The organism is Xanthomonas hortorum (assembly GCF_040279205.1).
In the GTDB taxonomy this organism is placed as follows: domain Bacteria; phylum Pseudomonadota; class Gammaproteobacteria; order Xanthomonadales; family Xanthomonadaceae; genus Xanthomonas; species Xanthomonas hortorum_F.
Map to the genome: position 1 here is coordinate 1 of NZ_JBEOLS010000046.1, position 42,481 is coordinate 42,481.

Below are 42,481 nucleotides of genomic sequence, written 5' to 3' on the forward strand. Positions count from 1 at the left end.
CAGTGGAGCGGCCGATTCATTTGTTGATGGACCGTGCTTACGAAGGCAACGAAACCCGCCAGTTAGCGCTCGATCTTGGCTTCGTGCCGGTGGTCCCGCCGAAATCCAATCGGGTCGAGCCTTGGGAGTACAACCGGGAGATGTACAAGCGGCGCAACGAAGTGGAGAGACTGTTCCGTCGCTTGAAAGGCTACCGCCGGATTTTCTCGCGCTTCGAGAAGCTGGATGTCATGTTCCTTGGATTCCTCAGCTTCGTCCTAGTCGTTGATGGGCTTCGGATGTGTTAACAGGCCCTAGGCACTGCGGAGAATGCCGTGTGTGGTATGCGGCATGCCGCTGCGCAACGCACCCGATGTCACGCCAGACCATGGACTCCGCAAACTGCCTTTGCCACCATAGGCCGACCAAGGAAGAAGCGGAGTGCAGCAATGCGTTATTGGACGATGGTGGCGACTGCCGCGCTGGCAGGCTTGATGGCGGTGCCGGTGCATGCGCAAACCCCGCAGGAACCGATGGATCTGACGCCGTATCTCAGGAACGACCAGTTCGAGCGCATCAAGATTTCGCCCTCTGGTGCGTATTACGCTATCACGATGCCGTTGGAAGATCGCACCGTGTTGGGTGTGGTGCGGCGCGAAGACAAAGTGGCCACGGCCAAGGTGACCGGCGGCGCCAATAGCGTGGTGGACGATTTCTGGTGGGCCAACGACGACCGCATTGTGGTGTCGATGGCGCAGCGGCTGGGCTCGCGCGATGAGCCGATGGCCATCGGCCAATTGCATGCGATCGATGCCGATGGCAAGAACGGGCGGCTCTTGGCCAGCCCCTACGGCACCAACGATGAGATCAACGGTGCGCAGTTGAAGATGGAGTTGGATCCAGGCACCTTCATGCTGGACACCTTGCCGGGCGATCCACGCAACATCCTGGTGTCGTCGATTCCGTTCGTCGGCGACCCGAACATCCGCATCGACAAGCTGGACATCTACACGCGCCGGCGCAGCACGGTGGCCACCTCGCCAGTGCGCCGCGCCAGTTTTGTCACCGATCGGCAGGGGCGTATCCGGTTTGCGCACGGGGCGGATGTGGAAAACGCCAGCAAGCTGTATTACCGCGACAACGACCAAGCGCCGTGGAAGTTGATCAACGACTCGGCCACCAGCCAGCATCGCGAATTTCCGCTTGGCTTTTCTGCCGATGGCACGCAGGCCTATCTGGAAGTGGAGCAGGCCACCGGCACCGACGTGGTGGTGGCGTGGGACCCGGCTACCGGCAAGTCGACGCCGCTGTTGCACGACGACACCGTCGACCCCTACCGGATCCTGCAGGATCTGGACGGCACCACGCCGATCGGTGTGAGCTACATGAGCGATCGGGTACGCAACCGCTTTTTCGATGAGAAAGCGCCGACTGCGCGGTTGTATCGCAGTCTGGAAAAAGCCTTCGGCGACAATGCGGTCTACATCACCTCGGCCACCAGTGATGGCCGCTTCGTGCTTGCCTATGTGTGGAGCGATCGCAACAACGGCGACTACTATCTGTTCGATACGGTGAGCAAGCGTGCGGACCGTGTGTTCAGCCGCCGCGAATGGTTTCCGCCCGATGGTGTTCCGGCCAGCAAACAGGTGAGTTTCAAGGCGCGCGATGGTCTGCAGCTGCATGGCTATCTGACCCAGCCATTGGATGCCGAGCCCGGCAAGCCGTTGCCGCTGATCGTGATGCCGCATGGTGGGCCGTTCGGTATCTTCGACAAATGGGCGTTCGATGACGACACCCAGCTGCTGGCTGCGGCTGGCTATGCGGTGCTGCGCGTCAACTATCGCGGTTCGGCCAACTATGGGCGGGCGTTTACGCAGGCCGGCGCCAAGGAATGGGGCGGACGCATGCAGGACGACCTCACCGATGCCACGCATTGGGCGATCACGCAGGGCGTGGCCGATGCATCGCGCATCTGCATGTACGGCGCCAGCTATGGCGGCTATGCGGCGTTGATGGGCGTGGCCAGGGAGCCAGGCTTGTACCGCTGTGCTGCCGGCTATGTCGGCGTGTACGACCTGGACATCCTGGCGCGCGACAACGCCAGTCGCGCGCGCTGGGCCAAGAACTGGACCGGCGATTGGCTGGGCGCACGCGAGACCTTGGCGGCACGCTCGCCGGTGACCTTGGCGCGCCAGATCAAGGTGCCGGTGTTTCTGGCTGCAGGCGGCAAGGACGAGCGCGCGCCGGTGGCGCATACCGAACGCATGGAGCGCGCATTGAAAGTGGCCGGTGTGCCGGTGGAGTCCTTGTATTTTCCCAACGAAGGCCATGGCTTCTATACCGAAGCGCATCGGCGTGAGTACTACACGCGCTTGCTGGCGTTCTTGAACAAGCAATTGGGCGGCCGCACGGCGAAGTAAGGGCTTGGTGGTTGCATCCGGTTTTGTCCGGATGCAACGTGTGGCCGAGCAGCGTAGTGGTGGTGTGGTGGTGCGGGATGTTCAGGCGCCGCACAACGCTGTGCCTGGTTGGCAATGTCGCGTGATATGCCTTGCGTATTTATCGGTAAGGCATCGCGGCCAGGGGCGCTCCTACGCGACAGGGTGCCTGCGTCAGCGTGCGCAGGTCGCCGGCGCCTGGTGCGGCGCCGGCGACCGTGCTGCCTGTGCGCCGCTCAGTTCTTCGGCATCGGCTTCATCTGATACTGCGCCGGCGGCGTGGCGCCGAGCAGGTACTGCACGAAATAATCCCAGCGGCGGCGTGCGACATACGGTGTGAGATCGCCGTAGCCATGTTTGGCGTTGGGCAGCATCAGCATGTCGAAGTTCTTGTTGGCCTTGATCAGCGCATCGGCCACCAGCAAGGTGAGATACGGCGGCACGTTGTCGTCCAGGGTGCCGTGCACCAGCATCAGCCGGCCCTTGAGGTTGCTGGCGCGGCCGGCGTTGGCCTGGTCGTCGTAGTTGGACGTGCCATCCTTGTTGACGATGTGTTCGCCGTGATACTTCTCGGCCCAGTCGTCCTCATACCCGCGGTTATCGTGGTTGCCGCTTTCCGACCAGGCCACCTTGAACAAGTCCGGGTAGCGCAGCATCGCGGCGGTGGAGGCATTGCCGCCGCCGGAGTGGCCCCAGATGCCGATGCGGCTCAGGTCGATCCACGGATAACGCTGACCCAGTTCCTTCAAGCCGGCCACCTGGTCGGGCAAGGTGTTGTCGCCCATGTTGGCGTACCAGGTGTCGTGGAAGGTCTTGCTACGCCACGGCGTGCCCATGCCGTCGATGGCGATCACGATGAAGCCCAGCTCGGCCAACGATTGATTGTCGCCGTGGCCGGCAAGGAAACTGCGGCCACGTACCGATCCGGTCTGCGGGCCGGGATAGATGTAATCGATCACCGGGTATTTGCGCGCCGGGTCGAAGTTGCTGGGCTTGAACATCAGCCCGTACAACGTGGTCTTGCCGTCGCGCGCCTTGACCGTGATGGGCTCCGGCGGCACCCAGCCGGCAGCCTTGAGGCGGCTGATGTCGGCAGTGGCGATCGTGCTGACGCTGCGTCCGTCGCCGGCATCGCGCAACAGCGTGACCGGCGGGGTGACTGAGGTGGAATAGGTATCCACAAAGCGCGCGCCATCAGGCGACAACGCAATGCTGTGATCGGCCACTTCGGGTGTGAGCAGCACCGGCTCACCACCGTCCAGGCTCACCTTCCACAGCTGCTGGTAGTACGGGTCCACGCCGGGCGTGCGGCCCACACCGACGAACCACGCGGTGCGTGTCACCGGGTCCACGCGCAACAACTCGGTGACGTTGCCCTCACCGGTGGTGATTGCGCGCTTGGGTTTACCGGTGCCCAGATCGTAGAGATACAGCTGGCCCCAATCGCTGCGTTCGGAGAACCACACCACCTCGTTGCTGCCGGGCAGGTACGCCCAGTTGGCAGCGACCTGGCCGCTTTCGTAGTAGGTCTTGGCGGTTTCGTCGAAGGCGGTGCGTACCTCGCCAGTGGCGACATCGGCGATGCGCAACCAGGTCTGCTTGTGGAAGCGCGAGGTGGAGGCGAAGGCCAGCGTCTTGCCGTCCGGCGCCCACTTCACATCGTCCCACAGGCCCGGCGAGCAGCTCACGTCGTCGCACAGGGTGGAGCGGTGCTGATCCGGCGGCAGTTTCAGCCGCAGCACGCTGCGCGTAGGCACGTCGATGACCACGCGCTCGATCATGGTCACGTCCTTGTCGCCGGCCAGCGGGTATTTCCACGACTGCAATTCTGGATGCCCGAGCTTGGTGCTGACCAGATACATGTTGCCGGTCTTGCGCTGGTCCTGCTGGAAGGTGGCGATCTTGCGCGAGTCCGGCGACCAGGCAACGATGGCGTTGTCGCTGTGCTGCCAGCCGGCGTTGTCGGTGGCGTAGCCGAAGTTTTCCACGCCGTCGCGGGTGAGCTGGGTTTCCTGGCCGCTGGCCAGATCGCGTACCCACAGGTTCCAGTTGCGGATGAAGGCTTCGCTGCGCTTGTCCGGCGACGGCACACCCGGCTCTGCCTTGTCCTTCGCATAGAGCTTGCTGCAGCGCGCACGCGTGTCGCAGACCACAGCGGTATCGCGGACGTTGAGGCGGTAGCGGCCATCGGCGGTGCGCTTGACCACCGGTGCGAACGTGTCGGCCTTGAGCGGTTTGTCGCCGGTCTTCAGCAGCGTATTGAGCGAGCCGACCAGCGCGGACTGCTTGAACAGCGGCGCGGTCTTGCCGGTGGCGGTATCCAGCTGCAGCAGCCGGTTGCCGCTGGCATCGTGATCGACATAGACCACATGGGTGGCGTCCAGCCAGTCGATGCGCGTGGCTTGGTGATCGACCAGCGGTTGCGCCAGATAGCTGGTGAGGCGCTCGGCGCGGGCGTAGTCGGCCTCGGTCACGCTGGGGACCTGTGCGCTGGCCAGCGCGGGCAGCGCGGCGATCGCCAGGGCGGTGAGCAGGTGGCGCATCGGCAACGGTGTGAGCATGTGGACCTCGTCGGAAGGGGCGCGCGTCGATGCGGTCGACGCAGCCCGCTGATGCTACCTGGGCCGGCGGTGCGTGTGCCTCTGCCATAGGTCGTGCCATGGCCGTAGACGAAGCCGTTGCGAAGGGCGCAACGCGCGCCGACATGCAGGGTGTGCCGCACGCGAGGGCGTGTGGCTACTTGCCCATGCAGCGTTTCCAACGCTCGTTCACCCGCTGCGCGAACCAGGCGGTGGTGAGCGTGCGGGTGATCTTCGGGCTTTCCAGGGTGATACCCGGCAATACGGCGCGCGGCAACGGTTTGCCGGCGCTGCGCTCGGCCAGCGCGAACACCTGGCGATACAGATCGGTGTCCTCGAAGTCAGCCGTATCGCCGGCTTCCAGTGCTCGGCGGAGTTGCCGGTCGCTCATCGCCAGCTGGCTGCCCAGGGCGCGCGCGGCACGTTCGGTGCCGCCCGGTGCCTCCAGGCTGGCGCCGGGTGTGAGCAGGTCGCCGTCCAGCGCGAGCGCGATGCCGCTGGCCTTGCTCAGCGCGGCCTGGAAGGCGGCATTGCGGCTGGCGTACCAACCGGCGTTGAAGTCGGCGAAGCGATACAGCAGTGCGTCGTAATTGGCCGGATACCCGAGCAGATGTCTGGTGCCGAACCACAGCCCGCCGCGACGGCTGAAGACTTCATGGCGCATCGAGTCGCCCGGTGGATACGGGTAGCGCTCGGCATGCTGCTCGGCAAACGCGATGCTCACCTGCATCGGCCCGGCGGTGTGCACCGGATTGAGCCCGTCGAACAGGCGCGCGCCCAACGGCACGCTGCCGGTGAAATCCTCGAAGATCTTGCTCAACTCCTGCTCGGTGCGCGCGCTCGCAATGCGCGTGGCATAGCTGCGGCCATCGGGGGAGTCGATGCGCAGGGCGGCGTCGACCATGAAGCCGGGAATGTGGTGCGCACTGGCGCGGCGGTCGATCTCCGCGCGTGAAATCTTGCCCAGGTTGGGAACGACAGGGTTGGCCTGATAGGTCGACTCCTGCTCGGTCACCGCCAGCACCGCGCAGATGTGCTCGGGGCTGGTGTCCAGCGCCTGCGAGGACAGCGCCACGTACACATCGTTGGCCCAGCCGGCGCGATCGGTGAGGGTGGCCGGCAGGCGCCGGGCGATGTCGGCCTTGACCGCATCCGGAGAGCGCTGCGGCGCACGCGGGGCCTGGGTGGCGCAGGCCGACAGCAAGGCGACGGCAAGCAACGTGAGCAGGCGGGGCAAGCAGGATGTCACGGCGTCTCCAGATCTCGGGCGGTGGCTGCCGTGCGGCAGTTTACGTCGCTGCCGGACAGGCGCTAGTAAACACCGGCACACACCGCCACACACGGGATGCCGGCAGCTCGCTGCGTCGGTCGCTCCGATTCAAGCCAGGTGCGATCAGGCCGATAACGAGCTCGATCAGGAACGTCGCGATCACGGTGCCTGGCCTGCCTGCCGGTCATCATTGCAGAGGTTGCTGCATCGATGTCGCGTTCAAGCAGACGCCGACCTCGCCCAATTCCACCGCTGTCCACCCATGGGAGTGCCTGAAATGCCGCAGCAACCAGCAAGCCCGGTTCGGGTCGGAGGTGTCGCCGTGGTCACGGTCCCGGCGCGTTGTGCCTTGTCGCCGTCATGAGTCGCCGATGAGCCGTCTTGCGGCACGCTGGCAACGGGTCTTCACGGGGATCGCATTACTGCTGAGCAGCGCGGTGGTGTGGGCGCAGCCGCAGCCGTGGAAGGCGATCGAATCGGCCGCGATCGACGACCCCAAGGCCGCGTTGCAGACCGCGCAGACCTTTTTGCAGCAGGCGCGCAGCAATGGCGACGCCGACGCGCAATTCTGGGCCTTGCTGGCCCAGGCGCGCATCCTGATCTCGCTGGAAGACAACGATCATCGCCAACTGGTGCTCAGCCAGGCACGCACCGTGTTGGAGCAATTGCATGGCAACGCCGCGCAGGCGCAGCTGTGGCTGGATACCGTGCAGGCACTCAGCGATGTACGCGAAAATCCCAACCGCGGCATGGTGACGCGGCTGGAAGACCTGCGTCAGCGGGCGCGGGCACTGGGTCGCAACGATCTGCTGTGCGAAGTGGAAGCGGTCGACATGTGGAGCATGCTGGCCTCCAGCAGCAGCGATGAGGCATGGAAGGCGGCGCAGGCCAGCTACCAGTGTGCGGTGCGCGAGCACACCTTGAGCCTGGAACTGGACGCGTTGACCCAGCTGGGGTCGCTGGCCAGCCGTGTCGGCGGGCGCATGGCAGAAGACAGCGAAGCCGAAGATTATCTGCAGCATGCCTTGACGCGCCTGCACGGCCAGCCGGCACGCTTCCAGCGCAGCCTGATCGAATACGAGTACGGCACTTCGCTGGCCGCGCAGCAACCCGAGGCCGCCTTGCTGCATTTCAAGCGCGCGCTGGCGCTCAGCCGCGAGCTCGGCGATCAGGCCGGTGTGGCCGCAGCACTGACCAGCGCCAGCGAAGCGCTGAGCGAAACCGGCGATGCGAATGCGGCATTGGCAATGGCGCGCGAGGCGCTGCCGCTGATGCAGAAACAGGGCAACGTTGGCCGTATCGCCGCGTGTCACGCGGTGTTGCTGCAGGCATTGACGGTGTTGAAGGCAGACAGCCTGGGGGCTGAGATCGTCGCGGCCAGGGCGGCGGACGACCCGAACCTGACCTTGAGCCGGCGTGCGCAACTGCTCGATGCCATTGCCCAGGCGCTGGCAGCGGAAGGCCGCCATGCCGAGGCATATCAGGAATTGCAACGCGCCAATACGCTGCGCGCACAAAGCCTGGACCGCCAACGCGACACCGTGATGCTGCGCTTGCAGGCGCGCTACGAAGATGCCCGCCGTGGCGCCGAAACCGCCGAGCTGCGCCGCCGCAGCGAGACTGCGCAACTGGCCTTGCAGGCGCGCGAAGCCGGCCAACGCACGCTATGGATCGCGCTATGTGCGGCCTGCCTGCTGTTGCTGGGCGCCTTGGTGGTGCTGGCCTTTGGTGCGCGCCATCGCCGTCAGCTGTCGCGGCTGGCGATGCGCGACGAACTCACCGGCCTGCCCAATCGCCGCGCCATTCGTTCCGAGGCGCAACAGCAGATCGAGCAATCGTTGCGCTCGCAGATCCCATGCATGCTGGCGTTGATCGATCTGGATCACTTCAAGTTGATCAACGATGTACACGGCCACGCCACCGGCGATGCGGTGCTCAAGGCGCTCGCCAGCGCCTCGAAGCTGGCCTTGCGCACGCAGGATCGCCTGGGCCGCCTGGGCGGCGAAGAATTCCTGCTGGTATTGCCGGGCTGCAACGCGGAAGAAATTCCTGCGGTGTTTGCGCGCCTGCGCAGCGCCGTGGCCGCCATCCAGATTCCCGGCCTGCCGGCAGACCAGCCGGTGCGGTTCTGCATGGGCGCGGTGAGCGTTACCGCCGCCACCGGCCTGGACGTGCTGCTGAGCCAGGCCGATCTTGCGTTGTATGCAGCCAAGACTGCAGGGCGCGATCAATGGGCGGTGTGTTGATCGCGTAGGCCGCGATGCGGGGCGATTGCCACAACCGTCGCGTGCTGCGGCACAATCGCCGCAGAGCGACGCCACGCCATCTTCCTGACCTGATCGAGCGAACCGACACCGCGTGCGAACCGATAGCCGCCTTTCCCGCATGTTGCATGTGCTGTTGCACATGGCCAGAAGCGAGCAGCCGATGACCTCCGAGCAGATCGCCAGCATGTTGTCGACCAATGCGGTGGTGGTGCGGCGGACCATGGCCGGGCTGCGCGAGGCGGGCTATGTGCAATCGACCAAAGGCCACAACGGTGGCTGGCACATCGCATGCGATCTGGCTCAAGTGACGTTGCTGGATATCCACCGCGCTGTGGGCGGCCCGCATCTGTTTGCGATCGGCGCCGATCACGACAACCCGCAGTGCGGCGTGGAGCGGGTCGTCAACGCCGCCATCGCCGATGCACTGGCCGATGCCGAAGCGCTGTTGCTGCAGCGCCTGGGCACGGTGACGCTGGCCACGCTGGCGGGCGAGTTCGATTCGCTGTGCAAGGCGCGCACGCAGCCGGCCGCCCAGCCCAGAGCAAAGCGCGCACATCGGCACTGAGCGGGTGCTGTCACGCTGCTTGCAGTGCCAGCAGATGACCACGTGTTGCAACGCGCCCACAGCCGGCCTCGGTTGATACGCCGCCCGTTCTGACTTCCTGCTGTCACTGCATCGACGCCCACTGCTGATATCGCGGTTCCTCCGGCGGTCGAAACTCGGTCCTTTTCATGTAACATCGAAAAGTACATAAAAAACTAAAGCAGCCTGGAGCGGACATGCATTACGACGTAATCATCATTGGTGGCAGCTATGCGGGGCTATCGGCAGGTTTGCCGCTGGCGCGGGCGCGCTGTTCGGTACTAGTCATCGACAGTGGCAAGCGGCGCAATCGTGCCGCTGCAACTTCGCACGGTTTTCTCGGTCGCGATGGCGCATCGCCTGCGCAGATTGCCACCGAAGGCCGCACGCAATTGCGCGCCTATCCCAGCGTGCACTGGGCCGAGGGAGAGGTGACGCACCTGCAAGGCAGCGCGGACGCATTTGAGGTGACGCTGGCCGACGGTGGCACCCACACCGCACGCCGCTTGATTGTGGCGAGCGGCGTGGTCGACCGATTGCCGGAGCTTCCGGGCCTGGCCGAGCGCTGGGGCAAGCAGGTCTTCGTCTGTCCTTACTGCCACGGCTATGAGCTGGATCGAGGGCGCATCGGCGTGTTGGCGAGCTCTGCATTTGCGCTGCATCAGGCGACGATGCTGCCGGAATGGGGCGCCACGCAGCTGTTCTTGAACGATGCGTTGGTGCTCGACGAGACGCAGCACGCGCACCTAAAAGCACGTGGTGTGGAACTGGTGGCCGGTGCGGTGGCGCGCGTGCAAGGCGAAGACGGCGCACTGGAGGTGGTGTTGGCCGACGGCCAGACCTTCGCGCTGGACGGGCTGTTTACGACCACGCAGGCCGAGCTCCATCCACTGGTGCAACACCTCGGATGCACTACCAACGATGGGCCGCTGGGCAGTTACATCCTCGTGGACGCGATGCAGGCCACGTCGATTCCTGGTGTATTTGCCTGCGGCGATGTCGCCAGTCCGGCAGCCTTTGTCGCCTTTGCGGCGGCAAGTGGTGCGATGGCCGGTGTGGCGACGCATCGCTCGTTGATCTCCGGTCTGGCGACCGTCTGAGCTGTGCTGACGGAGCTGATGCATCGCTCACTTGCTACAGGCGATGGAGCCTGCAGCAGGTGAGCGATACCGTGGTGCTTACTGGCTGACTTCCTGCATCGGCACCTTGTACTCCTTGGAATATGCGCGCTGCGCGGTATTCAGCGCTTCCATGTCCGCATTGAGCTGGGCCGACACGGTTTCCAGGTCCTTGGCCAACGGTGCCAGCTCGGTGTTGGTGTAGCCGTTGGGCAGTGCGGCAAAGCGCTCCAGTGCGGCCATCATTGCGTCGGCGCTCTTGAGGTAGGCCGACAACTTGCCGTCCAGGTCCTTGGCATTGTCCGGCACGCCCGAGGCAACGGCGGCATTGGCCTGCGCATTGGCGGCAAGCGCCTTGCGTTGGCTGCCCAGCGCGGTCTTGTAACTGTCCAGCGGCTTGTGCGCGATGGCATCGTTCACCAGGCTCTGCCCGCGATCGCCGGACACCCACGGGTCGATGATGGTTACCGCGCCATTCCAGACCGAGATGTTGTGCAACAGGTACTCGCTGGAGGAGAGCTTGGAAGCGCCGGTAGTGGTGCCGCCGCCGCAGGCAGCAAGCAGCAGACTGAGGGAGACAAGCAGGAGTGTGGTGAACGTCTTCAAAGCGAAAGATCCTTGAGGGAAGACTGTTGCCGCCGTTGCATGGCGTCACAGCAAAAATCCAAGGAAGCGTCCAGACAATCCGCGTGGCAGTGCTGCCGGCCATCTTCCTTGAGACGAATGCAGCGTGGAGCGTTCCATGTCACTCGATCGAGTGCGCTGCGCGGCGATTATAGCGGCTGCGACCAGGCTGCATGTGCATAGCGCGGCGTTGCAGTACAAGAACGCCTTTTGTCTGCGCGCGATCACGCCGACAGGCGCCGATGCAAAGCGCCAGCGGTAAACTGCGTCGCTCGATTGCAGAGAGGCTTGCTTGAAAAAACGTCCCAAATCACCGCCACCACCGACGCCGGTACCTGCCAATTCCCGCATCGTCGACTGGCTTGTCCGCGGGGTGGTCCTCGTGATCGCGGTGGCCTGTTGCGGGCGGCTATGGTTGTTGCTGCAGGCGGTGATCAGCGGACGCTATGTCAGCGTCGTTCGTGGTAGGCCGGCCAGGACGTTTTATGCCGACACCGACCCGCAGCGCTACTGGATCTCGATCGGCTGGGACGGCCTGTTGACCACTGCCCTGTTGGCGATGGTGGGCGTGTTTGCGTATCTCGCATGGAAGGATTACCGGCGCGATCGTGCCGAGGCCATGCGGCGTGGCAGACGCTGATGGCAGGCCACGCAACCAGCCCGCAGATCCTCGGCTCCACACCGACCATCCACACCGTTCAAACACCTCTAAAGGCGACGGAGAGCTTGAGGTTCAGTGCAGTTTGGAGGTTTCCAAGCCGAAGCCGAGCTAGTCGAGGGCGCGATGCCCTCACCGATTGCGGGACACGCCGTAAACCCGTCCTTGGGGGCTCGGTGGCGGCATCCATGCCGCCACACGGTCCCGCAAGCGGCGAGGACATCGCACCTGCCAATGTGGTCGTGTGCTGATGGTAACCACAGCGCCGGCCGCGCCCACCTGACGGTGAGCTTCAGCGATTTTTAGGCAGACCTTACGGCGTCCCACGCGTGCGCGAAGGCCTTGCTGCGTCGCGCTTCGGCCAGGTGTCGTAGCTGTAGACGAACTCTTTCTGGTCGGCACCGCGTGTCGGGTCGCAATGCCAGGAGCTGGCGACGATGCCGGCTTCCAGCACATCGTCGACCTCGCGTACGGACTGCGATTCGAAGGCGCAGATCGCCCCGTAGAGTTTGATGTCCCAGTCCGGGCTTGCCGTTTGATGGGCATGCTGCACCAGCACAATGTCGCTGCCTTGGAAGTGGTGCACCTGTGCGCTGCGGTCGCGCGCGATGCTGAAATAGCACGGCGCACCGATGCCCAGGGGAAACACTTCATCGTCGCGCAGCACGGCGCATTTTCCAGCGTGCTCGCCCAAGCGAATCGTGCGCCCGGCCAGTGTGGCGGTGGTGACAGGGTTGGAGAGCGTGACTTCAGACATGGGCTGCGCGGGCGGTATCTGTGCCTGCGACTGCGTCTGTGCGCCTGCTGGCGTGCACAGCATCAGCACGAGTGAGGCCAACCATAAAGCAGTGAGATGGAGGCGCATGCAACATCCTTGTCGAGGGCGGTGCAGTATCGCAGATTCACCCGCTATCGCTGTCTGCATGGCCCACGCGCTGAGGCTTCTCAATGATGGCGGGGGCGGTTGTACCTGATCGCGCAGACGACACTCAGCGCCGCGCAGGCAACGTCGCCAATACGCCATCCAACGCAAGTTGCGTGCTGAAACCAGCCTTGCTCAGACGCTTGCTCACTTCGTTGGGTACATCGCGCCCGCTGGTGAATTTGTTGGGCGCGCCGGTGTAATGGAACATGCGCCCGCCGCGGCGCAGCACGCGTGCCAGCTGGTCGTAGAAGACTTGCGAATACAGCTCGCCGGCGATGCCGAAGCGCGGCGGGTCGTGCAGGATGGCGTCGACCGAACCGTCTGCGAGCGTGGTGACGTGCTGCGAGATATCGGCGTGTGTCAGCTGCAGACGCCCACCGCTGGCGTCGTCGTCCGGATCCGGCGACCACGGATTGAGGGTGCGCAGCCACAGCACGTCGGCGTTCTTTTCGAACGAGTGCAGTTGCGCCACGTTGGCCTCCAGGCAGCAGGCGGCGAAATAGCCCAGGCCACCACAGGTATCCAGCACGACCTTGCCGCGCGGATCCACCAGTGCCACCTTGCGGCGCGCATCGTCGAACGGCGACAACTGCGCCGACGGCAACATCTTGATGCCGTCGATCTCGAAGGTGGGCGCGCCCCATTCGGTCGGCACCAGCTTGATCAACGCACCGTTGAAACGCGAGATCGGCGCAAAGTCGTCGCCGTCCCAGAAATACAGCGTGCGCTCCTTGAGCTTGCCCGGATACGGGTAGCCTCTGCCGCGCCACTGCCAGGTCTGCGCATCCAGCTGCGCAGTGCCGGTACTGCGGCCCAGGTCCAGCGACCCGGTCCATTGAGTCAGACCATTTCCGCGCGCGGCAAGCAGGGCTTGGGCGTCAGAGAGAATGAGTAGTGGGCCGGAGTAGTGAGGCACGGGTGACAGGTCTGGATTCGGACGCGTAGCGCGCGCGCCGGTGTCAAGGAAGGAATCGGCATCGTAACCGACCCATAGCGTGCCGGCATCCTGTTGCCTGCAAGTAACCCAGGAGTGCGCACACAGCGGCTGCGCGCAACGATTCCTCCAACGCATGGCGCACCGCATACTGTGTACTGCCCGCACCGACATCGCGTCGGATCGGCGCCAACCGTGGAGTGTCGGCAATGCTGAAGGGTGTGTTGTTGGGGTTCGCCTGTTACGCGGCCTATTCGATCAGCGATGCGTTCGTGAAGCTGCTCGAAGGCACGTTGCCGGTCTACGAAGTGCTGTTTCTCGGCGCGTTGCTGATGCTGGTGGCGGTGCCCTTCTTGAAGAAGCCCGACGACCGCCTGCGCGAGCTGGTGATGGCCAAGCAGCCCAGTCTTTGGCTGCTGCGTGCGCTTACCGGTGCGATCGGCAATCTGACCTCGGTGATTGCCTTTACCACCTTGCCGATGGCCGAGGCCTTCGCGCTGATCTTCTTGATGCCGATTTTCGTGACCGTGCTGTCGGTGGTGTTCCTCAAGGAAGAAGTGCATTGGCGGCGTTGGTCGGCGGTGATCGTGGGCTTCATCGGCGTGTTGATCGTGTTGCGCCCCGGCTTTCGCCATCTCACCCACGGGCATGTGGCGGCGATCGTCTGTGGCCTGGTGGGTGCGATCTCGGTGATCACCTTGCGCATGGCCGGCCATAGCGAGAAGCGTCTGACGCTCTATGGCGCCGGCGTGATCGGCCCGTTGGTGATGGGCGGGATCATGATGTTGCCGACCTTCGTCTGGCCCACGTTGTACCAGTGGTACTTGTTGGCAGGCTATGGCTTGCTTGCGGGTCTGGCGGCAATCTGCCTGATGTACGCCACGCGCATGGCGCCGGTGAGCGTGGTGGCGCCCACGCAATACAGCCAGATGTTGTGGGCGATCGCGTTCGGCTATCTGCTGTTTCACGACCATCTGGATTGGCCGATGGCGGTGGGCATCGCGTTGATTCTGGGCGCTGGTTTGTTCACGCTGGTACGCGAAGAACAGGTGTCGCGTTGGTGGCGACGGACCAAGATTGTTTGAAGGCGGTGGAGTCGGGATTGGGGATTGGGGATTAGCCGCAGCGAGTGATACTGATGGCGCCGCGCTTTGTCGCTATTACGAATCCCCAATCCCCAATCCCCAATCCCGGCTTTTATCACCGAGACGTAGTGGATTCCGGGCGCGGTGCGCGCCAGGCTTCGACGATGCGCGCGTACTCGCCGCTGGCCTTGCTCAGGTGCAGCCATTGGTCGACATAGGCCTTCCATGCGGGGTCGTCGCGCGGCAGCAGAAAGGCTTTTTCGCCGTATTGCAGCGGTTGCTCTGGCGCGATGGCGCATAGCGCGGGCAGGCGTGCCTGCTGGTACAGCGCCTCGGAGGCATCGGTGATCATTACGTCGGCACGCTGGTCCACCAGCTCCTGAAAGATGGTGGTGTTGTCGGCGAACAGTCGCAGGGTCGCATGTGGCAATTCGCGCCGCGCGAAGGCTTCGTTGGTGCCGCCGGGCGGTTCGATCACGCGCACATCAGGTTGGTTGAGTTGCGCGATGCTGCGGTAGCGCGCCTGGTCGGCGCAGCGCACCAGCGGGATCTTGCCGTCCACGTCCAGTACCGTGCTGAAGCTGGCCTGGCGTTGCCGCTGCAAGGTCACCGAGATACCGCCTACTGCAATATCGCAACGATCGGCGAGTAGATCGGGCATCAGGTGCGGCCAGCTGGTGCGTACGAATTGCACGCGTGCACCCAGGCTGGCGCCAAGCGACTGTGCCAGCGCGATGTCGCTGCCTTCGAATTGCCCGTCTGTGCGCAGCAACGAATAAGGACGATAGTCGCCAGTGGTGCACACGCGCAGCACACCGGACCGCAGCACTGCATCCAGGCGTGAGGCAGGCTCGGCAGCATGCGCGCTGCCGCAGGTCAGCAGGAATGCGAGCAGAGTGCGATAACGCATGGCATGGCCTCGGGAATGATTGGCCATGATAACCATGGGTTACACCGCTGGTTGCGATGTGTTTCGATGAGCGCACGTCAACGGCGTGTCAGCGCGGTGATGCTCAGGCTCACGGTGCAGTAGCGTTGCGCAGCCTAGCGTTGGCGTACCACTTGAACGCAACGGAGTCGTCCATGCATCTGAATCCACGTACTGCTCGCCCGATGACCACCCTCACAACGGGTGTGTCGGCACACGGCACGCCTGATCCGGATACCAACGAGGAACAGAATCCGTTGGAAGAGCAGGCGCCGCAGCAAGGCGGTTTGCGTAATGAGGTTGGCGATCTGGAAGAAGACGAGGATCAGGCACTGCCGGGGCGTGTCGGTGGTGGGCTTGCTGGGGGTTAGAGGGTGTTGGTTGTTGTCTGTTGTGGCGCGTTTTGCGAATGGATTAGCAACTGGATTTCGGTTTTTTTCTTCGTGCGGGATTTTGGTCTTTGTCGGTAAGAGATGTTTGTAGCGGCGGATAAAGACCAAGCGCAGAGCTTGGGCGGTTTGAGCATCATTTGAGCTTCGCGTCGTACCCTCACCCCAACCCCTCTCCCGACGGGAGAGGGGCTTTAGTCATGCTTTTCAAAGGTTGTATCAACACCTCCGGACGAATCACGTCAGGGAAACTGCACGTTTCCCGGTTCGAAATACACCGGCTTGCTGCCGTCTTCGGGTAGCGCGGGAATGGTATCGAGGATGGCCTTGCCGCGGATGTCGGTGATGCGGATGGACAGCGGTTGGTTGCCCAGTTGCTCACCGAGGAAGTGGTTGTAGTCCATCTTCTGCAAGCTCTTCCAGGTGCTGCCTTGCTTCACTTCGAACTTGACCACCGGATAGGCGTGGTTACGCACCTGGATCGCCGCCCACCAACGTGAGCTGCCTTCCTTGATGCGGTATTGCACGTTGCCGGTGATGGGTGCGCGCACGATCTTCCAGCTGATCGGGATGCGCCCTTGCACCATGTCGCCGATTGCAGCAAAGGCATTCGGTGATAAGTCCAGGCCGCCGGATGCGCCGTCCGGATAGAGATCGGTGACATAGACAACGGTCTTGCCCTTGGGGCCGGTCACTTCCAGGTACGCGCCGGCAAGTGCGGCTTTGACCCCGCCGAAGTTCATCTGGGTCGTGTTGAGTGCGGTGATGAACGCGTTGCTGGGAATCGGATCCAGCAGGACTGCACCGCCGGAATAGCCGGAGCCGGTGTAGGTCGCTGTGCCGCTGAAGGTGCTGTTCCAGGTGGTCGCTTTGCTCGCGTCGGCTTTACTCGCGCTTTTTGCGGATGCGCTGGCAGATGTAGCTGTTGCCAATCCCCACGCTTGATGCAGGATCTGCAGCTTGTCGCTGCGCGGGCTGGCATCGCTGGCGAGCAGGCCGCCATTGTTGGCATTGCCTACTTCCCAGCTGCCCAGAAAGGCACTGCGCATGCCGGTGTTTGCCAGATAGCCGCTCAATGCCTGTTGCCATGCGGGATCGCGCGGGTCGCCATCGCCCAGGCCGCCGCCAATGCTGACCGGCAGCACCGCATGGTCGGCGGCAAACGTGCCGAAGTCGCGTTGCCAGCTCGCCGGCAGACCGCGTGGAAAGTCGGTAGCTGCGAAGGCATCTGCCGCATCGCGATCCGGCCCCGCCAGTTTGGGCATCAACACCAGTTGCTTGGCCGGGATGCGCAATGGCACGCAGGCAAGCGGCTGCAGATTGCTGCCGGGCGCCTTGCGCGCGGAGTCGCTGCAGAGCGCGTTGTTGCCCACGCCTTCCACGCCCACCACCCAGCGTGGTGCCTGTTTGAGGACGGTGGCCGCCGCGCGTGAGGCAATGCGATTCCAGTCTGCGTCTACGCTGTTTCCGGCCCAGGTGGCATTGCGGTAACCGCTGCTGCCCAGATCAATGCCCATCACACCGGTGGTGGTGCCGTAGCGGGCGGCGAGCGTGGTCAAGCCGTTCGTCCAGGCTTGCTGCTGCGCGCCCAGCTGCGGTGCGGAGTCATCGCACCCGCCATCGGCAAATGCGAGGAGGACCTGCATGCCGCGTTGGGTGCTGGCGCGCACGACCGCATCGAGCAGCTGCAACGAAGTCAGGCCGCGCAGTGCGGGGTCGCCTGCGACATCGGCCGCAGCGACGGGCTTGGCTTGCAGCGTCGCCGTGCAGATCGGCACACGCAGCGCATTGATATCGGCTGCCTGCATCTGATCCAGCGTCTGTTGCAGCGTGCTGTTGCGCAGACCCGCCGCAACCAGCGCAGCGCGGTCGAAGCCCGGCCAGGTCACGCCGCGCAGTTGCAGCGCCTGACCGCGCGCGTCGATCAGTTGCCCGTGCGCATCGACCTGCACGGCCAATGCAGAGACCGGGGCCAGCAACGTCATGGCCAGCAATAGATGGGAGCGTGAGTACATGGGAGTGTCCTGAGGGTTGGGCCCGCGCAGGAGACCAGCAATCGCCACGTGCGGTCCGTGCGCGCAGTCAAGGAAGCGGGCAGGAGCGCGTGCTGCAGGCAGCGCAACGAGCGCGCTGGGACGCGGATCGCTGTTTGTACGAGATGCCGCACGGTTGCCATCTTGGTCGCGACAGTGCACGCCGCTGCCAACGCGTAGCCCTAGCTGCATGGCGCAACACGCGGCGCGCAACCCGTACTGTGCGCACCGCAGCATGGCGCTGTCCGCTTGGCATGCGCCGGCGTATTTGCCGGCCTACCCGGCGTTGCTGTTCAAACCGCTGGTGCGCGCTGCCGCGATCTCGTATTTTTGACGGCTTGTTCACTTGCCGGTGCCGTGCCCATGTCTGACCCGTCCGCGCCCGATCATCTGCAACGCAGTCTCTCCAATCGTCACCTGCAGCTGATCGCCATCGGTGGCGCGATCGGCACCGGGCTGTTCATGGGCTCGGGCAAGACCATCAGTCTGGCCGGGCCGTCGATCCTGTTTGTCTATCTGATCATCGGCGCGATGCTGTTCTTCGTGATGCGCGCGATGGGCGAGCTGCTGCTGTCCAACCTGGAGTACAAGTCGTTCATCGACTTTTCCACCGATCTGCTCGGGCCCTGGGCCGGGTTCTTCTGCGGCTGGACGTACTGGTTCTGCTGGATCATCACCGCCATTGCCGATGTCATCGCGATTGCGGCGTATGCGCAGTTCTGGTTTCCGGGATTGGCGCCGTGGATTCCGGCCATCGCGTGCGTGTTGTTGTTGCTGAGCTTGAACCTGGTGACGGTCAAACTATTCGGTGAGATGGAATTCTGGTTCGCGTTGATCAAGATCATCGCCATCGCTGCGTTGATCATCACCGGCGCCGGGCTGGTGGCGTGGGGCTTCCGCTCGCCGTCGGGCAATGTGGCCTCGCTGTCGAACTTGTGGAACGACGGCGGCATGTTCCCGATGGGCATTGGCGGGTTCTTCGCCGGTTTTCAGATCGCGGTGTTCGCCTTCGTCGGCATCGAGCTGGTCGGTACCACTGCGGCGGAAACCGCAGATCCGCGCCGCAATCTGCCCAAGGCGATCAATTCGATCCCGGTACGTATCCTGATTTTCTACGTGCTGGCGCTGATCGCGATCATGGCGGTGACGCCGTGGCGGCAGGTGGTGGCCGACAAGAGCCCGTTCGTGGAGTTGTTCGTGCTGGCCGGCGTGCCGGCGGCGGCGAGTTTGATCAACTTCGTGGTGCTGACCTCGGCCACCTCCTCGGCCAATAGCGGCATCTTCTCCACCAGCCGCATGCTCTACGGCCTGGCCGAGGAGCAGCATGCGCCGAAGGGCTTCGCCAAGCTCTCGCGTGCGGCGGTGCCGGCGCGCGGGTTGCTGTTCTCCTGCGTGTGTCTGTTGCTGGGCGCGATGCTGGTGTATCTGATTCCCAACCTGGTTACTGCGTTCACGCTGGTCACCACCTTGTCGGCGGTGCTCTTCATGTTCGTGTGGTCGCTGATCCTGTGTGCCTATATCGCCTATCGGCGCAAGCGCCCGGAGCAGCACGCGGCCTCGGCGTTCAAGATGCCCGGTGGCGTGTTGATGTGCTACGTGTGCCTGGCGTTTTTCGCCTTCGTCATCGTGCTGCTGACCTTGCAGGCCGACACGCGCCAGGCTTTGCTGGCCAGCCCGGTGTGGTTCCTGCTGCTGGCGATCGGCTATGCGGTGAAGCGGAAGCAGACGCGCACAGGCTGATCGCACGCAAGACCGACCGAAGACATCACCAAGGCCCCGCACTGCGGGGCCTTGGCGTCTGTGGCTGCACGGCGCCGCGATAAAGGCCACTGGCAGCTAAGCGCGTTTTGCGCGCGACGTTGACGCCGATCGGATGGAACGGGATGCTCGCCGCCATCCATCGCCACGGCCTGCCGCATGATCACGACACACCCGATTGCCGGAACGCAGCACACGCAAGGTTCCTGGGTCGACCTGTGCCAACCCACTGCACAGGAACTGGCGCAGGCTGCAGAAAAGGTGGGGTTCGCGCTGCCGGATCGCGCGGCGATCGGCGAGATCGAATTCAGCAGCCGGGTGCGGCGCCAGGGCGAGGTGCTGTTTCTCAATGTGCCGCGCTTTCAGGACGACGATGGCCCGACCGCGCCGCTGGGCTTTGCGGTGTCGCCGACCATGTTGGTCACCTTGCGCGAGCAGCGCTTGGGCTCGCTGGAGGCGGTGGCTGCGCGGCTTGAACACGAGCCCTGCCACAGCGCCGACGATTTGTTGCTGCGCATGTTCGACCAGTTGGTGGGTCGCCTGGCAGACCGGCTGGAATCGCTGGAAGCCGAGGTCACCGACACCACCCGGCAAGTCTTCGACGAGCCGCACAAGACCAAGGATCTGGAGCGCATGCTGCATCAGGTGGGCGGCATGGGCCGGCGCCTGGGCGGGCTGCACAATGCCGGGCAGGGACTGCTGCGCCTGGTCACCTATCTGGACGGCACCGCGCCGGACTGGTTTGGCGAGGATGCGGCCAAACGCATCGGATTGCTGCACAAGGACCTGACCACCTTGAGCGAATTTCAGCAGCACATGGACGACCGCATCGAGTTCCTGCTCGACAGCGTGCTGGGCATGATCAACATGGACCAGAACAACGTGATGAAGGTGATGGCAGTGGCGTCGGTGGTCGGCATCCCGCCCACAGTGCTGGTCGGCATCTGGGGCATGAATTTCGCCTACATGCCCGAGCTCAAATGGCATGACGCGTATTACTGGGCGCTGGGCGTGATCGTGCTGAGCATGGTGGTGCCGTTGGTGTGGTTTCGTCGGCGCGGTTGGGTGTAAAGCAATTTTCGTGCGACCGAAGTTATGAACAAATATAGACTTCAGTAGCAGTCGCGCCTTTTACGGCTTGCTTGCAGTTGTGTTGCGACTCAGAGTTGACTTTGCCGCAGAAAGAAACCGTGCGCATTGGAGCACTATTTTGACAGAGCAAGCCAGGGATGTACTTCGCTTTTGGCGAGACGTAGAGATCTTCAACATTCCCACCGTACCCAAGAGAGAAAGCACTCCGACGCGGAAGGTGGCGAGATATTGGAAAGACGATGCGCTACCTTGGGAACGAGGGCATAGAGCCTCGTTGATCCCGACCGATAAAGAAGACTGGGTACATGCCATCTTTCTCGGCGTGGCCTCGTGCCGGGACTGGGCCCAAGTCGTTCTACAGGCCACTTGCCCATCTCAACTGCTGAGTGAGAGCGACCTGCAGCAACTAGTCGGCGAAGGATGGTTAGTTGCTTTTCTTGTCAATGGAGAGGGGGTCGTCGCGAGCGACTCTTATGTTCCCGCCAGTTTTGCCCTGGGTGTCCAGCGCTTGCTCGATGGGAAGACCCTTGATGGTCTTAACAACGACATCAAAGAACAGGCGGAAGCATTCAAGGAGCGGCGCGCGCCTACGACCATCTCCGCCAACAGTACGGATGCGAAGACGGAAGAAGCCGACGAGAACCCGCCCCAACAATCAAACCAGGGTAAAGCACCTCCACCGTTTCCGGTTGAATGGAGGGAACTTGAGGCCGAGCTGCATCATGCGCTTGCTCGCTTTGGTAAAGGAATACCCCAGTTATCCTTTTCAGCCGTCATCAAATCGACATTGCGAAAGCGACGTAAAGACGACGAAGCCGAAAAGGGCGATAGCATCGACTTCCTGAACTCGTTCTACCTCAACGATTTGGATCAGCTGATAGCGGAAGCGGATGGCGGTCGTGCATTGGGAAGAACATTGGAGCGCTATCTCGGGCTGGCATCTGTGGACCAGTCTCGGCAGGATATTCTGCGGCGGCCCGATGCGATGGCTGCATGCTTGTCACCAACCAAACTCCCTCTTGGCCGCTGGCCCGCGAAGAAAAAGCATCATCTGATGCTTGCCCAGCAGGCCGCCGTCAACGAAATCACCTCTCAGCTTTGCGATGGCGCCGGCCTGGTGGCCGTCAACGGACCGCCTGGCACCGGTAAGACCACCCTGCTATGTGATGTGATTGCTGATGTAGTCGTGCGCCGCGCCCAGGGATTGGCCAAACTGCGATCTCCGTGGGAGGCTTATGGCGACAAGACAACCATCGGCGGCTTGAACGTCTTTCCGTTCAAGCCAGAGATCGTAGCTGGCACCGGGATCGTGGTTGCGAGTAACAACAACGCAGCTGTCGAGAACATCACACGTGAGCTGCCTGCGCTCAGCAAGATCGCAACAGAAGAACACGCAAGCGCCACCTATTTTCAGGAAGTGGCTGCCCAGGTATTTACTGCATCGCAGATCAAGGTTCCTGCGTGGGGCTTGGTTGCTGCGGCCTTGGGCAACAGCGACAACCGCCGGAAATTTGCGAACGCTTTCTTTCGCGACGGCACTTCAAAAGCATACGTGCCGGGTAATCCCTGCGACATCAAAACCCTTCTTGAGGCGCAAGGGGATGATGCCCTAGAGCGCTGGCGGCTCGCAAAGCAGGAGTTCCTCGAGTTGTCCGAAAGGGTCGAAACCAAGCGCAGCTCATTCGAGAAAGCTTGGGAGGCAATGAAAGAGCTTGCACGTCTGTATCAATCCATAGCACAGGCCCGAGTGCGGGTCGATGCGCTTCAATCCGAGTTGAATGCTCTTCCCGAGCAGTGGTCGCATCGTCTGAAGGATGCCGAGAAGCAGTTAGCGAGCAGTGAGAACGATCTGGCGATGGGCGAACTTGCCGAGCAACAGGCGAAATTAGTTGTACAGATTGTGTCAGACCGCTTGCACGCAGCCGAAGCGACTGAGGTCCCGCGCATCTGGGACCGTTGGCTCAAAGCGGTTGGCCTCGTTACCGAGCGCATGCGTGTTTGGGATGAAGAGACGCTTAAACTGCGAAAAGATCGCGCTGACGCGAGCGAGGCTTGGCGCAAGGCACTTGAATGTCTGGGCCCACGCAGACAATCCGTGCAAGCCCAGAAGACAACTCTCGCCGACATCGCTTTGCTCCGCGAGATGGAAAGTTCCAAGCTGGTCGAGAAGATTGAATCTCTCCAAAAGGAGATCAAGCGAGCCCATCTTCGCTGCCAAAAGCTCGAACAGTGCGTAGTGGACCTAAAACAGACCGGAGCAACGCTACCTGATGCCGATTTCTTTAACTTGCCAACGGTGGACCGTCATTTGGCTAGCGTGTGGGTGACGCCAGAGTTCGATCTATTGCGTGCCCAGTTATTCCTTGCGGCCCTTCATCTGCACGAGAGCACCTTGCTCGCATGTAAAGGCAAGGCAATCGCCAATCTGCGCGCCGTCAAAGGGATGCTGACAAGGGATACACCTGAACCTATTGCCGAATCGCAACGCCACATGCTGTGGGATATGCTGTTTTTCGTCGTACCGGTAGTGTCCAGCGCGCTGGCCTCTTTCGACCGGCTATTCATAGGGCTGGGGCGCGAAGCATTGGGCTGGCTACTGATCGATGAAGCTGGTCAAGCCACGCCCCAGTCCGTGGCCGGCGCGCTGTGGCGTAGCCGCCGCGCTGTAGTGATTGGTGATCCAAAGCAGGTCCAGCCGGTGATGACGGTTCCTGCCGCTGTCGTCGCGGAGTTGAGAAACAAGCACGGAGTCGACATCTGCTGGTCACCGGCTCAGGAGTCTGCGCAAACCATTGCGGATCGTGGCATGACGCTTGGTGCCTGGATCGGTGATCCCAGTACACCAGAAACAGCGATCTGGACGGGCTTACCCCTTCGCGCCCATCGCCGGTGTATCGACCCGATGTTCAGCATAGCCAACGCAATCGCCTATGACTGCCAAATGGTGCAGGCCAATACTGATCCAGAACCCATCCGATGTTCGCTTGGGGAAAGTACTTGGTTCGATGTGCAGGGGCACTCGAATGACGGGCAAATCGTCCATGATGAATTGATCTGTCTGACCCAGCTTCTACAACGACTGAAATCCAACTGGCCTGTCGTTGGCGCTGATGAGAAGCCGGCGGGACTATTTGTCATCTCGCCTTTTCGTAAGGTGGCAGAAGCCGGATGGGAAACCTTTCGCAAGGTGGGCATCAACAAAAAAGAGTGGCCGGTTGACTGCGGTACAGTCCATCGGTTTCAAGGCAAGGAGGCGGAGATTGTGGTGATCCTGCTAGGCTCTGCCCCGGGGAAATCGGGTAGCGGTAGCCGCAATTGGGCGTCTGCGAAACCCAATCTTCTAAATGTGGCGCTTACTCGTGCCAAGCAACGGGTTTACATCATCGGTAACTCGACAGATTGGTCCTGCCTTCCTGGCTTCGATAGCCTGCATGCTGAGATGAAGAGCCGCAATCGCGTACTCGATGGATCTTTCTTGTAGCTGTCAGCGCGTCGCAGAAACACGTTTGACGCCTTACTGATGGCGCCACAGCGGCATAGCGGTATTGACATAAGCAAATACTCTAAGCAGGTTCGAGCTAAATGAGTTGCTAGAATTTCTGGCCAGGAAAGATTACATCGAACAAGCGATCCATGATCCTCGCTGCACGATCTGTTCGCGTGCAAAATGTGGCGTGTCCAGTGGCCTGCAGATGCGACTCGCTCTCTTTCGCTCCATTTGAACCCACGTAATGCCAGTGCTCCGACTCTTCGCAGCTGCACGTCCACTCCCGATCTTGCGACGCCATGAGCACGGCAAGAGCGATGGCCATACAAGCCAGAATCAGGCTTGGGATCAGGATCAGCCACGCATTTTTTTCATCTGATCTGACAGGTTATGGATACTGACGTGTGCCCAGCCACGCAACGCGTAGCTGGGCACACGTGCATCAGCCCTTGGCCTGAAAGCTGGCTTCTTCATACGGCTGCACCACCACCCAGCCTTCGCCGGCGAAGCGCATTTGCAGGCTTTCGCCCGAGCCGCGGCCGAACAGGGTGCCGATCGACACGTCGGCCACCAGCTCCGGGGTCAGCGTGCCCGACCAGGCCACGGTGGCGTTGGGGTCGGTGAACACCGGGCCGCTGGCAGCGGTGACCGGCAGGGTCAGCGGCTCGTAGTGCGAGGTGATTGCCACGATGCCGTGGCCGCTCAGGCGCACGTTGAACAGGCCGCCGGACAGCATGCCGGCCACTTTGCGCATCATGGTGATCTTGTGCTCGACACCGGATTCGAAGGCCAGCACGTCGTTGCCGTTGACGAAGATCGCCTCGCCATTCAAACGCAACAGCGTCACCAGCTTGCCGAGGTCGGCCAGATACACCCGGCCCTGGCCTTCGGCCTTCATCAGCTGCATGCCTTCGCCGCTGACGGCCTTTTTCAGCAGGTTGCCCAGACCCTGTTCCAGCAGTCCTTCACGGGTGAACTTGACGTTGCCGGTGCGCGCAACCATGGCGCCGGCCTTGGACCACACCATGCCGTTGAGGCGCACTTCCAGCAGGTGCGGGTTTTCCAGTTCGAACGGATCGGGGCTGACGTCCTTTTCCTTGGAATGGGCGAGAAATTCGTTGAGCGTGCGTACGGCCATGGGTCCATCCCGGAGCGTGAAAGAGTGCGCATGATACGCGGCAGGCCGGTGTCTTCGAAGCGTGCTGATGTGCGAGCCGCCTTTCGTCTGCGGACATGGCGCGCCGATCGGCACGAAGGCGCGTCGCAAATAAAACAACCGCTCGGCCTGCGTAATGCTTCTGAGATCAGCGTCGGATTCACGACACTGCTGCCGGGCTAGATTGCTCCTACAGATAACGTCTTTACGTTATTCAAGGAGTTGGCCGATGCGCGTTGTTCGTGGCAATCGAGTGGAAGGGTGCTGGTCTGGAATGTCGCTGCGCGGTGGCGCGATTGCATCGCTGCTTGCCATCGTCGCCGGTGTGATTGGCGCACCCGCGCAAGCGGCAGTGGGGCCGGGCGTGGTGAGCGGCGACACCATCGTGCACGATCCTTCGATGCTCAAGCTCGGCGATGGGCGTTACTACATCTATGCCACCACCGGCGTGGTCACCAGTACCGACCGGACGAAATTCAGCAATGCGGGCGCGATCTTCAGCACCACACCGAGTTGGGTGCGCAACTACAACGCAGACAATCAGGTCTGGGCGCCGGATGTGTCCTTCCACGGCGGCAAATACTTGATGTATTACACCGCGTCCAAATTCGCCACGAACAATTCGGCGATCGGGTTTGCCAGCAGCAGCACCGGCAAGCCTGGCTCGTGGAAGGATCAAGGCATCGTCTACACGTCCAAAAGCAGCGACGACTACAACGCCATCGACGGCAATCTGGTGGTGGATGGCGGCGGCAAATGGTGGTTGGCGTTCGGTTCGTTCTGGTCGGGGATCAAGCTGATCCAGCTCGATCCCGGCACCGGCAAGCAGCTATCCAGCAATACGGCGCGTTACAGCCTGGCGAGCCGGCCGTATCCGGGTGCGGTGGAGGCGCCTTTCATCCAGCAGGCCAATGGCTGGTACTACCTGTTCGTGTCGTTCGATGCCTGCTGCAAGGGCGCCAGCAGCACCTACAAGATCGCGGTGGGGCGTGCGCGCTCGGTGACCGGGCCGTATCTGGATCGCGCCGGTGTGGACATGCGCAACGGTGGCGGCACGGTGATCCAGTCCGGGTTGGGCAGCATGCATGGGCCGGGCGGGCAATCGGTGTTTCGCGATGGCGATGGCGACATTCTGGTCTACCACTACTACGACGATCGCGGCGATGCGCGCCTGGGTATCAATCGGCTGAGTTACGACGGTAGTGCGTGGCCGGTGGTGCAGTAGCAGCGATCACTGCAGCGCGCGGGTGCACTCTGCAATGACGCAACGATCAGGCGATGCCTGTTGCAGTGATCTGCCAGCGCTGCCGACTGCCGGAAATGCGATGCCGCCAGCGACGCCGAGCAATGCCCGGCATCAACGATTGCACCCTCAGCGCGTCGCCGCTTCGGGCTTGCGCGCGCGTTTGGCTGGCGCCGCCTTGGTCGCTGTGTCCGGGTATAGATTCAACAGCATCAAGGTGACGCCGTTGGTCCAGCCGAAGCCGTCCTGCAGCGCGTATTCGCCACCGCCGCCGCCGGCTGCATCGGCTTCCAGACCGTATTTTTCGACCAGCTTGTGCTCGCGCGCGAACAGCGCCTGGACCTGGGTGAGAAAGCGCTCGCCGATGGTACGTGCCAGCGCGTCTTCGCCGTAACGGCGCAGGCCGTCCACCGCCACCCATTGCAGCGGCGCCCAGCCATTGGGCTCGTCCCATTGCTGGCCGGTCTTCACTGCGGTGGTGGCCAAGCCGCCGGGACGCAGCAGACGCGCACGCACGCTGCTGGCGGTGCGCTTGGCGTGGTCGTCCGACGACAGACCGGCAAACAGCGGATACAGCGCCGCCGCAGTGACCTGGTCGCTCAGCTTGCGTGTCTGCCAATCGTAGTCGGCGTAATAGCCGGCCTTGTTCCACAGATGCGCATCGATGGCCTGCTTGCGCTGCAGTGCCAGCGCGGCGTAGTCCTGTGTGCACTCGGCACCCGGCTGCGCGCAGGCCTGGGCCAGCGTGCGCTCCAGGTGATAGAGCAGGCTGTTCAGATCGATCGGGATGATGGCGGTGGTGCGGATGGTGCGCAGGTTCTGCCCATCGGCCAGCCAGCGGCTGGTGTAGTCCCAGCCGCTTTCGGCACCGGCGCGCAGGTCGCGGTAGACCTCGGCGGCGGGGCGGTCGCTCGCTTCGGCGGCAGTGCGGGTGTCGTGCAGCCAGGCTTCCGGGCGCGGGGTGTCGCGCTCGTCCCAGTAGCGGTTGAGCAGGCTGCCGTCGGCCAGGCGCACCACGTGGCGGGCGGCCTGGCCGGGCTGCAGATCCTCGCTGCCCTGCATCCAGTAGGCGTATTCCTTCTGCAGCTGCGGCAGGTAGCGCTGATACACCGCTTCGCCTTCCACGCCGGCCTGCAGTTCCACCATGTAGGAGAAGAACGGCGGCTGCGAGCGGCTCAGGTAGTAGCTACGGTTGCCGTTGGGGATGTGCCCGTAGGTGTCGATCAGGTAGGCGAAGTTGTCCAGCATCTGGCGGCTGAGCGTGGTCTCGCCGCTCTTCACCAGGCCGAGCATGGTGAAGTAGGAATCCCAGTAATACACCTCGCGGAAGCGCCCGCCCGGCACCACGTACGGATGCGGCAGCGCCAGCAGGCTGCTGTACGGCGGCACGTGGGTCTGGCTGCGCACCAGCTTGGGCCACAGGTCGTCGATATGTTCGCGCAGCGCGGTGTCCTGGCGGATCGCATCGGTCTGCACCGGCGGCGATTCTTCGAAATTGGCGTCCACGAACTTGCGCAGGTCGAAACCGGGGTGATCGTGCTGCGCCAGATAGTCGGCGTTGATCAGTGCCGGATCGCGCAGCGGCAGAAAGTCGACGAAATGCTTCTGGTCGTCGAACAGCTCGCCGCGCTGCACCGCCTGGAATAGTTCCGGGTAGGCCAGGTCGGGCGTGGGCGGTGTGGCCGCCGGGGCGTTGACGACCGGAGTGTCCATCGGCGCGGCGGTCAGTGTGCACGGCGCAACGAACATGCTCAGCGACAGGCCAAGCAGCGACGTGCAGCACGGGGGCGCGGCAGAACTCATGGCATCTCCAGAACGGGCAGTGGCGTAAGGCATGGTAAACGACCGAAGTGGCGGGCGGGACCGGACGATGGTGTCGGCAGGCCGACAGGCTTCGCACGGAGACGACAAGATTCAGCAAGATGATCCGGCGCGGTGTCGCAGGTTGTCGCGCCAATTCAGGCCTATCGGCGCGGATTGAGGCAGCTTGAGCAGGTGCGGTTCGGCGTAGTCGGCCTGTTCACTGCAAGATGCGCACCAGCCGTCGCGGGCTGAGCTGCGATTGCGAGCGGTGGCCGCACCCGTCTGGCGGCTGCGTAGTACTTTTGATAGCCGCTCCAAACCGCTGCATGCGCGGGTGGATGGCAATCCGGACCACCGCTTGCGTTGATTCGGTTGACCGGGCGTGTTGTTGGACGCGCCGCCGCCCGTAGATGGGACGTGGTCTCACATGCTCCATCAACGCTGGCTAGCGCTTGCGGTCGGTTCCCAGCAAACGCTGCAGCTGCAGCGCGTTGGGCACCGCCAGCCCGGCGGCGGTGTTGTCGAAGATTACCCAGCGTTCGGCTTGCGGATGCATAGCGTTGCGCGGGGCCTGACGCACCGCGTCGGCCAATGCCTGCAACGCGCTGTCGTCGTAACTGCTGTAGTAGATGCGCGGCGCGCCATGCCAGCGCCAGTAGTACGGCCCGGCGGTAGGGCTTGGTGTGGCGGCTTCGGGAACCGGCGCCGGGTCGGCGGCGCAGCGTGCGATGCGGTGGCGCGTCAGCAGCGCCTGTGCCTGCGGCAAAAACCAGCTGGCGTGGCGCGGCTCGCACACCACGCCGCCGCCCCAGCGCCGCCGCAGCATCGCGAAAAAGCTGGCTGCTACGCGCGCATCGAAGGCGGCGCTGGGCGGCAACTGCAGCAGCAGGCAGCCCAGTCGCGTGCCCAGCGCGCCGGCCTGGGCCAGAAACGCATCCAGCAACGGATCGGCCGCATGCAGGCGCGCGTCGTGGCTGATGCTGCGCGGCAGCTTGACCGAAAAACGGAAATCCTCCGGCACGCTGTCGGCCCAACGCGCATAAGTGCCGGCACGGTGCGGGCGATGGAACGAGGAGTTGATTTCCACCGCATCAAAACGCGTGGCATAGCGCTGCAACACGCTGGCGCCGTCAGCAAACGCCGCGCGGTCGGCGGCCGGAATCGACCAGCCTGCACAGCCACAGCGCACACGCGGCACGGCGATGGACGAACGAGACGACATGACGGGGGAGCGATGCGATCGGGCAGCACTCTATGCATGCGCGCGCGTCAGCATTGCGTGTGCAGTGCGATCACGGCCGACTCACCCGCGACTTCGATACTGGGCGCATGCCAGAAGGCCCGTCCCTTGTCATCCTGCGTGAACAAACCGAGGCCTTTGTCGGTCGCAAGATCCTGCGTGTCTCCGGCAACAGCAAGCAGGACATCGCGCGCCTGGATCAACAGAAAGTGCTGGCACTACGCAGCTGGGGCAAGCACTTTTTGATCGAGTGCGCGCAGTTCAGCGTGCGCATCCATTTTCTGTTGTTCGGCAGTTATCGCATCGACGAAGACAAGCCCAATGCGGTGCCGCGTTTGCGTCTGGAATTTTCCAAGGGCCAGCGGCTGAACTTCTATGCCTGCTCGGTGCAGTTTATCGAGCGCCCCTTGGACGAGGTCTATGACTGGACGGCGGATGTGATGCATCCACGTTGGGATGGCGCACAGGCACGGCGCAAGTTGCGTGCCGCGCCATCCATGCTTGCCGCCGATGCATTGCTGGATCAAAGCATCTTTGCCGGCGTCGGCAACATCATCAAGAACGAGGTGCTGCACCGCATCCGGGTGCATCCGGAGAGCGCGGTGGGCGCGTTGCCAGCGCGCAAACTTGGCGAGCTGGTTACCCAGGCGCGCGACTACAGTTTCGATTTCTACACCTGGAAAAAGGCGTTCGTGCTGAAAAAGAATTACCAGGTGCATACCAAAACCAGCTGCCCGCGCGATGGCGCGCCGCTGCAGTATCGCAAGCACCTGGGCAAGGCCGGGCGGCGTGCCTTTTTCTGCGAAATCTGCCAACGGCTTTACCCGGGCGAGGATGTGTGACGATGCGCTCAACGTGAATGGCGGCTGGCTCTTTCTGGCCAGACAACGAATTTCAAACGCGCGCAGGCGCAGCGCCCGCTAGATTTGCGCGTCCTGCACCGGGTTCACGGTGTGGCGTGCGCATCTCTCATCTCACCGGTCTCCCGCATTGTGACTACCCGCAGGAAGGAAACGCTTGTCCCGCATGTCGCCGCTGTCGCATGCACGGGCGCCATGCTGTTCTTTCTTGCCTGTCTGTTGCTGTATATGCCGCCGCCGCGCGAAACCCTGCGACACGACGACAGTTTGCAGGTGTATTTCGTGCCGCGCCCGCAATTGACGCTGCCGGCACCGATGGAGCCGCCGCAACCACGCGAGCGCACACCGCGCGCTGCGCCTGCCGCCGCATCGACATCGGCCGCCCGCAGTGCGCCGCCGCCCACACGGACCCCACCGCCGCAGCGCCAGGTGGCCGCCGCCAATGCGCCGGCCAACGAATCGATGGCAGCCCAGCTCTATACCCGCGAAGGCCGTTTGCGCATGCCGCAAACGGCGCAAATAGATCCGATGGCGCAAAACGGTGCCGCCGTGCCGCCGGGCATGAGCGATGAGCGCGCGCAGGCCAAGGCGCGCAATGTGATGGAACGGGTCAACCCGGTGCAATACCAGGACACGCGCTTTGCCAAGGACTGGAAAAGCGACGGCACGCTGGGCGATGTGGCGATGCAGGAAATGAATCGCGGCATGAAGAAGTTCAACGACATGATCAACGGGCCGCAGACGCAGGTGGCCAAGGCGCGACCGCCGCCGGATGTGCGCTTCAACCCCGCGTTGGCCGGCAATCAGGCAGAGATGGGCAGCGAAGCGACCGGCGATGCCTACAAGGCCGCGCCGATCGCGCACGAGACACCGCCCGATCTCAAGGGCGAAGCCAGCCGCCGCATCCGTGAGGCGCTGGCGGCGCTGGAGCAACGCAGTGCGCGTTGCGACGCGTCAAAACGCAAAACCCTGTTGTCGCCGGTGCGCACGCATCTGGGCGATCTTGAGCGCGCCGAGCACGCCTTGAACAACGGCGCCGACCCGGTGATGGCTGCGCAAATGCTGCCGCGCCAGGCCGACAGCGCCTACGATCTGGCCCGCCGCGCGCTGTGGTATGCCGATCGCCAGTTGAAGCAGTGTGCGACTGGGTGAGCGGGTTGGTTAGTGTCCAGCTGATCAAGAGCGGCTAACAGAACCTCTCTGACGTTGTATCAATAGCGGCAGCGTGTCGGCCACACGCACACCGTTGATGCGTGAGGATGAGTAGGTTTGAGTGCGCGGCGCCCGCACCGCTTGCGGGACACGCCGTGAATCCGTTCGTGGAGGCTCGGTGGCGGCATTCATGCCGCCACACGGTCCCGCAATCGGTGAGGACACCGCACCAGGAAGTTGGTCGGTTGCCGGATATAAACCTGCCTGTTGCTCGGCTTGCGATGAGAAGATTTTCGGACGCAACGTTATCCGACTAACGCACATCATGCATTGCTTGCACCAGGCACACCGACACTCTCGACTGGTCCTTGCCCGCCCGCCGTCGCGGGACCTTACGCGGCATGGATGCCGCGTAAGAGCCTACACGGACGTACTTGCGGCGTGTCCCGCGATGGTGGGCGGGCAAGGGCCCTGCAGCAAACCCACAGATCAGCCGCTCTAGAAACCGACGCATCCACACCGTTCAATCACCTTCCAGCCGCTCTAAATCGACGAGTGAGGGATGTGTTTTGGTTGGAGGCAGCCAGGGTTTTGTAGGAGCTTGTACACCAGGCGCCGCATGATCGCTTGGCAACCGCACCCTCATCCGGCGCTGCGCGCCACCTTCTCCCGGTGGGAGAAGGGGACCAGCCGCTCTTGCCCTTATGCCTGCATGCGTCCAACTGCCCAGCCCAGCCCAGCCCAGCCGCCCAGCCGCGTATGGCCGTCAAGAGTCGAATCACGGCGATGCCCGCCTCACAACAGCCCAATCCGAGCTCTACATAGCTCCAATCCCAGCGCTACATGAGGCCGATCCGAGCGCTACCTCTACACATGACCAACCCGAGCGCTACAGCAGGCTATGAGTCTGTCCACGCCATACTCTTACTGAGCCATACTCTTACTGAGTCCGCCCTACGCCAGACTCTGCCGATAGCGGTCTTTTTCGATACTCAGCGCCACTTCCGCACGCAGGAATACCTGGCCGATCGGTTCATCGCCACGGGTTGCCTGCGCTTCGCCGATCAGCACGGTGAGCCCGAGCGCATGTTGTTGCTGGGCGATGTCACGCAGGCCTTGCAGCTTCTGTTCGGCATCGGGGCCGCGCAGCACGGCGATGAACTCCGCGCTTTCGGTGACCCGGTCTACGCTGTCCCCGCTGGCTTGTACATGTGCAGCCAGGGCCTGATCGAGTTGTTGCAAGGCGCGGCCCAGCAGCCGCTCGCTTTGTTTTTCGGCCAGCGCGGCCAGTTCCTGCACTTCCAGGATGACCAGGTAATAACCAGTGTCGGCGCCGGTCTTGGTGGCAACCGGCGCCACCGGCTGCAAAATCGCCTCGCGCTCGAGCTGCAATTCGCGCTTGCGCTCGTCCAGCAGGCGCATGGTGACGCGCGCCAAGGCCTGCAGGCCGGTGCGTTGAATCTCGGTGAGCGTGCGCGGCTCGGTGTCGAGTACGCAGACCGTGCCCAATGCCACGCCGTCGGAGGTCACCAGCGGCATGCCGGCGTAGAACCGCGCACCGGTTTCGCCGGTGACCACCGACACATCGGCAAAGCGCGTGTCCTTGGTCAGGTCGTGCACTTCCATCAGGTGCTCGGGGCTACGGATGGCGTGATCGCACACTGCCTGGCTGCGATCGGTCTGCTGCATGCCCAGACCCAGTTGGGCCTTGAACCACTGGCGGTCGCGGTCGACCAGCGACATCAGTGCGATCGGCGTGCCGCACAACGAAGCCGCTACCTGCACGACGTCTTGATAGGTGTCCTCGGGCAGGCTGTCGACGATGCGGTAGCCATCCAGAACCTGTTGGCGAGAGGCTTCGTCAGCCATGGGCATTTCTTTCATTGAATAAGCCAGACAAGCGCGAGCGAGAAGGTGCCACGATACCGGCGTTGCCGATAACGCGGCGTGGATATTGGCCAGGTGCGTTGGCGTGACCTTGCAACGCGCATGGGAAGACGCAGCAACGCGGTTGCGCGATGGGCAGGTGCATCTGTTCAACAATCTGCACCTGGGCAACAGCTCCGATGTGGATGATCCGCGCAACCACTACGCGCACGACGAGCCACCAGCGGGCATGGATGCGGCAAGTTTGCCTGCCGCCGCCGAACGCCAACGCTTGCCTGGCGGCGCGGATGTCACCTGAAGCGGCGGGCTGCGTCCTTGCAGTTCCTGATCGGCCTGCACGCAGTCACGTGCAGGCGTCCTGTCCGTGCGTCTGGAGACATCCCACCGCCATACAACCCGCCACCGCCGCACAACCCGACCGCGCCGCTTGGCAGCAACGCAGCCGGTGGGTCAATCGCCCTCAGCGCTTGACCGGCTTGCCGTCCACGTCGAGCACCTGCACCTCGCCCAGCTTGAGCGCACGCACCGGAGCTTCGATCTTCTTCAGATCGCCCACGATCACCCAGGTCATCGCCTTGGGCGCGATGATTTCCTTGATGGCTTTCTGCGCGGCCGGCTTGTCGATCGCTTCCAGGCGCGGCTTGAGCGTCTGCACGTAATCGTCCGGGCGGTCGAACTGCACGATGCCTTCGATCGCACCCAGCACCGCGCCGGTGGTTTCGAAGCTGCCGGGCAGGGCGCGGATGCGCTGGTTCTTGATCTTCTCGATCTCCTCGTTGGTCAGCGGCTTGTCGCCGATGATCGCGGTGGCTTCCTTGAGAATCTCGTTGGCCGATTCGGCGGTCTTGTCGGTCTGCACCGGCGCGGAGAACAGATACGGCCGCTGGCCCTGCGCATCCAGCATGCGGGTGCCGGCACCATAGGCCCAACGCTTGTTCTCGCGCAGGTTCATGTTCAGGCGCGAGGTGAAGGTGCCGCCGAAGGCGCCATTGGCCACGCCGATGGCCAGGTTGTCCGGCGCCTTGGTGGACGGTGCGAGCAGGCCGGCCAGGATCACCGACTGCGGCGCATCCGGGCGATTGATCAGATACACGCGCGGCTTGGGCTGCGCAGCGACGTTGGCCAGGTTCTTCTTCGGCAACGGCGTGGCAGGGGCCTTCCAGTCGCCGAAGGCGGCATCGAGCTGCGGAATGATCTGCGCCAGCGTGGTATCGCCGGCCACCAGGATGCGCAGGTTGTCCGGACGCAGCCACTGGCTGTGGAAGGCCTGCAGGTCCTGGGCGTTGAGGCTCTTGATCGCCGCCTCGGTGCCGCTGCCGGTGAGCGGGATGCCGTAGGGGTGGTTCTGGCCGAACAACAACGGCGGCAGTGCCCGCAGCGCCAGGCTGTTGGGCTGGGTCTTTTCCTGTGCGATGCCGGCCAGCCACTGGCTGCGGATGCGCTCGATGTCGGCGGGCTTGAAGGCCGGGTTGCGCACGATGTCGGAGAACAATTGCAGCGAGGGCTGCAGCTGGTCGTTGAGCGCGTCCAGCGAGGCGCTGCAGCTGTCCAGATCGCAGCCGACTGCGGTGATCGCGCCCAGGCGCTGGCGGCGTTGGGCCACTTCCACCGAATCCAGCGCGGCGGTGCTCTCGTTCATCAGCGCGGCGCTGAAGCTGGCGGTGCCCAGCTTCTTGCCCTGGTCGGCCGCATAGCCGGCATCGAACAGCAGTTCCACCTGGGTCACCGGGATGGTGTGGCGCTCGGCCAGGATCACCTCGATGCCATTCTTCAACTTGCCGCGCTGCAGCTGCGGGAAGCTCAGATCGGGGAACTGGCTGGTCTGCGGCACGCCCTTGCTGCGGTCCAGCGTGGAGGCGGTGATCTTGTACTTGCCGGCGGCCGGCAGCTTGGGCGCCGGCTTGCCGGGTTCGTCGCCACGTGCGACCACCGCCTTGTCTTCGGCGGCGGGGTCGAAGTCCTTGCCGGCCGGCAACACGGTGAGCAGATAGTCGCCCTTGCCGAACCAGCTGGCAGCGGCCTGCTTGACGCTGTCCACGCTGGCGGCCTGGCCGCGCTGCAGATCCTGCTTGTAGGCGCCCGGGTCGCCGCGATAGACCTGGCCCTCGGCCAGGATCACCGCCTTGCCGCCGAAGCCGCCGACCTTTTCCAGCCCGCGCACGAAGCCGGCGCGGTAGGCCACCTGCGCGCGCTGCAGTTCGTCGGCGGTGGGGCCCTGGGCGATGAATTTCTTGAGTTCCTCGTCGATGATCGCCTCGACCTTGGCCGGATCCACACCGTCCTTCACATCGGCCTGGATCTGTACCTGGCTGGACAAGGCGAAGGCCTGGATCGACGCCGACACGTCGTCGACCAGATTGTCCTGATAGACCAGACGCTGATACAGCCGCGAGGTCTTGCCACCGCCGAGCACGGTGGTGGCCAGGTCCAGCTGGATCGCCGCATCGCTGCCCAGTTGCGGCGCGACCCAGGTGCGGTAGATGCGCGGTTGCGAGACATGGTCGTGCTGCACGCCACGCTTCTGCGCGGCCAGCGGGGTCACCCACGGCTGTTGGCGCGCCACCGGCTTGCCGGACGGGATGTCGCCGAAATACTGCAGCGCCTTGGCGCGCGCCTGCGCCACGGTGATGTCGCCGGCCAGCACCAGGGTGGTGTTGGCGGCGCCGTAGTTGTCGTTGAACCACTGTTTGACGTCGGCCAGCGAGGCCGCGTCCAGGTCTTCCATCGAGCCGATGGCGTCGTGCTGATACGGATGATTGGCCGGGAACAGGTTGGACAGGATGTTCTGGTCCACACGGCCGTATGGGCGGTTCTCGCCCTGGCGTTTTTCGTTCTGCACCACGCCGCGCTGGGTATCGAGTTCTTCCTGGCCAATCGCCCCGAGCAGGTGGCCCATGCGGTCCGATTCCATCCACAGCGCGGTATCCAGCGCGGTGGTCGGCACGGTTTCGAAATAGTTGGTGCGGTCGAACCAGGTGGTGCCGTTCATGTCGGTGGCGCCGACCTTCTCGAACGGGGCGAAATAGCTGCCCTTGTTGTTCTCCGAGCCGGAGAACATCAGATGCTCGAACAAGTGCGCAAAGCCGGTCTTGCCGGCCGGCTCGTCGCCCGAACCGATGTGGTACCAGATACTCACCGCCACCACCGGTGCCTTGTGGTCTTCGTGCACCACCACGGTCAGGCCGTTGGGCAGGGTGAAGCGGGTGTAGCCGATCTCGGGAATGGCGCTGCTGGCCGCGGGCTTGGACAGGCTGGCCGGGGCAGCTTCGACGACGGGAGCAATGGTGCCGGCGGCGGCGCCGAGCACACCGGCGATCAACAGGGACAGCGGACGCAGCATGTGACACTCCAGAAAAGGACAATCGGCCGAGGGTAGTGGCTGGTTGGCGGCGCCGCAAATGCTGTTTGGCAGTGTCGCTGCGGCTGCCGTGCCCCAAGACAGGCCGCAGATCTGAAATGCGGTGTAAGCGGACCCGGCCGCGCTTGACTCAAGTTGATCCTCGCCTCGCCGTTACTTGGGGCGACCTACCTTGACCAGACGCTACCCGCCGATCACGCCATGACCGTCCTGTTGCCGCCCGTGCCGATGCCCGCTAACGACGCCTTGCGCGTGGAGGCCGTGCGTCGGTTGGGGGTGCTGGACACCGAGCCCGAGGCCGAATTCGACGACATCGCCTGGTTGGCCGCGCATGTCAGCGGTGCGCCGATGGCGCTGGTGTCGTTGCTGGATGCCGACCGTCAGTGGTTCAAGGCACGCTGCGGCACCGATCTGGAAGGCACCCCGCGCAGTGTGTCGTTCTGTTCTTACGCGGTGATGGGTACCGAGCTGCTGGAGGTGCCCGATGCCGAGGCCGATCCACGCTTCGCACTGAATCCGCTGGTCACCGCCGCGCCGGGCATTCGCTCCTATGTGGGCGTGCCGCTGATCGGCCGCGAGGGCTATGCGTACGGCACCTTGTGCACGCTCAGCACCAAATCGCGGGTCCTCGACGAAAGCCAGAAACAGGCGCTGATCCGGCTGGCACGCCAGGCCGCCAATCAACTCGAGGCGCGCCGCGACCGTCTGGCCGCGCAGGCGCAGCGGCAGACCCTGAGCCGTTTGCTGGAAGCCATGCCCGACGGCGTGGTTTCCTGCGATAGCGAGGGGTTGTTGCATGAATTCAACCACGCCGCGCGGCAATGGCACGGTACCGATCCGCGCCTGTTGCCGCCGGCGCAATGGGCGCAGCATTTCGATCTTTACGCTGCCGACGGCAGTACCTTGCTGCCTACCGAAGCCATCCCCCTGGTGCGTGCCTGGCGCGGCGAGCACGTGCGCAATGCCGAGATGGTGATCCGTGCCACCGGCCAGAGCGCGCGCAGCGTGCTGTGCAATGCCGACCCGGTGGTCAGCGATCAGGGCGCCGCATTGGGTGCGGTGTGCGTGATGCACGACATCACCCAGCTGCGCGATGCCTCAGCTGCGCTGGCGGGCGAGCGTGCGCGCTTGCAGTCGCTGGTGGACGCCTCGCAGGACGTGGCGATCATCGCCTTCGACCCGAACGGGCGCATCGAATTGTTCAATCCCGGCGCCGAGCGCCTGCTGGGCTACGCAGCGGACGAAGTGCTGGGCCGCTGCCCTGCGCAGTTCCATCTGCCGGCCGAGCTCGAACGGCACATGGCCACGCTTGCGTTGTCGCCGCCGTCGTATCTCAAGCTGGCCGCCGCTGCGGCAGGCGATGTGCTCGAAGAAGAAATCTGGACCCTGGTGCGCAAGGACGGCGGGCTGCGGCGGGTACGGCTGTGCTTCAACGTCATCCACGACGCCCAGCAAGGACTGGCCGGCTACCTGGCGATGGCCATCGACGTCACCGCCGAGCTGCAGGCGCAGGCGGCCGCGCAGCTGGCGGCCGAGCACTTCAGGGGTGCGTTCGAAACCGCCCCGCAGGGCATGGCGATCGTCTCGCTGGACGGCGCCTGGCGCGACGTCAATCCATCGCTGTGCAGCATCCTGGGCTATCCGCGCGAGCAGTTGCTGCGCACCACCTTCCAGACCATCACCCATCCCGACGACCTGGAGATGGATCTGTGCTTTGTGCAGGAATTGATCGACGGCAAACGCGACAGTTACAGCATGGCCAAGCGCTACATCAGCCAGCAGGGCGCGGTGATCTGGGCGCAGTTGTCGGTGTCGCTGGTGCGTGACAGCAGCGGTGCACCGGTGCATTTCGTCTCGCAGATCCAGGACGTCACCGAACGCCATGTCGCCGCTGAACGCCTGGCCGAAAGCGAGGCGCGCCTGCGCGCGATCAGCGATGCCACTCCGACGCTGGTCAGCCAGTTCGATGCCGAGCAGCGTTGCCTGTTCGCCAATGAAGCGCATCGCCACTGGCTCGGCGTGGAGCCGTCCAGCCTGGTCGGCCGCCATCTCACCCAGGTGCTGGGCGATGACCTCAGTACCCCGGCGCGCGCTGCGCTGGCGCAGGTAATCGGCGGGCAACGCGCCAGCTTCGAACACGTGTTACGTGGCGGCGCGACACCGCGCGATGTGGAAATCACCTTGGTGCCCGCGACGCAGAGCGCATCGACGCAGGCGCAAGGGTTCTTCCTGATGGCGCACGACGTCACCGCGCACAAGTCACTGCATCGGCTGATGCACGAACGCGCCACCCGCGATGCCTTGACCGGCCTGCCGAATCGCCATGCCTGGTCCGAAGCGCTGCAGATCGCGGTGACCCAGGCGCAGCAACAACAGCGTGCGGTCGCCGTGATGTTTTTGGACCTGGACGGCTTCAAACGCATCAACGACGTGCACGGTCACCGCGCCGGCGACGCGGTACTGGTGGCCTTCGGCCGCTGCCTGCAGCAAGCGGCCGGCAACCGTTATCTGGTGGCGCGCCTGGCCGGCGACGAATTCGTGGTGTTGCTGGACGACCTGCAAGACCCGCAGACCGAATGCGCGGCAGTGGCAGAACGGATTCGCACCGCTGCCGCAGCGGGCGCCGTGTTCGGTGAGCAACACCTGCCGATCCACTCCAGCATCGGCGTCGCCTGGCAACACGGCCAAAACGCCGACGCGGCCAGCCTGATGCACGCGGCTGACGAAGCGATGTACGCCGCAAAACGTGCCCGCTGCGGCAACGACACACCTACTGCCGGGCGCGATGCCGCGCGCTAGTTAATCGCGCGCCGCTCCCTTCTCCCACCGGGAGAAGGTGCCCGCAGGGCGGATGAGGGTACGGCTTACCCATAAAATTGGATCAATCAGAAGTGCGCATTGCACTTCTGGATTTTGTGAGTAGCGATGCAATCGCATCCATCAATCTTCACTCCCTTCGATGAAGCTCACCATCTCGGTCGTCTTGAGAGGTGATAAAGGGTGTGGATGCGTCGATTGCAGAGCGGACGATCTGTCGCCTGGCTGCAGGGCCCTTGCCCGCCCACCATCGCGGGACACGCCGCAAGTACGTCCGTGTAGGCTCTTACGCGGCATCCATGCCGCGTAAGGTCCCGCGATGGTGGGCGGGCAAGGACCAATCAAGATGGTCGGTGTGCGTAGCTCTTCTCAAAGCAACCCGCAACCTGTCTGGTGCGGTGTCCTCGCCGACCCAGGCATGCGCATTAGTGGCGCGCATGCCGTGTCTTCTCGCCCCGCAGGGCGAGGGGCTATGCATCCATCCATCAAGCCGCCTGCACGACCGAACGCCGTTGCATTGCAGCTTGCTCCGGCACCAACCGGAACACCGCCACTGCGCGCGTCAGATCCGCTGCCTGATCTTCCATGCTGCGTGCGGCCGCCGTGGCTTCTTCCACCAGCGCGGCGTTCTGCTGGGTCATTTCATCCAGCTGCATCACCGTGGTGCTGACCTGCTCGATGCCGGCGCTTTGCTCGGTGCTGGCGGCGGTGATCTCGGCCATGATGTCGGTCACGCGCTTCACCGAGCTGACCACCTCGGTCATCGTGCTGCCGGCTTGTTGCACCAGGTTCGAGCCTTGTGCGACTTTTTCCACCGAGTCGGAGATCAGCTGTTTGATCTCCTTGGCGGCACCGGCCGAGCGCTGCGCCAGGGCGCGCACTTCGGTGGCCACCACCGCAAAGCCGCGGCCTTGTTCGCCGGCGCGTGCGGCTTCCACCGCCGCGTTCAAGGCCAGGATATTGGTCTGGAACGCGATGCCGTCGATCACCCCGATGATGTCGGAAATACGCGCCGACGATTGCGTGATTGCCTGCATGGTGCTGACCACTTCCTGCACCACCCGGCCGCCGCTTTCGGCAACATCGCCGGTGCCCTTGACCAACTGGTTGGCCTGACGCGCGTTGTCGGCATTCTGGCGCACGGTGGAGGTCAGTTCTTCCATCGAGGCGGCGGTTTCTTCCAGATTCGCGGCTTGATGCTCGGTGCGCGTGGACAGGTCTGCATTGCCGCTGGCGATTTCGCCGGCCGCCGTGTTGATCATCTCGGCCGAATGCTGGATGCCCTGCACGATGCTGGTCAGCTGGATCGCGGTGCGGTTGGCTGCATTGGCCAGCCGGCCGAACGCGCCTTCGTAATGCGACTCCACCCGCTGCGACAGATCGCCATCGGCAATCGCGGCCATGATGCGGCCCACATCGTCCAGGCCGGCATCGGCCTGCTGCATCAGGCGGTTCAACGCCTGCACCATTTCCGCAAACGCGAACTGGTAGCGTGATTGCTCGCCACGTGCGGAGAAATCGCCGCGCGCAGCGGCATCGGCCAGGCGTGCGATATCGCTGTTGATCGCCGACAGATTGCCCTTCACCGTGTCCAGGGCTTCATGCAATGCCGCGCGCTGGCCGGGCAGGCGGCGCATGTCGCGGCGCAGATCGCCACGGCCGTAGTCGCTCATCACGTCCATCGCTTCGTTGATGGCATCCAGGTGTTCGAACACCACCGTGTTCACACCGTGCGCCAGCGTGCCGTAATCGCCGGGGAAATCTTCCGGGATGCGGTGCGCGATGTTCTCGCCTTGCTGCAGACGGATCATGGTCTGCATCTCGCCGTTGAAGCGCTGCAGCTGGTTCTGCATCTGCTGCATGCTGTGCATCAGCTGGCCGGTTTCATCGCGCGATTCGACCCGAATGTCGTTATCGAAGCGGCCGGAGGCGATCGCCTCTGCGGTGCGCGATGCGGCACGCAGCGGCGCAGCCATGGCCGAGGCGATCAACCAGCACAGGCCGATCACCATCGCCACCAACGCGCCGCCGATCAACGTCAAGGTGCGCGTGAAGCCCCAGGCCTGCACCTGGATGTCTTCGGCGTACACACCCATCACCAAGACCCAGTTCCAGGCCGGAAAGGTCTTGGCATAGCTGATCTTGGGCAGCTGTTCTTTTTTACCCGGCTTGGGTGCGTTGTAATAGCTGAAGCCGTCGCCACGCTCGATCGCAGTCTTGATGTCGCGATACACGTACTGCCCGGCATCGCTCTTGTAATCGCTCATGTCGGTGCCGACGGCGCGCTTGGGATGCATCAGGATGCGCATCTGCGGATCGACGATGAAAAAGTAATCCACGCCATCGTTGGTGCGCATGTCGGCAAGCGTTGTACTTGCCGCTGCCTTGGCCTGTTCGACCGTCAACTCGCCAGCTTTGACCTTGTCGGCATAGTGCTGCATCACGGTGAGACCCATCTCGACCTCGGTCTTGACGCTGAGCTTGCGCGCCTCCACCAGATCCAGATATTGCAGGCGCGCCGCAGCCACCGCGAGCAGGATCACACCCACGGTCAGTAGCGCGCAGAGCAGGACGAACTTGCGGGTGAGTGGGAGATTGGCAACGTGACGACGCAATAGCGACACAACAGGCATGGCAACGACATCCAAAACGCGCGCAGGGCGCTATGGCATGGATATCGGCTGATTCACATCCGGGTTGAATGCTGATTGCGGCAGCGTCTGCTTGAGCGGTGCAGGTCATGCACCAATGCGATAGCAGCCGATACAACGTAGGAGCGCCCTCGGGCGCGATGAAGCGTTATCGATAACGCTTCATC

At 63.5% G+C, this 42,481-nt stretch carries 28 protein-coding genes and 1 pseudogene; 16 read left to right on the plus strand and 13 right to left on the minus strand.

Translation table 11 applies throughout. From position 1 onward, the window contains the following. On the plus strand, positions 1-287 hold a 287-nt coding region (locus ABS769_RS16215), incomplete at its 5' end, for a transposase (protein WP_317061036.1). Between the two features lie 141 nt (positions 288-428). Then, positions 429-2,399, plus strand: a complete 1,971-nt coding sequence (locus tag ABS769_RS16220; protein WP_317062401.1) for an alpha/beta hydrolase family protein — start codon at positions 429-431, stop codon at positions 2,397-2,399. A 254-nt stretch (positions 2,400-2,653) separates the two neighbouring features. Here the strand turns inward: ABS769_RS16220 and ABS769_RS16225 are convergent, their stop codons facing one another. Beyond that, positions 2,654-4,978, minus strand: a complete 2,325-nt coding sequence (locus tag ABS769_RS16225; protein ID WP_317062402.1) for a S9 family peptidase — start codon at positions 4,976-4,978, stop codon at positions 2,654-2,656. A gap of 175 nt (positions 4,979-5,153) precedes the next feature. After that, complete coding sequence (locus ABS769_RS16230; RefSeq protein ID WP_317062403.1) at positions 5,154-6,245, minus strand: DUF1615 domain-containing protein; 1,092 nt, start codon at positions 6,243-6,245, stop codon at positions 5,154-5,156. Between the two features lie 392 nt (positions 6,246-6,637). Between ABS769_RS16230 and ABS769_RS16235 the strand changes: the two genes are divergently transcribed. The 3 genes from ABS769_RS16235 to ABS769_RS16245 all read left to right on the plus strand — a co-directional run bounded on the left by ABS769_RS16235 (position 6,638) and on the right by ABS769_RS16245 (position 10,216). Continuing rightward, positions 6,638-8,512 (plus strand): GGDEF domain-containing protein, encoded by a 1,875-nt coding sequence (locus ABS769_RS16235; RefSeq protein ID WP_317062404.1) that lies wholly within the window; start codon positions 6,638-6,640, stop codon positions 8,510-8,512. Positions 8,513-8,651: 139 nt separating this feature from the next. Then, positions 8,652-9,098 carry an Rrf2 family transcriptional regulator gene (locus ABS769_RS16240; RefSeq protein ID WP_430544179.1) on the plus strand — a complete coding sequence of 149 codons (447 nt, stop codon included), beginning with the start codon at positions 8,652-8,654 and terminating at the stop codon, positions 9,096-9,098. 215 nt (positions 9,099-9,313) lie between these two features. Next, complete coding sequence (locus ABS769_RS16245; protein WP_317062406.1) at positions 9,314-10,216, plus strand: NAD(P)/FAD-dependent oxidoreductase; 903 nt, start codon at positions 9,314-9,316, stop codon at positions 10,214-10,216. Positions 10,217-10,294: 78 nt separating this feature from the next. Here the strand turns inward: ABS769_RS16245 and ABS769_RS16250 are convergent, their stop codons facing one another. Further along, complete coding sequence (locus ABS769_RS16250; protein ID WP_317062407.1) at positions 10,295-10,840, minus strand: hypothetical protein; 546 nt, start codon at positions 10,838-10,840, stop codon at positions 10,295-10,297. A 310-nt stretch (positions 10,841-11,150) separates the two neighbouring features. Between ABS769_RS16250 and ABS769_RS16255 the strand changes: the two genes are divergently transcribed. After that, the gene (locus ABS769_RS16255; protein ID WP_317062408.1) at positions 11,151-11,498 is read left to right on the plus strand and encodes a hypothetical protein; all 348 of its coding nucleotides are present in this window, start codon (positions 11,151-11,153) and stop codon (positions 11,496-11,498) included. Between the two features lie 331 nt (positions 11,499-11,829). On the opposite strand, the gene ABS769_RS16260 is transcribed toward ABS769_RS16255, so the two are convergent. Together ABS769_RS16260 and ABS769_RS16265 are read right to left on the minus strand one after the other, a co-directional pair. After that, positions 11,830-12,381: a hypothetical protein gene (locus ABS769_RS16260; RefSeq protein ID WP_317062409.1), complete on the minus strand. Its 552-nt coding sequence runs from the start codon at positions 12,379-12,381 to the stop codon at positions 11,830-11,832. A gap of 124 nt (positions 12,382-12,505) precedes the next feature. Next, on the minus strand, positions 12,506-13,357 hold the full coding sequence (locus ABS769_RS16265; protein ID WP_043889460.1) for a class I SAM-dependent methyltransferase: 852 nt from the start codon (positions 13,355-13,357) through the stop codon (positions 12,506-12,508). Between the two features lie 227 nt (positions 13,358-13,584). Here ABS769_RS16265 and ABS769_RS16270 point away from each other — a divergent pair, with 227 nt between their 5' ends. Next, complete coding sequence (locus tag ABS769_RS16270) at positions 13,585-14,460, plus strand: DMT family transporter (RefSeq protein WP_023905229.1); 876 nt, start codon at positions 13,585-13,587, stop codon at positions 14,458-14,460. 115 nt (positions 14,461-14,575) lie between these two features. Here the strand turns inward: ABS769_RS16270 and ABS769_RS16275 are convergent, their stop codons facing one another. After that, a complete protein-coding gene (locus ABS769_RS16275) occupies positions 14,576-15,370 on the minus strand; it encodes a transporter substrate-binding domain-containing protein (RefSeq protein WP_317062410.1) in 795 nt (264 codons plus the stop codon). A gap of 173 nt (positions 15,371-15,543) precedes the next feature. Between ABS769_RS16275 and ABS769_RS16280 the strand changes: the two genes are divergently transcribed. After that, entirely contained in the window at positions 15,544-15,759 is a 216-nt protein-coding gene (locus tag ABS769_RS16280) for a hypothetical protein (protein ID WP_317062411.1), read from the plus strand. A 260-nt stretch (positions 15,760-16,019) separates the two neighbouring features. On the opposite strand, the gene ABS769_RS16285 is transcribed toward ABS769_RS16280, so the two are convergent. Further along, positions 16,020-17,792, minus strand: a complete 1,773-nt coding sequence (locus tag ABS769_RS16285) for an expansin EXLX1 family cellulose-binding protein (RefSeq protein ID WP_317062413.1) — start codon at positions 17,790-17,792, stop codon at positions 16,020-16,022. Between the two features lie 381 nt (positions 17,793-18,173). Here ABS769_RS16285 and cycA point away from each other — a divergent pair, with 381 nt between their 5' ends. The 3 genes from cycA to ABS769_RS16300 all read left to right on the plus strand — a co-directional run bounded on the left by cycA (position 18,174) and on the right by ABS769_RS16300 (position 24,141). Next, positions 18,174-19,550 (plus strand): D-serine/D-alanine/glycine transporter, encoded by a 1,377-nt coding sequence (cycA, locus tag ABS769_RS16290; RefSeq protein WP_006448608.1) that lies wholly within the window; start codon positions 18,174-18,176, stop codon positions 19,548-19,550. A gap of 177 nt (positions 19,551-19,727) precedes the next feature. Beyond that, positions 19,728-20,639, plus strand: a complete 912-nt coding sequence (locus ABS769_RS16295) for a CorA family divalent cation transporter (RefSeq protein WP_317062414.1) — start codon at positions 19,728-19,730, stop codon at positions 20,637-20,639. 295 nt (positions 20,640-20,934) lie between these two features. Continuing rightward, entirely contained in the window at positions 20,935-24,141 is a 3,207-nt protein-coding gene (locus ABS769_RS16300; RefSeq protein ID WP_317062415.1) for a DEAD/DEAH box helicase, read from the plus strand. A gap of 448 nt (positions 24,142-24,589) precedes the next feature. Here ABS769_RS16300 and ABS769_RS16305 read toward each other — a convergent pair whose 3' ends face one another. Continuing rightward, a complete protein-coding gene (locus tag ABS769_RS16305) occupies positions 24,590-25,285 on the minus strand; it encodes an AIM24 family protein (protein WP_055819755.1) in 696 nt (231 codons plus the stop codon). A gap of 247 nt (positions 25,286-25,532) precedes the next feature. Between ABS769_RS16305 and ABS769_RS16310 the strand changes: the two genes are divergently transcribed. Further along, positions 25,533-26,528 (plus strand): arabinan endo-1,5-alpha-L-arabinosidase, encoded by a 996-nt coding sequence (locus ABS769_RS16310; protein WP_317062416.1) that lies wholly within the window; start codon positions 25,533-25,535, stop codon positions 26,526-26,528. A gap of 147 nt (positions 26,529-26,675) precedes the next feature. On the opposite strand, the gene treA is transcribed toward ABS769_RS16310, so the two are convergent. After that, positions 26,676-28,349, minus strand: a complete 1,674-nt coding sequence (gene treA / locus ABS769_RS16315) for an alpha,alpha-trehalase TreA (RefSeq protein ID WP_074058329.1) — start codon at positions 28,347-28,349, stop codon at positions 26,676-26,678. Between the two features lie 445 nt (positions 28,350-28,794). Next, a complete protein-coding gene (locus tag ABS769_RS16320; RefSeq protein WP_350498202.1) occupies positions 28,795-29,571 on the minus strand; it encodes a DUF72 domain-containing protein in 777 nt (258 codons plus the stop codon). A gap of 107 nt (positions 29,572-29,678) precedes the next feature. Between ABS769_RS16320 and ABS769_RS16325 the strand changes: the two genes are divergently transcribed. Both ABS769_RS16325 and ABS769_RS16330 read left to right on the plus strand, forming a co-directional pair. Then, complete coding sequence (locus ABS769_RS16325) at positions 29,679-30,431, plus strand: DNA-formamidopyrimidine glycosylase family protein (protein ID WP_317062419.1); 753 nt, start codon at positions 29,679-29,681, stop codon at positions 30,429-30,431. A gap of 150 nt (positions 30,432-30,581) precedes the next feature. Then, the gene (locus ABS769_RS16330; RefSeq protein WP_317062420.1) at positions 30,582-31,601 is read left to right on the plus strand and encodes a hypothetical protein; all 1,020 of its coding nucleotides are present in this window, start codon (positions 30,582-30,584) and stop codon (positions 31,599-31,601) included. Positions 31,602-32,555: 954 nt separating this feature from the next. On the opposite strand, the gene ABS769_RS16335 is transcribed toward ABS769_RS16330, so the two are convergent. Then, a complete protein-coding gene (locus tag ABS769_RS16335) occupies positions 32,556-33,485 on the minus strand; it encodes a GAF domain-containing protein (protein ID WP_317062421.1) in 930 nt (309 codons plus the stop codon). 88 nt (positions 33,486-33,573) lie between these two features. Between ABS769_RS16335 and ABS769_RS16340 the strand changes: the two genes are divergently transcribed. Next, entirely contained in the window at positions 33,574-33,786 is a 213-nt protein-coding gene (locus ABS769_RS16340) for a hypothetical protein (RefSeq protein ID WP_317062422.1), read from the plus strand. A gap of 162 nt (positions 33,787-33,948) precedes the next feature. On the opposite strand, the gene ABS769_RS16345 is transcribed toward ABS769_RS16340, so the two are convergent. Further along, on the minus strand, positions 33,949-36,828 hold the full coding sequence (locus ABS769_RS16345) for a M16 family metallopeptidase (RefSeq protein ID WP_317062423.1): 2,880 nt from the start codon (positions 36,826-36,828) through the stop codon (positions 33,949-33,951). 111 nt (positions 36,829-36,939) lie between these two features. Here ABS769_RS16345 and ABS769_RS16350 point away from each other — a divergent pair. Beyond that, a pseudogene (locus ABS769_RS16350) lies at positions 36,940-39,645 on the plus strand (PAS domain S-box protein). 503 nt (positions 39,646-40,148) lie between these two features. On the opposite strand, the gene ABS769_RS16355 reads toward ABS769_RS16350, so the two are convergent. Then, positions 40,149-42,278 carry a methyl-accepting chemotaxis protein gene (locus tag ABS769_RS16355; RefSeq protein ID WP_268215098.1) on the minus strand — a complete coding sequence of 710 codons (2,130 nt, stop codon included), beginning with the start codon at positions 42,276-42,278 and terminating at the stop codon, positions 40,149-40,151. Positions 42,279-42,481: the final 203 nt, after the last annotated feature.

What these genes read in the sequence shown, in the direction of transcription:
- ABS769_RS16235 (WP_317062404.1), top strand. Translation starts at nt 6,638, where the DNA reads ATGAGCCGTCTTGCGGCACGCTGGCAACGGGTCTTCACGGGGATCGCA.
- ABS769_RS16245 (WP_317062406.1), top strand. Translation starts at nt 9,314, where the DNA reads ATGCATTACGACGTAATCATCATTGGTGGCAGCTATGCGGGGCTATCG.
- ABS769_RS16345 (WP_317062423.1), bottom strand. Translation starts at nt 36,828, where the DNA reads ATGCTGCGTCCGCTGTCCCTGTTGATCGCCGGTGTGCTCGGCGCCGCC.
- ABS769_RS16310 (WP_317062416.1), top strand. Translation starts at nt 25,533, where the DNA reads ATGCGCGTTGTTCGTGGCAATCGAGTGGAAGGGTGCTGGTCTGGAATG.
- ABS769_RS16325 (WP_317062419.1), top strand. Translation starts at nt 29,679, where the DNA reads ATGCCAGAAGGCCCGTCCCTTGTCATCCTGCGTGAACAAACCGAGGCC.
- ABS769_RS16335 (WP_317062421.1), bottom strand. Translation starts at nt 33,485, where the DNA reads ATGAAAGAAATGCCCATGGCTGACGAAGCCTCTCGCCAACAGGTTCTG.
- ABS769_RS16220 (WP_317062401.1), top strand. Translation starts at nt 429, where the DNA reads ATGCGTTATTGGACGATGGTGGCGACTGCCGCGCTGGCAGGCTTGATG.
- cycA (WP_006448608.1), top strand. Translation starts at nt 18,174, where the DNA reads ATGTCTGACCCGTCCGCGCCCGATCATCTGCAACGCAGTCTCTCCAAT.
- ABS769_RS16240 (WP_430544179.1), top strand. Translation starts at nt 8,652, where the DNA reads ATGTTGCATGTGCTGTTGCACATGGCCAGAAGCGAGCAGCCGATGACC.
- ABS769_RS16275 (WP_317062410.1), bottom strand. Translation starts at nt 15,370, where the DNA reads ATGCGTTATCGCACTCTGCTCGCATTCCTGCTGACCTGCGGCAGCGCG.
- ABS769_RS16320 (WP_350498202.1), bottom strand. Translation starts at nt 29,571, where the DNA reads ATGTCGTCTCGTTCGTCCATCGCCGTGCCGCGTGTGCGCTGTGGCTGT.
- ABS769_RS16295 (WP_317062414.1), top strand. Translation starts at nt 19,728, where the DNA reads ATGATCACGACACACCCGATTGCCGGAACGCAGCACACGCAAGGTTCC.
- ABS769_RS16280 (WP_317062411.1), top strand. Translation starts at nt 15,544, where the DNA reads ATGCATCTGAATCCACGTACTGCTCGCCCGATGACCACCCTCACAACG.
- treA (WP_074058329.1), bottom strand. Translation starts at nt 28,349, where the DNA reads ATGAGTTCTGCCGCGCCCCCGTGCTGCACGTCGCTGCTTGGCCTGTCG.
- ABS769_RS16270 (WP_023905229.1), top strand. Translation starts at nt 13,585, where the DNA reads ATGCTGAAGGGTGTGTTGTTGGGGTTCGCCTGTTACGCGGCCTATTCG.
- ABS769_RS16260 (WP_317062409.1), bottom strand. Translation starts at nt 12,381, where the DNA reads ATGCGCCTCCATCTCACTGCTTTATGGTTGGCCTCACTCGTGCTGATG.
- ABS769_RS16225 (WP_317062402.1), bottom strand. Translation starts at nt 4,978, where the DNA reads ATGCTCACACCGTTGCCGATGCGCCACCTGCTCACCGCCCTGGCGATC.
- ABS769_RS16305 (WP_055819755.1), bottom strand. Translation starts at nt 25,285, where the DNA reads ATGGCCGTACGCACGCTCAACGAATTTCTCGCCCATTCCAAGGAAAAG.
- ABS769_RS16285 (WP_317062413.1), bottom strand. Translation starts at nt 17,792, where the DNA reads ATGTACTCACGCTCCCATCTATTGCTGGCCATGACGTTGCTGGCCCCG.